The sequence below is a fragment of the Dyella silvatica genome (assembly GCF_026283955.1).
Classification (GTDB): Bacteria; Pseudomonadota; Gammaproteobacteria; order Xanthomonadales; family Rhodanobacteraceae; genus Dyella_C; species Dyella_C silvatica.
In genome coordinates this window covers 1-42,226 of sequence record NZ_JAPDPE010000033.1, presented here as the reverse complement: position 1 = coordinate 42,226, position 42,226 = coordinate 1, and the positions used below count along the sequence as shown (strand labels likewise).

The following is a 42,226-nucleotide window of genomic DNA, read 5'->3' as shown; positions in this document are numbered from 1 at the left end:
ATATCGATCCCATGCGAAACAGTTCTCAAAAATACGATCGAAGCGCCCGACCTACCGTCGTTCCTGCTTTTACCAAGTTCGTGCGCCGTTGATCGTATCCATCGTCGATGAACCCGGGTCAACATGTATCGACGCATCGCGTGGTACATCACACGCGCTTCAAGAAGCCCACCAAGGTCACCATGGGAACTGCATCAGGGCGACCTTCGGGGCAATGAAACACCAGCCGATCTCACAAACGTCACATCGGAGCTCGTCAGGTGGACGGGATCGGACTGCAAACCGCTGCGCTACTCAAAATCGGGGGCGTCGTCTCTCGCCAAACTTGACTTGACAAGCCAGCATGGTCAGATTTAAATCGATCTAAGTTACATGCCAGCCCGGCTAAAGTGAGGCAGATGATGGGGTCCGTTTGGGTGCATCTGCAGAACGAGCTGATCGATTTCTTCGGTGTAGGAGAGCTGCTGAAATTGCTTGGTGCAGGGGACTACCGGGCCCTGCTGAGCGGGAAAGGGCTGCTCGCGCTGCTGTCCACGGCGATACCGGTGCTATTTGTCTACGAGCTGCTTTATGCAGCGGTGACGCGCAGATTCAAATTACTGGATTACAAATTGCCGCTGCTGGTGATGGTGGTTAACCGAGTCATCGGGAAGTTCATCAGTGTCGGCATGGTGGTCCTATGCATAGGCTTGTTCCAGCCCTACGCGCTATTTCAGGCCAGCCTTAGCTGGTATGGCCTGCTATACGGCTATGTAGTTTGGGAATTTTCCCATTTCGTTTATCACTATTTCGCGCACAAGGTGCGCTTGCTGTGGTGCCTGCACTCCACGCACCATGCGCCCGTGGCGATGAATTTGTCGGTCAACTATGCGCATATTTTTCTGGAAGCGCCCTACGCCGATTTTGTACGCACCAGCATCTGCATGCTGGCGGGTGTCAGCCCACCGCTACTACTGATGATCATGATCATCGACGGTTTTTGGGGATCCTTTATCCATATCGGCGAGCATGTGCTTAAAGATGGGCGCTTCGGATTCCTGAACACCATCATGCTCACACCGGCGCATCATCGCGTCCATCATGCGCGAAACGTGCAATACATGGATACCAACTTCTGCAATCTGCTCAATATCTGGGATCGGGCCTTCGGCACTTACCAACCAATACGCGACGATATTGCGATTGAATACGGCATCACGCGGCCGATGAAACCCGACAGCTTGCTCGATGCTTATCTGGGCGAGCTCTATGTGTTGTGCAAGGACGTGGCGCACGCACCCGGATGGAAGAACAAGCTGTTGTACCTGTTGATGCCTCCGGGCTGGAGCCACGACGGTCAGCACAAGACCGCCAAAGCTTCCAAACAAGCGCTACTGGCAGACCAGATGACGACGGCTGCGCCGGCAGCCCGCAAATCCTCGACGCCAGGCGCCGTGGCGTGATCACACCCCATGCCGCCCCACGCCACCCATGATCATTGATTGGGCTATGGCCAACGCCTCTTCGGGCTTCGATCTGATTACGGAGAACACCGCATGCGCCTTCCACGCTGGAATCACGCCCCACGCGCCTGCGCCTCACGCCGAGCATGGCTGACTTGCTGCACCTGTTTGCTGGCCATTGGTGCCACCACGTTTGGCGTCGATCGTGCGGCAGGGGCGCACGATGGGCAGCAGGTGGACTATGCGTTACACCAGCCCACCACAGGCTCGGTGATCTGCAAGCCCGGCGAGGAAGCCGAGAAAGCCGTCAACGGCCTGTGGGCTAGCAAGACCCAGGACAAGTTCTGCAGCAAACAGCGCCCCGCCTGGCTGCAAATCGACCTTAGCAGTGAGCGCGAAGTGCATGGCTTCAGAATCCGTCATGCCGGAGCAGGCGGTGAACCGGTAACGATGAATACACGGGCGTTCCATATCAGCACTTCCGATGATGGCAACACCTGGACCACGGTGGTTTCCGTGCAGAACAACCACGACAGCGTCAGCACCCACCCCATCAAACCCATCCGTGCGCAGTACGTGCGTCTGGTGGTAACTCAGCCGACGCAAGCCGAGGACGATCCCGCAACGCGCATCTATGAAGTGGAAGTATGGTGACTCCCCAGCGCACCTTCACGGCAAGGTGATGATGGCCATGAGTCCACCGCCATCGCGATGGCTTAGCCGAAGCTGTCCGCCAATCGAGGCGACAAGCTGTGCAGCAATCGCCAGACCGAGACCTGCACCACCGGTGTCGCGGTTGCGCGATGACTCCAGTCGATAAAACGGTTGCAGCACCAATTCAAGCTCGTCTTCGGGGATGCCGGGGCCTCGGTCGGCCACGGTGATATTCAACGCGTCGTGCGCGGTGCGTTGCACGTCGATATCGGCTGAGCCAGCGTACTTGAGCGCGTTGTCGATCAAGTTCGACAGCACCCGCCGCAATGCCTGCGGGCGCACCATCGCTGTTCCGGTGACACGGCCGGACAATGTGACGGCACGGCCCATGTCCTGATAGTCGAACACTATGCTTTCCAGGAACGCGCCGAGATCGAGCCGTGCAGGTGTCTCGGCACCGCCATGCACACTGCGGGCATACGCCACGCCCTCGCGGACCAGATGTTCGAGCTCATGCAGATCATCGACGATCTTCTGTTGCTCGGGCGACGCATCCAGCGCCTCCACGCGCAAGCGCATCCGGGTGATCGGCGTCTGCAAATCGTGCGAGATGGCGGCGAGGATGTGCAGACGCTCCTTGAGGTGATGAGCGATACGGTCCTGCATGGCATTGAACGCTCTGGCGGCGTGGGCCACTTCCGTCGGCCCATCCTGTGACATGCGCGGACCCTCCGCCGCCGGAATCATGGCATCGGCTGCTTCGGCCAGCGCCGTCAATGGTCGTGTGGCTAAACGCACCGCCAACCAAGTGCACAGCAACAGCAGAATGACCTGGAGAATGAAGACGAAGGGCAGCCACGTAGCCAGTGGCTTCATATGCGGCGTGATCTCCAGCGTAAGCGGAGACCCGTCGTGCAGGATGAAGTGCACCTGGTAGCGTTCCGGCGCCATGGAAATGGTATGGCCGTACACCTGGAAATCGGCGCCGACTTCCTTGGCGATCATGCTGATGACGTAGCGCGAGCGCTCGGTGCTCAAGCTGCGGCCCGGCTCACCGGGACCGAGGATGTAATGATAGTTATCGCGCTCTAGTCGGTTAAGCCAGGTCGACCGCTCCGCTGCCGGCAGCCGGTCCAGCACGGCCACCGACGTACCGACATCGTGCTCCAGGGTGTTGAACATCACCGCCGTCGCGCTTTGGTAGCGTTCCACATAGAGCAAGGCGAACGAAAGCCCCTGCGCCAACATCAGGCCAGCGAAGATGATCAGGTACAGACGCGAGGCTATGCTGCGCGGCAGCCAGCGTCGCGCCAGGTACGACGGCGCGGCACTCATGGTTGCTGTCCGTTGATGATGACCGGCATGGAGAACACGTAACCCTCGCTGCGCACGGTCTTGATATAGGTCTGGCCGCGCGCATCGTCGAGCAAGCGTTGGCGCAGACGGCTTACCAGCAAGTCGATGGAACGGTCGAACAGCTCCGCGTCCCGGCCCTGGGTGAGGTTGAGCAACTGGTCGCGCGACAGCACGCGCTGCGGGTGATCGAGGAACACGCGTAGCAGGCGGAACTCCGCACCGCTCAGCGATACGACCGTGCCATCCTCGTCAAGCAAGTGACGTGCGGTCGTGTCCAGGCGCCAGCGTCCAAAGGAAATCGTATCGCTGCTTTCAGTGACGCGCAGGTTGGGCGGCAACATCCGCGTGCGGCGGATCACCGCCTTGATGCGCGCCAGCAGTTCGCGCGGCGAAAACGGTTTGGTGACGTAATCGTCGGCGCCCATCTCCAGGCCGATGATGCGATCGGTTTCGTCGTCGCGAGCGGTAAGCAGCACCACTGGCACATGGCGATGCTTGCCACTGCGCAGCATGCGACAAAGCACCAGCCCATCATCGCCCGGCATCATGATATCGAGCACGACCAGATCAAAGGCCGAGGTATCCAACTGCGCGAACATCTCGCGCCCGTCCCCAGCCGCGCTGGCGCGCAGCCCGTTCTTGCGCAGGTAGTCCACGATACCCGTGCGGATGCCGTGATCGTCGTCGACGACCAGAATATGGTCGGTGTGTTCCATGGCTATGTCCCGTAGTCCGTCGTATTCGTGCCCGCGTGAATCACGCCTTGCCCAGCAGCTGGCGAACACGCTCTTCCGTACGATCGTAGCCTCCCTCGCCGATATGGCGATAGACCACCCGACCCTCGCGGTCGATCAGATAGATGGCCGGCCAGAAGCGATTGCCGTAGGCATTCCAGATCCGGTAGTCGTTATCCACCGCCACCGGCCAGCCGATGCCCAGGCGCTGCATCGCCGCCTGCACGCTCGCCGGATCGCGCTCCTCGTCGTACTCAGGCGTATGCACGCCAATCACCACCAGGCCGCCACCGGCGTAGCGCTCGTACAAGGCCTTGGTATGCGGCAACACGTGCAGACAGTTGATGCATTCGCGTGTCCAGAACTCCACCAGCACCACCTTGCCGCGCAGCGCCCCCATGGAAAGCGGCGGCGAGTTGAACCAGCGCGTGGCGCCGGATAGATCTGGCGCGGACACGCCGGTACTCGGCGTTTCCGCGCTGGCCTCGTTCCAGCTGCCCGGCCAGACAGCGAAAAGGGCGGCACTGAAAGCGGCGGCGGCAGCCGCTATGCGTAAAGAGATCATCGGATTCGTCCTTCAAGAACATGGGCTATGCGGCATGTATGGCATCGGCATTCGCGCCGGGCATGTGGCTATTGAAGCAAGCCTGTTTGTACCGGGCGTGTCCTCAAAGCCGCTTTTTGTATCGCTTTGTATCTGCCCCGCCGGTACGCCCGGGGCGTGGCCTGCGCGCGTTTTGTATCGGAACGTATCGATCTGCCGCGGCGACACATTTCGATGCGCTTCGGCGCCGCGCAGGACACATCGCGGATACGTGGAAAGGGTCTCCTAGTCACACCGGCTGATCGACAGCCTCTCGACCCATCACCCATCGACCCATCACCCAAGGAGCACCCGCCCATGTCCGAGCACAACACCATTCTCTATACCGGCAAGACTCTCACCACCGGCGGTCGCGACGGCCACTCGCGCAGCAGTGACGGTCACCTCGACATCAAGCTGTCACCGCCGGGTTCCGCCGGTGTCGGTACAAATCCTGAGCAGTTGTTCGGCGCCGGCTGGTCGGCTTGCTTTATGGGGGCGATGCGCCTTGCCGCCCGCGCTCGAAAGACTGACCTCCCCGTCGATGCCGCCGTATCCGCCGAGGTGGATCTCGGCCAAGGCAAGGATGGCTACTTCTTGCAGGCACGCCTCGCCGTCTCCCTGCCCGGCCTCGACCACGAGCTGGCGCAAGCGCTGATCGATGCCGCCCACCAGACCTGCCCGTACTCCAAGGCAACGCGCGGAAATATCGACGTTGCGATTGCACTCGTCTGATTCGCCCCGCCCACCACTTACCCAACGTCAAAGGAATCCTGCATGAAACGCACACATGCCACCCTCGCCGCCACCTTGGCGCTCAGCCTCGCCACGCTTGCCGGGGCCGCTCATGCCGATGAGGCGAGAAAGCCGATGGAGAAGTGTTACGGCGTCGCGCAGGCCGGCAAAAACGATTGCGCCGCGGGCACGGGCACGACTTGCGCCGGCACGTCCAAGGTCGACTATCAGGGCAATGCCTGGGTGCTGGTCGACAAAGGGACCTGCACCACGATCAAGACTCCCAAAGGCCACGGCTCGCTTGAGGCCAAGTCATGATCGCCGCGTCACGCACTGCGCTGTCGATGCCGGTGGATGCGGCATATCCCTTGCCGGCGTCGCGCTGGACGACGCTGGTTCCGGATGCGCTACTGCTGTTGATCGTGCGCGTCGGCATCGCCGCTGTGTTCTTTCAGTCCGGGCGGACCAAGGTCGAGGGGTTCCTGTCGATCAAGCCATCGACCTACGACTTGTTTGCTGCGGAATACGCCTTGCCGCTGATTCCATCCGAGTGGGCAGCGCGGTTGGCTACCGGCGCAGAACATGTGTTTCCGATGCTGCTGGTGCTCGGCCTGTTCACGCGGATCTCCGCGCTGGCCTTGCTCAGCATGACCACGGTCATCGAGATCTTCGTTTATCCGGATGCATGGCCGACGCACCTCAGCTGGGCCGCCCTGCTGCTTCCGCTGGCGGCGCGCGGTGGAGGTCACTGGTCGCTCGACCACGCCTGGCGCCAATGGCGGCTAGCCCGCTGAAGCCATTTCTATCTCCCTGATTACCCCCTGACTACCGCAAGGACATGACCCATGCGTACTTTGTTGAGCCTCGCCATCGTCTTGATGGCATCAGCCGGACCGGCCCTCGCGGCCGCTGCGACACCCACACCCAGCGGCGTGAAAAACATCGTGATCGTACCCGGCGCCTTCGTCGACGGCTCCGGCTGGCGCGTCGTCCACGACATCCTGATCCACAAGGGCTACAGCGTAACCGTGGCGCAGCCGCGCATCGACACGCTGGCAAACGACATCGAGCAAACCCGCGACCTGATCCGCCGACAGGACGGACCGGTCGTGCTGGTCGGCCACAGCTACGGCGGCGCCGTGATCACCCAGGCCGGCAACCGCGACAAGGTCAAGGCACTGGTCTACGTCGCCGCGGTAGAGCCGGATGTCGGCGAAAGCCTGTCGCAACTGGTCGGCTCGATGCCCGCACCAAGCAACGACATCGTGCCGACTCGCGACGGCCATTTGTACTTCGACACCACCAAATTCGGCACCGATTTTGCCGGCGACCTGAGCAAGAACCGCACCGACTTCATGGCCGTCTCGCAGGTAGCGGCAAGCACCGCGGCCTTCAACGCCACGATGGCGGTCGCCGCCTGGCACAGCAAGCCCAGTTGGGCCGTGGTGACCACCGACGACCACGCACTCAGCCCCGATCTGCAGCGCTGGATGTACCAGCGTGCCGGCTCCAGGGTCACTGAAATCAAAGCCAGTCACGTCGTCTACATCTCGCAACCCGAAGCGGTGGCGAAGGTGATCGAAGACGCCGCCACCAGCGTGCACTAAGCACGCCAACCACCACTCCGCCCACCATCATCCAAGGAACATCGTCATGACCTCGCTCGCCATCAAATCGCGTACCGGTTTCGCCTCGGCCGCCGCCCTTATCGCCCTGACCATCGCCTCCATCGCCTCGCCGGCGCGCGCCGCCGACCAACCAGCCGGCAAGGAAGAGCCAGGCCGCTGCTATGGCGTCAACAGCTGCAAGGGCACCAGCCTCTGCGCCACCTCCAAGCACGACTGCAAAGGCCTGAATGACTGCAAGGGCCAGGGCGTGATCGTAAAAACCAAAAGCGCCTGTCTCGCCGCAGGCGGCACGCTGACCGAACCCAAGTAACGACATCGCAGGGCCCGCGCTGCGCGGGCCCTGCACTTTTCTCTTACGCCCGGAGCCACGCCATGCTCGCCCCTCCTCCTACATTTGCCGGTTACGGCCTCGGCTTGCGCAAGGAGCACTACCGCGATTTTCTCGACACTGAGGTGCCGGTCGACTTCGTAGAAGTGATCTCGGAAAACTTTATGATCGATGGCGGCCAGCCGCTGCACATCCTGCGCCAGGTGCGAGAGCGTCACCCCGTAGCGCTGCACGGCGTATCGATGTCGCTAGGCTCAGCGGATGGCCTGAACCCGGATTATCTGCGCCGCCTGCGTGCACTGGTGAACCACATCGAACCGCTGTTCGTGTCCGACCATCTGAGCTGGTCGCGCATCGGCCGCTTCAACTCGCACGACTTATTGCCGCTGCCCTATACCGAAGAAGCACTCGATCTCGTCTGCCACCATATCGACATCGCGCAGCACGCGCTTGGCCGCTCGATGCTGTTTGAGAATCCGTCGAGCTATGTCGCATTCGTAGAGAGCGCCATGCCCGAACACGTGTTTCTGGCGGAGATGACCCGCCGCACCGGCTGTGGCTTGTTACTGGACGTCAACAATGTCTACGTCAGCTCACGCAATCATGGCTTGGATGCGCGTGATTTTCTTCGCGGCATCCCTGCCGACCGCGTGCGCCAAATTCATCTGGCGGGGCACACCGAAACAAACGAGCTGCTGATCGACACGCACGACCAACCGGTATGCGAGGACGTGTGGGCGCTATACGCCGAGGCGATCGCGCTGCTGGGTCCGGTAGCCACCATGATCGAACGCGACGATGCCATCCCTCCCCTCGCCGACTTGCTCGACGAACTCGCCATGGCACGCGGCATCGGCCAACGTCAGCGCGATATGCCGGAGGCCGCGTGAAACTCGCCGAACTCCAGCAGAGCTTGCGCAACTGGCTGACCTGCAGCTCGGACGAAGCGTCGCGTGACCTCGACCCACCATCGATAGCCGGACTGACGGTCTACCAAAACAATTACCGCGCGCAACTGGTCGGCTGCCTGCAAACCAGTTATCCGCTCCTGAGTACCTGGATGGGCGCGGAGCTTTTCCGCGAAGCCGCGATCACCCACATCGATAACCATCCGCCTCATGCATGGACGCTTGATGTCTACGGTGCCGATTTCGAGGAAACCTTGCGCTCGATGTTCCCTGACAACCCGGACATCCATGAGCTGGCCTGGATCGAATGGTCTCTGTCGGAATCCTTCGTCGCCGCCGATGCCGAACCGATAGCGAGTAGCCACCTGTCAGATGTCGATTGGGACCATGCCCGCATTTATTTCACGCATGCTCGACCAGACTGGCGGACTGATCACCTGGAGGCGCGAATTCACATGCCAGCTTAAACACATCGACGCCATCGAGTACGCCGCGCTGCTCTCGCTGCACGATGGCCAAGGCTTTGCCGCCCTGTGCGATGCCCTGGTCGAACATCTCGGCGAGGAGGCCGGCGTGAATCGTGCTGGCGCACTGCTCGCCGAGTGGATAGGCGCCGGCATCATCACCGGCATCGCATCCCGCCATGAAGCCTGAGCGACGCGCACCCAACCGGGGGCCCGACCTCTGCACGGCATGGATTGAACCGGTTTTGTATCTCTATGTACTCGGCCGGCCGCCTGCTACACGCGCTTTCAATTCCGCAGAGAACCAACACGGCGGGGATACATCGAGCGGGCCTTCTATAGCGACACCTCATCAGTCAGGAGCAAGTCTATGCCGGACCACATCGATCAACAGCGGCGAAAATTTCTTGGCGCAACGGCCCTGGGTCTTGCGGCCGCTCCCTTCGGGCTGGCTGCCATGACCAGTGCATTACCGAACAGCACCATGCCCGCTTCCGTCAAAACCGCGGCCAGCGGCTCGCGCTCCGCTTTTGCACCGCTCAAGCAGATCGAGGCGGGCATGCTTCATATCGCCTATGCCGAGGACGGCCCGGCGAATGGCACGCCGGTTCTGCTTTTGCATGGCTGGCCCTACGACATCCACAGCTATGTCGAGGTATCGCCCATTCTCGCCGCCGCGGGATACCGGGTCATCGTTCCCTACTTGCGCGGCTATGGCGAAACCCGCTTTGTATCAGCAGGGGCCATGCGGAACGGCCAGCAGGCTGCGCTAGCCAGTGATGCCATCGCACTGCTGGACGCGCTGAAGATCGAGAAAGCAGTAGTCGCCGGCTACGACTGGGGTGCCCGCACCGCCAATATCATGGCCGCGCTATGGCCTGAGCGATGCCGATCGATGGTTTCGGTAAGTGGCTATCTGATCGGCAGCCAGGCGTTGAATCAGGCGCCGCTTCCGCCGCAGGCGGAGCTGCAATGGTGGTATCAGTATTATTTCGCCACCGAACGCGGCGAAGCAGGCTATGCGAAATACACGCACGACTTCGCCAAGCTGATCTGGCAACTCGCGTCGCCGCAATGGGCGTTCGACAACCGCACTTTTGAACGCTCTGCCGCGGCACTGAACAACCCCGATCAGGTGGCCGTGGCGATTCACAACTATCGCTGGCGGCTGGGCCTTGCAGCGGGCGAGCCCCGATACGATGCGCTGGAGAGAAAACTCGCCACCTTGCCGACCATCGGCATACCAACCATCACCATGGAAGGCGATGCGAATGGCGCACCGCATCCGGACCCCAGCGTCTATGCGAAGAAATTTTCCGGCAAATACGAGCACCGCCTGGTCACCGGCGGCATCGGTCACAACCTGCCGCAGGAAGCCCCTCAGGCTTTTGCTCAGGCGGTGATCGATGTCGACACCTTCTGATCACCTGCCTCGACCAAAGTAGGCGAAAGTGCATGAGCCATGGATCTGGATCAGAAATTTCGGTTCTGCTCAGTGCGGGCACCGTGCGAAGCGCAAAACAGCGTTGGTCGCAGTCGATCGGGAACGTCGGGAAGATGCTGTTCGCAGGGAGCGTGAACGCCAGCGTCGACTTGAAAAACCGAGCCACTGCTAGCCACGTGCGAGATGCCTGTGATACATGGGATGAGAATTGATCTGATGCGATCGTGGTAAGCCAACCGCCAGTGCCGCAGCGGCGGCAAACTTTCTCGCCGGAGCAATGGCCTTTCTTGCAGATCTGTATCAACCTCGACAAAAACGTGCCACAAGAGTGCCGAAGCGATGATGTATTTAATTACTCCTTATGTGTCGGTCAATGACTTTGTCTTTGGCAGAACACGTACGCAGATAGGTAAAACGTCGGGAAAGCCATTTACCGTTAAAACTGACCATATTCAGGAAACGGTGACTGAGGAAAGGGATGGGTGCGAGCTTGTCTATGAAGGAAAGAAGCTGTCCTTTGTCACATTGAGCAAGCACGTGACTCCGGTTGTGAACGGAATAGAGATCTACGCCGATGGGGCTATCGACGCATTGAAGGCCATGGATGCAGATCACTTGATCGGATCTCAATACATTGTTTTCAGATCCCTGGGGCTGTGCATCGGCGGTTTCTCCAGGAAGAAAATCCCGGAAGGCCGCATCATCAATGCGTTTTCCGCGGAGAAAAAAGAATTCTTTGAATACTTTGTCGAAGACTGAGCGCCCCCTTGCAAGACACTGCCGGCGCACGACACAAACGCCCCTCCCCACCGTGGAAAATACGTCTTATGCAAAACCGAGCCAGGGCCTCTCGCACTGCCGTACTTTCCCTTGCCATCGGCGTCATGAGCATGACTGCCGTACTGACCGTGGTTCCGGTTTCATCGGCAAAGGCCCAGGAGGCGTACCTTCCGACGCAAAAGGATTTCATCGGCAAATGGAAGCTCAGTAGTGCGACCAGCCGACCGCCGCATGACATGAGGCATGCGCCCACCCCCTCGCAAGAAGCGGACGCCACGATGTTTCAGGAGACGGTGACGACATCTTATTCTGCGCTCGACTATCTGGAGATTACGGCGGACGGTCGTTACATTTTTCACCGGCCCGGTGCCTTGGCTTCAGCTCCCTGCGCCTGGTGCGGCGCCTGGTCCTTTAGCAGGGGTTCGTTGTGGCTTAAGCAGAATGCAGCGCCGAGGCTCGATATCCACGCCAAGAGTGGCGAGATGCAGATGACCTTCACCGCGGAAACCGATGAGAAATCGAAATACTCCTGGCTGGTTTTCGGCTGGACGAAGATAGAGTAAGCCGCGCGATAGGCATCCTCAGTTCATGTCACGCAGGCAAGTCAACTCGGCAGACTCATCATGCGGGCAGGTTGACTTCGAGTGGTCTCAATGCAATATGTGCGGGCATGGCGCGTCATAAGCATCGATGACGTCGGCAAGGATGGCCGTGTTTTCCCCCAAAGTCGCTGACTTGCAGAACGATCCAGCAGCTGAGCCCATAAGGAATCCTCCGTTGAATACGATGAACTCTGCCGATGCTGTTCCGCTCTCCCTTACGGGTTCCGACAGTCATAAGCTGGTGATTGCCCCAGGCATGGGGAGCCTCGTTGTCGGCCCCTCCGGGGGCATGCGACGGCCAGACCTCATCGTGGAGCCTGATCAAGCGATTGATTGGCACGTCTTCGATAAAATGCGCACTGGCGCCGGCAGTAATTGGCCGCGCTACATTTCCTATGAAGGCAATGACACTTCCTTGTTCACCTGGATGCGCGAGCGTGAGACCGAGGAGGTCACGTTCGCTCCCAGCGGGGACTTGGAGGTTGACGCCAGCGACGCGAATCTGGGCGGTTTGACCCTCAAGCCGGGAAGCCATCGGATCAAAATGACGCTGCCGCGAACACTTCGGCGTCTTTCCATCATGGGCAATCCCAAGCGGGTGCATTTGGACGTGCCTGTTGACGGCAAATGGCCCGATATTTACCTTGCCGATGACGACAGCGGCACGCTAACCAGCGTCGATGGCCTGCCGTACCTTGCTTCAGTCCAGTCTCTTGGCATCCGCAATACGGTTCTCGGCGCCCCTTTCGATTGCCGCAGCCTGCTGGCCTTGCGCAACCTCACCCATATACGCCTTTACGGGGCCATGGCGCATCTCGATGCCTTGGCGGAACTGCCGTTGAACGGGCTGGAACTGCGCTTCGTTTCCGACCTCGATGGCCTGCCCGATCTTGGGACCTGGCCGGGGCTGAGTTACTTCATCGCCTGGAATGTTGAGGAGAGCGTCGGCAAGGCCTTGCGCAAGGCGGTCAAACAGTTGCCGGATAGCGAAGACACTTTCTTCAATGTTAGCCAGCTCCGCAGCAAACAATGGTTCATCGAAGAGCACGGCCTGCCGTTCGCCAGCTGGACCAGCAAAAATGAAAAGATAGCCAGCAAAGCCTACAAAGCTGCCAGCAAGATTTTGAAAAAAGCGACGACGAAAGCGGAAGCCAGAAACACGATGGTCGCCTTCGTTGAAACGATCAACGGCCTTGCCGGCATCGAAACCAGTGAACGCGACGACGCTGGGGATGCGGTCGCTTTGCTCGCCGAAGTCAACCCAACGTTGATGACGCCCGAGGAGGCCTTGATCTGGTTTGATGAGATAAGGGATTTTTAGTATGCGCCGGCTAGGTCGGGTTCCAACCCGCCCGCATCAGGGTCAGACAGGCAGCTGCCAGGGGGAAAGATAATGGAGTTTGCGAAATATATTGAAAAGTTACAGCTGCTTTATTCCAGTCATGATGCGCACCTCAACCTTGCCAAGGGCAATACGGAAACAGCGCTGGCCAAGGCAGAAGTTCGGCTTGGCTTTTCACTGGATCCTGGCTTGCGTGCAGCGTGGCGCATCGCCGACGGCAGTGAACATGAGGTGCGTGTTTTTCTGCGGCCGGGCTTTCTGACGGGATATGACTTCCTGTCTTTGCCCTCAGCCGAAAAGGCCCGCGCCCGCATGGAACGCGTGTCGCCGCAATATGTGGACTATATCGAAGCTCCGCCCCGCGACCGACGCATCCGTGACGGCTGGTATCAGCGCGGATGGCTTCCATTTGCCGCCTTTGGCGGCAACTCGCTGACCTTGATACAAGACTACGCCCCCGCTGACAGAGGGAAAGTGGGGCAGATCATTGCCTTCACCCACGATCCGGACGAAATCAGCTATGTGGCGCCGGACTTCTCGACGTTCCTCCGGCTTTCACTGAAGGCGATCAAGGATGACCCCGAAGAGTTCCTCGAAATTTTCTAAACGTAGAGCGTGGCCATGAATGCACGACCACCACCCACATCCGCCGAGCGTCTGGCTGCTCGCCAGGCGAGTTCGGCGTCGATCACCAAACAACTCAGCGTCCTCATCATGGGGATGATCTGCGCAGCAGCCATTGCCGGGATCTTGAGGTGGGCTACGGAACAGACCAATCCCATCTGGGTGCTTCCGGTCATGGCGTCGGGATTTGTTTGCTTCATCGGATTTCTGGCCACGCTGAGCTGGACCATGCGCTCGGCCATCGGCAGTACGCCACGGCCGGTCGTGACCGGCGGGCTCTATCTCACTGCATTACTGTTCGTGGGCGGTGTCGTGGCCTACGGCAGCGGAGTCCCTCGCGCGGCCTATCTCACGCCACTTACGATAGCGGTCGTACTGGCAGCACTGACCACGATCGCCGCGCTACGGCGTCGGGCCAGGATCACGAAGATCGCCACGCTGCGACGCGGCACTCACGCCAAGGGCACCGTGACCGACGACGGACTCGCCGAGTTCGCCGCCACTCCCAACCTCAAGATCACCACGATCACGGTGTCGTTCCGAGACGCCAGCAACGTCGAGCGCTGGATCACACCCCGGGCCACTCAGGCGCCCAGTCGGCCGATTGCAGTGGGCGACAGCGTGGACGTGTGGTTCGACGCCGCCGCGCCGGGCGACATCAATCGCATCGTGGTCGAGCACGACAACGGCGCCTCCCGCATCGCTCTGAGCAGACCATTAAAACCAAGATAGCCACATCAAAGTAACTTCTTGGCACGTCCATTTCGGGTCGGGATCAGCCCTACCCCGATAACGCTCGCTAACCGACTGCCTTCATCCGAGGAAGCGCTCGACGATCTCCACCAGCATCGACTCGACGGGGAGCGTGTAGGGGGTGGTGTTCGGCACGATGGCGAGCTGGTTTGTGGGCCGCAAGAAGCCATCGATCCCGGCATCACGCTGACCGCCTCCCAGCGCCTTCCAGAACTCAGCCATGTGTTCGGGCCGGATGGCGGATAGCGACCTGCAGCGCCACGCTGGAGCCCGGCGAGTAACCCATGACGTCGGCCTCACCTAGCGCCGAACGGGTCGGCGCGGTGGTGATCGCGGGCTTTATCGTCATCCCTGGCATACGCGGGCGGCGCTGTGGCCACTAGCTGTCTGCGAGCAACTCATCCAGCTGTGCGAACTGTTCGGGCAGGCCTTCTGCCGAACCGGCGAGGGCTTCGTTGAGGGCTGCTTCTGTGGGATAGCGTTCGTGAAAGGTGACCAGCGTCTTGCCGGCATGTTCTTCGAACGTCACCGTGGTCACGGCACCCTGATCACTTTCTTCGTTGGTCCATACGAGGCGCTTTTGCGGCGTGACTTCTTTGTACGTGCCGAAGAACGCCATCGGTTGATCGAAGGCCGGATGGCTGAACACGAGGCGATACGTGCCTCCGGTACGAATATCCATATCGCACGAGATCAGCGACATGCCTGCCGACTTCGGAACCCACCAACGCTTAAACAGTTCGGGGTTGCTCCACGCTTCGAAAACGATATGCACCGGGGCATTGAACATTCGCGTCACGACGAGTTCGCGATCGGACTTGCGCTCCACGGCAGTACGGTGGGTGGCGGCGGAACTACCTTCTTTTGCTTGGGGCATCTGCCTTCTCCTTGCGTTTCAAGTGTTCGACAAGCTCGTCTAGCGCGTCGAAGCGTGCACTCCAGAGCTGGCTGTGGCGCTCGATCCAGGCGGCCTCTTCTTCCAGCCGGTGTGATCCGAGCTTGCAGGTTCGTACGCGCCCGACCTTCTCCGTGGTCACCAGCCCCGCCTGCTCCAGGACGCTGACGTGCTTCTTCATGCCCGTCAGGGTCATCTGAAACCTTTGGGCAAGGTCGGTGATGGAGGCGTCTGAATCCCCGAGCTGCTCCAGCACCCCGCGTCGGGTGACATCGGAGAGCGCGGCGAATGTTGCGTCGAGGCGAGCTTGATAGTGAACCATGTGGTTCACTGTAAAACGAGCACGGATCGTTTGCAAGCGGATGCCCCCACCGATGCAAATCGCACCTAGCTCTTCTGCCGCTGCGGACCCAAACTGCGCATGCCTAGCCCCGGCAACGTTCCGATGGGCGGCTTGGTGGCAGCCAGATCAAGACCTCGGATGACACCTCAGGATCGGGCCTACCCTGCCCTGGATAACGCTGGCTTATCGCCTTTTCATCGTCCAACCCGATCTCGAACACCTGCCAATGCTTGTCATCAAATCGACCGGGTTTGATAGGTTATGCTTGCGGCTATTTCACCCACAGGGAGTAGAAGGTGACCATCAACGCCAACATGGAAACGTACCGCGGCAAGCCTGTTGTTGACTTCGCAATGGGTGACGTCGTCAAGGGCGGCGATGTCATCTATCGACTGACGCAGGACTATGACAGCGAAGAAAGCCAGCGCGATCTGTTCGACAGCCTGCTCGCTCAGATAGCCCCCTCCTCGATCGAGGCGCTGATTATCGGTCCCTGGAGCGAGGCGCACGACCAAAGCCCGGAGGGCTTCCTGCAAGCATTGATAGAGCGTCGTGCCGAGCTGAGCGGTTTAAGGGCATTGTTCGTCGGCGACATGACGTTCGAGGACTGCGAAATTTCCTGGATCATCCAGACCAGCTACAACGATTTACTGGCTGCTTATCCACGACTGGAGTCGCTGCGTATCCGCGGCAGCAGCCAACTGTCGCTACAGCCGTTCGAGCATGCCCGCTTGCAGGAGCTGGCGATCGAATGTGGCGGCCTGCCCTCGACGATCGTCGATTCCATTGCCGCCTCCAAGCTGCCTGCCTTGCGCAACCTCGAACTGTGGCTGGGTGACGACAACTACGGCTTCGATGGCGACCTGGCCACCTATCAGGGACTGATCGAGGCCATCCAGCCCGAACGCCTCGAGTACCTGGGCTTGCGTGACGCAAGCATCAGCGACGAACTGGCTGTCTGGCTGGCCACCCAGACATGGCTTGGCTCACTGCGTGTGCTCGATCTCTCATTAGGCACGATAGGCGACGTCGGTGCGCAAGCCTTGTGCGAAGGTGTTGATCTCAGTCGGTTGGAGCGTGTCGATCTCAGCCATCACTACATCTCGTCGGAGTGGCAGCAGCGGTTGAAGGATCGCGGCTATCAGGTCGTGCTGGATGACCCGAGCGAAGAGGACGAGGGGGAGCGCTACGTCGCTGTCGCCGAATAGACCTCATGCCGCTCAGCTCGTGGCTATTGGTGGGGCCTCGTGGCAGCCGCCGAGTCGCCCTACTGCAGGCGGCGCTGCGTGCTTGTGGTCGGCCCGCGGCCATGCAGCTAGATTATGAAACGCTATGGGACGATCCGTCGCGCCTGGCGGAAGCGTTGGCGTCCTGCCCTGGCGTGATGGTCAAACTGGAGTCGCCTGGCGAATCACCAGCCCTGCACGCACGGCTGATTCTGCGTGGCTGGCAGAGCACGACTAGCCACGGCCTGCCACCGAGCGGCTTGGCACATGGCGAGTTAGCCCACCAACATCACTGGTATGCCGGCTTGGCTGAGCTATTCGCTACGTTGCCGGACAACGCGCCCTATCTCAATGCGCCCAACGATTTGCTACGCATGACCGACAAGCTCGCTTGTCAGCAACACTTGGCTAATGCTGGTCTGCCGATCCCGGCATTGCTCGGCCCTATCGCCGGTTATGAGGATATGCGCGAGCGCATGCGCCAACATGACTGCTCCCAAGTCTTCATCAAGGCACGCTATGGTTCGTCCGGTGCCGGCGTACTGGCTTATCGTCGCCGCCGCGACGACCGGGAAATCGCCATCGGTCCGATCGAATGGCAAACCTCGGCCCACGGCATTCATTTGTTCAATGCCCTGCGCCAACAGCGCTACATCAAGAGCACCGAGATTGCCCCGATAGTCGATGCACTGGCCAAGCAAGGCGCTTATCTCGAGCACTGGATCCCCAAGCCGGCAGTCCCGGGCACACGCGATAACCACTATGACCTGCGCGTCGTCGCACTGGACGGACAACCGCGCCAGCGTATCGCGCGCATCAGTCGAGGACCGCTTACCAATCTGCATCTGGGCAACCGCCGCTTGCCGGCCGAGACCCTGCTCGATCCCGCGGCGCTGGCAACCCTGGAAAGCGTCACCGCCCGTGCCGCAACGGCGTTTACAGCTAGTCGCATGATCGGCTTCGACCTGATCCTGCGTAGCAGTCGCGCCTGGTTGCTGGAGGCCAATGGCTTTGGCGACTTGCTGCTCAATGTGCACTGGGCCGGCCGCACCACCTACGAGGATCAGGCCATGCTGGTGGCATCGCGACATGCCGCATGTACAACGGAGGCTGCGTGTGGCTGACCCCAACCTGCCCGATATGAACGCCATTGTGGGTAAACAGGATATCGTCTTGCTCACGCTCGATACGCTGCGGTTCGATGCTGCGCAGCAGTGCTTTGATCACGGCGAGTTACCCGTATTGAGCGCCTATCTTCCAGCATCCGGCTGGGAGCGCCGACACACGCCGGGCAGCTTCACCTATGCCGCGCACGCAGCCTTCTTCGCCGGTTTTCTGCCCACACCCGCCAGGCCAGGACCGCATCCGCGCCTGTTCGCGCTGGACTTCGAAGGCAGCGAAACCACCCGATCAACCACTTACGTCTGCCGTGACAGCAGCAGCATCGTGGAAGGACTGCGTCATGTCGGCTATCGCACGATATGCATCGGTGGCACCGGGTTCTTCAACAAGAAAAACCCGCTAGGCTCACAGCTGCCTGGTTTGTTCGAAGAAAGCCATTGGGAACCCTCGTTTGGGGTCACCGCCACCGACTCCACGGAGCGCCAGGTCGCGCTCGCCTGCGCGCGGCTGCGCGCCACCGAGCTACGCAACACGCACTGTTTCCTCTTCATCAACATCTCGGCCATGCATCAGCCAAACCGGCATTACCTGATGGATGGATCCGAGGACAGCTACCACAGCCATTGCGCGGCCTTGCGCTACGTCGATGGGGCGCTGGCACCCATGTTCGGCGCTTTGCGCGAACGCGGCGGCGCCTTCGTCATTGTCTGCTCTGACCACGGCACGGCCTATGGTGAGGATGGCTACTACGGCCACCGCCTGGCCCACGATACCGTGATGACTGTCCCCTACGCGCATTTCACGATAGCCCCATGATGCCTACCCGCCTCGCCGACCTGTTACGCCTGCCTCCCTATCAGGCTTACTCATACTCGTACCCGCATAAGACCAGCTATCGCCCACTTGCCCCGGCCCTGCCGATTGAGGCGTTATGGTTGGGCGAAAAACGCGATGCACTATTCCTGTACCTGCATATTCCGTTCTGCTCCTATCGCTGCGGTTTCTGCAACCTCTTTGCGCTGGCCCGGCCCGAACCGGCCAAAGTCGATAGCTACCTGACTCAGATGGAACGCCAATTGCGCGCTACCACGAAGGCCTTGGGTGAGCATCGTTTTGTCCGCTTTGCCCTGGGTGGCGGCACACCCAGCTACCTCGATCCGTCGCAGTTACACCGTGTGTTCGAGATGGTGGCGCGCCATGCAACCATCGATCTTCCCGCCATCCCGGCTGGGATTGAGGTTTCGCCGGAAACCGTCGACGACGACAAACTGCGACTATGTCGTGACGCCGGTATCGATCGGATCAGCATGGGCGTCCAGAGTTTCAGCCCTGCCGAGGTCAAGACACTGGTGCGGCCACAGCAGAATGCCGTGGTTGAGCAGGCGATCGCCACCGTTCGCCGACATGCCTTTCCAACGCTTAACCTGGATCTCATCTATGGCATTTCTGGACAGACGGTGGAGAGCTTTCTGGCCTCGATCGAAAGCGTCCTAACCTATGTGCCGGAAGAGCTGTATCTCTATCCCCTGTACGTCCGTCCACTGACAGGCCTGGGCCGGATCGAGGCAAAACGAGGGGGCAAACCAAGCTTCACCTTGCAGGCCGAGCCGATGGATAACCGCCTGGCCATGTACGAGGCGGGTCGAAATCGCTTGCTGGCTGCCGGCTATACCCAGGTGTCGATGCGCATGTTTCGCGCATGCGCCAGACAGCGGCGGCCCTGCGTATTGCTGCCAGAGTGACGGCATGGTCGGCATCGGCTGTGGCGCCCGTTCGTACACCGAACAGCTGCATTATTCGAGCGAGTATGGAGTGAAGCGTCATTCGGTGGCAGAGATTCTCGAGCACTACTTGACTCGCGAGGAGGATGCTTTTGCGTACGCTGACTATGGCGTCGCGCTTAATGAAGAGGAGCGGCGGCGACGCTATGTCATCCAATCGCTGCTGACCTTTCCAGGACTGGAACTCTCGGCGTATCGCCAGCGTTTCGGGGGCGACTGCTTCGAACAGCTGCCGCAGCTGCGCGAGCTTCTCGAGCTGGAACTCGCCACGGCAGCGGACGGCTGGCTGAGGTTAAATGACACCGGCCTGGCCCGGGCCGACACCATCGGTCCTTGGCTCACGTCACTCGACATCATGTCGCGTATGCGCGATTACCAACTGGCATGAGCCTCGTCGCGCACCTGTCCTTGCTGTATCGGGGGCGACTAAGCAGTTGCAATTACGACTGCAGCTATTGCCCCTTCGCCAAGACGCGCGATAGCCGGGAGAGCCTGCGCCATGATGCGAACGAGTTGTCCCGCTTCGTGGCCTGGGTAGAACAACAAACCATGGCGCTATCCATCCTGTTCACGCCATGGGGCGAAGGCTTGGTGCGGCGCCACTACCGCGAAGCCATGGTCCGCCTGAGCCATATGCCTCAACTGCGCCGCGTGGCCATACAAACCAATCTGTGCATCGGCATGCGCTGGCTGGACCATGCCAACCTCGATACGCTGGCTCTGTGGTGCACCTATCACCCCAGTCAAGTTTCTCGTGAAGCCTTTCTGGGTCGCTGCCGCGAGCTGAGTCACCGCGGTGTGCGCTATAGCGTCGGCATGGTCGCCATGCACGAACACCTCGACGAAATCGACGCGCTGCGTCACGCGCTGCCACCCGATGTACCGCTCTGGCTCAATGCCTACGACGAGCGGCCACCTGGCTACTACAGTGCCGAACAAGTGGCTCGCCTCCAACGCGTCGACGCACACTTCCTGTACAACATGAATCCGCTGCCCAGCCTGGGCGCGCCTTGCCTGACTGGAGAGGAGGTGCTCTCCGTCGATGGCGCCGGCAACGTCCAGCGCTGCCACTTTGTGACCGAGCCACTGGGCAATCTGTACGACGGCAGCTTCGTCGCGCATTTGCGGCCGCGCGTCTGCCCGAATCGCCGCTGCGAATGCTATATCGGATACGCGCATCGCCGAGATCTGCCATTTCAGGTCGATTACGTCGGTGGCGTACTGGAACGCGTTCCGGCCCCCTGACTCACAGACTCTTGAGCTGGGTCGATACGACTTGCTCGAAAGCCACCGGTACCCCCGCGCACTGCATGCAGTGCCGGGAGCCTCTAGCCGCCGGCCTGACCTACTTGGCGAATGTCTGCATCTGCTACCGGGGCCTGGTATCTGCCGAGCCCGTGGCTTGCTTGGGATGAAAACGTACACAACTGCTTGCAACGGCTGCAACGAAGCCGGGACCGAACGCAGAGATATCTGCGTTCGGCCCGGCCCATATCGGCTGCAAAACTAGTTCACGCAGCACTTCTCATTTCGCCGACTCCCGCGTATTCCTCGGTGACCCGGCCTTCCGAAGCAACTTCTTCACTTCGTCACTGGGGACGACGGTCGATCCTTCCGGACAGATAAACGGATACTCGCGATCCTCGATGATCGGCTCGATGCCGAAGAAATCGTTGAGTACCGATTCCGACGTGCAGTAGGCGCCCTCCACCCAGGCCTGGTCGTTCGAATAGGCCTCGCCGACGATGAAGATATCGGCGTCCGCGCCATCGATCAGTTGCGAGGGCTTGCGGATCTTGCGCTGCACGTCGCCGATATCGAAATGCGGCGCCCATTCGTGATAGCCGGCGTTGAATGGAGGCAGTGACCAATCCATGTAGGCGGCCTGCAGCGGTTCGGGTACGGCGCTGAAATCGGTGTTCGGGCCGAAATGGAGTTCCGCCAGCATCTTGCGTAGCATCTTCACCATGCGTGCCGGCACCTTGCGTGGACCGTCCAGCGGTTGCGTGTCCTGCGAAACCGGCACTTCACGCTGATGCTTGGGGCCCAGTTCCAGCTCCTGCCAGAACGTGGTGTTGTCCTCGTCGTCGTAGCTGGCGAGGATGCCGTAGATCGGCTTCTTTTTCGTTTCGGTCGCGTTGTTTCCGAAATACACCACCATGCGAATCGGCGAGTTGGTCACGCTCGGGCCGATGGTGTTATTGCGCGAGATGGCGGTCAGCTGCTTGGTCTGCACCACGGTCAGTGCCTGTTCGGTGATGTTCTCGATCGCGTCCACCATATCTGCCACGGATTCGTAAGGCACATCGATCAGCGTCCGCATGGCTTTCAACGCAGCGCCGGGGAATTTCTGCGCACGCAATTGCGCGATCGTATCGGGTGTGATCGTGTAGCCGATGATCTGCGCGGGATAAGGCGCGGGGCTTTCGATGTCGGGTGCCCACCATGGCTGATCGAAGAACATGCCCACCTTGTACGACGGCTGCATGATCGTCGCCTCCAGATAAAGGTTCACCTTGTCGTGGTTGAGCACGTCCACTTCGCCGCGCTCCGGCAGCCGGAATCGGGTGGCCTGCGCCACCAGGTCGATCGCGGCGCGGGGCATCGCCATCCATGCCGCATCGGCCTCGCGCGAGCCGGCGGCGATATTGGGGTTGTCGCGATGGGCATACGTAAAGACCGCCTTGCCCGATTTTGCCAGGATCGAATGCAGGCGTGTGTCGGGGTGATAGCGGAACTCGATGCCCTTGGCCTTCGCCAGCTTCGCGATCTCCTCAAACAACGCGTTGAACATCCCCGAATAGCCGATCGATAGCGTGCGGTACTGGCTACCTGGCGTGAACTCGTTATTGATGTTGAACGAAACCCCGGCATGCGTGTTGATGACGTTGGAGCTATAGCCGTTGCCGTCGGCGGCGTAATCGTAGCCCTCGGCACCCAACTGATCGTAGAGCAGGTTCCAATAGCCGATGTCCTTAAGGTAGTCGCCTTGCTGGAAGATGCTGGATTCCGGCAACTGCGCGGTAATCCTTCCATCCTGATAAAAGCGGCACCAGTCGCGGCGGGTGAAATCCCCCCAGGGCTTGGTCGTCGCCAGGTCTTGCACCGTCGTAAAGCCCTGGTCGGGCGTGGTGGCGGCGCCGAAGTTGTTTACCGCGTACGGCGCAGGCGTGTTCGAGCCGATGTTGTTGAGATAGAAGTTCCGCGAGCGCAGATAGAACAGTTGGTTATTGGTAACGTTGAACGGTACCGAATACTTGTTCAGGCCAAGCTTTGCGATCACGGTGCTGACCACACGGTGGCCGGGTGCCAGGCCGTTGTTCGGATCCGGAAATGCCTTGGTCGGTGTGCTGTCCCAGTAGGAATAGCGCATGCCGCCAAGCTCGACGAACGAATCGGTCTTATCGTCGTTGTAATGCCAAGTGCAGATGCGGGCGCCGGCCGCGCGGGTGCCGGGATGGCGCTTGGAGAAGTCGTAGCGGCCCCAGTCGTACAGCTCCAGCACATCGCCCTTCTTCAACTGTTTTGCGGCGAACTTGGTTTTCTTGCATTGGCCTTCCAGCAGCCGCCAGGTGGTATAGAGGCCGGCGGCGCCGGCGCCAAAGATCGAATAGGTTTTCTTTGTCATGCTCGGACCCCTCGAAAATGAGAATGGACGCCTTATTCGCTGCCGAGGCGATGCATCTGGCCAGGCAGATCCTTTTGCGGAATGACCACTTCGACTAGAACAGGTTTGTTCTTGATCCCTGCAATGCGGGGCAAGGCGGCTTTCAACTCATCGACCGTCTCCACCCGGATGCCTTCCGCACCGAACGCCTTCGCCAACGCGAGGTAATCCCACTTAGGCAGGATGTCGAAGGTATCGAAGGTGTGCGTCGGACCGGGCTCGAATGCCGTCATGTCCACGTACACCTGCTCGATGGCGTAGACCTGGTTGCTCATCACGAAGATGACCGCGTTGAGCTGATTGCGTGCCAGCGTGGACAACGACTGGCAGACCATCATGAAGCCACCGTCGCCAGCGACCGTCCACGCGCGTTTGCCGCTACCCAACTGCGCGCCTGATGCAGCACCGGTCTCGAAGCCGATGCATTGCCACGCCGCTGAAGCAATGAAGCTGCCCTGCGACAGGCCGTAGCAATTAGTGGCAACGTACATCGCCGAACTCACGCCATAGGTCATTACGATGTCTTTCAGCAGATTCTCGTCCTGCAGAAACTTCATCGTGTGCGCGAAGAACCGGTTATAGGTGATGACTTGTGGCTGGTCGTCGTAAACCGGGTCGGAATTGCTCGCCCACGGCTCCGGATATTTCGGCTGGGGTGGCGCTTTGGCATGGATCGGATAGCCACTTTTGCTCGCCTTGAACTTCGCCAGCAAGGCTTGCATGAAATCCTGCAGGGTGACATCGCCGTACTTGAAATAGCCAGCGCGGACGCCGGCGGTATCGGCCAACACCATGTCGGCGTACTTGGTTTCGATGAGCGCGAGGTAGTCATCGGTGATGATGGCGCCCAAGGTCAACACGCAATCGGCGGCCTCTACGATATCTCGCACCGATTGAATCGACGCGGCATCGGAGTAGGTACCGATAAACTTGTCACCCCGCTCGTCCAGCACGCTCTTGCCGAGCGACGTCGTGGTGTAGAGAAAGCCGCTGGCGTCGATGATCTGCTGCAGCAAATGGGACAAGCCAAAACGCAGGATCTCCACGCCGGCGAGAATCAGCGGCTGCTTTGCCGCCGTGATCTGCGCCCAGGCCTGATTCACCGCATCGTTAAGCGCAAGCTCCGGGCTGTGAGTGACGCGCGGCTTGAGCGGCGTGTTCGATGGACGTGGACAGGACTGGCCCCACACTTCCTTGTAACAGGCGATATATACGGGACGCCGATCGGTGATCGCATCCACCAGCAATTCGTCAATCTGCTCGGCGGCCCCGACATTGGTGCTGAGCGTGATCGCTTTAACAGTGACGTTCTCGTAGATCTTACGGTCCGAGTCGAGGTCGCCAGTGGAATGGTGGAACAGCACGTCGTACATGTCGGTGATATTGCGCATGTCGGCACCGGGCGTGGCGCTAATCACCACGATCGGGCTGCGCTCAACCCAGGCACCTGCAACAGCGTTGAGCGCACTGTAGGTGCTCACGCCGAATTGCAGCGAAACCGCCGCAAGGCCGCGACAGCGCGCGTACGCATCGGCGGCGTAAGCGGCGTCCAGTTCGTTGATCGCGCCGATCGTGTTGACGCCGTCGAAATGCTCCAACGCCTGGGTGAACTGTTTCACGTAATCGCCAGGAATCTGGAAAACGTCGGTGACGTTAAGCTGTTTAAGTCGGGTCAGCAGATAGTCGGCAACGGTAAAGTCGGTGGCCACGGGCGGAGCGGAGGCGATAAGCGCCCTCTTCGAGAGGATGTTTGTCATGACGACCCCCATGATTCGCGTAGCCCGCTATCGTCAAAACTGAGTATCTTGAACGCCATCGCATCACTCCTTTAATGAATGAAATTGCTCGGCAAAAGGTGCGCTCGTTGTATCTGTCGTGCGTCAGATGACCAACGCTTGAGGTTGGGCGGATATCCCACGTTTTGCATAAGCGTGGCAAGCCACCTCAGCGGACAAAAGCTAACCGTCTACGCGGAGATTACGCATAGAAAAAAGGCACGTGCTGGAACATGTCTAAGACAAGAGATGCTTTATTCTTAGCTTCATAATCCCCCTGAACTCCCGTGAAAACCCGGATTAATCCGCGCCATGGGCGGAGCGAATGTGATGCCGGACATGGGATGCCAACGCATTTTGTGTGGTTACACCGTTGACCAGGCCCACGTGGATAGTTTATCGATAAACGTATCCAATAAATACATTTCAACCCAAGGCATTATCTTTCGAAGGCATCCGCTCAGTGATTAACTGATTTTTCTTATGTGACGTCGACCATGTAAGCATTTTATCGGGCGCGCAGCTTGTGATAACAACAACCCCTCAACAGCCACACCCCATAACAACTCCCGCACAAATTTTTTACTCATCAAAAATCACCGAGAGCCAGCGAAAGTTATTTCGCCACACGCCTTCATCACACCTGTCTTGATTGAAAAATTGCTACTTATATGGATGTTTTTCCTACTGTTTATGATGTCATCGAAAAGGTGAGTCTTTGACTTCCCATACGACCTAAGCCCTTGACATAATCTTCACATGTTTAGATTCACAGTTATAATCGATATACGGGGATCCAGATTTAGATATACCAGATGACTACTCATCGCCATCCCTGGCGATAGCGTCATTGGTCACGCGCCGAATTCGTTAATGCCACGCCATGCTTTTGGCTCGTGGAGGCTTGGCTATGATTAAGAAACCTTTGGGATAGCCCTCAGGGATCCATTATGTGGCATAGACCACGAAAGCGCCTTGAGGCCACTTATAAAAGCAACATACTGCCTGGATTTCGGCACAGGATGTTTCAGAAAGGTAAGCATGGATCGCCTCATTTCTAAGCCAGTTGGCTGGACCATCGCGCGTGGTCGTTGTTGCTATGTTTCAACGTTTTCGCGTTCCGCAAGCGTCTTGGCGAGTTGCATTCCGCTACCTGATCAAGGAGATCTGCTTATGTCCGTAAAGCCCTGGCTGTCCGCCCTTGCCGTGGCAATCGTTGCCGCCGCGACGATATCTTCCTTCACCCTGCGCACGCTGTCCGCCGCACCTTCGGCGGCCGTGTCTCAGACCCCGCAGTACCTCAACAACTTCCCCAACTTCAATCCGTCCCTATCGACTCAGTTGCCAGGCGACGTTGACGTAGCGCTAAAGAAAAAGCTCATAAGCACGAAGGAATTTCCACGCGTGCAGCGCCTGTTCGACCTCTGGTCGTGGCAAGCCTTTCTTTCCTTGAACTGGCCGATGAATAACCAGGGACAGTTCGCCCCGAGCATCAGCGATACGACATTTGGGCCGCCCATGTGGACCACGTGGCACGAAAGCACCAACATTTTCCGCGAGGACGGAGGCGTGCCATCGGCGTGCCAGATGCAAAACGCTCAACTGTCGCTCACCCGCGATACCAACCTGGCTGTAGCACGCGACCTCAAACCCTTCGCGCTACCCAGCACGTTCGATAAACGGCGTATTCGGCTGCTAGGCAACATCTCAGCCGTAGGTGACCGTAGCCCGGTGACCAAGGCCGCTGCCAAGGGGGCGGCGCCCGCTTCACTGAGTGACATCATGCAGGCATTCACGGCCCCGCTGATCGACCAGAACGGCAATTACGTCTTCTACGAAATCCAGATCAATCCAGATGAAGTGAACTACATCTGCAAGCACAAGCTGTACAACATCCAGGGCCAGGTCGCCTTTACCGGCGGCAATCCGCACACCAAGGCTGACTTGCCCAGCGGCATAGACAGCCGCGACGGCAGCGGCTCCTGGGAACTGAAGTTCGCTTGGCGCGTGCTGACGCGTGCCGACGACCGTACCCGCTACCTCTGGTCCGATGCCATCGTGCCACCGGTAAACGGTAAGTGTCCGGATAAGACGACACCCACTCACGACGAATGCCAGGTACAGGTTGGGTTAGTAGGCATGCATATTGGGCATAAGTCGGCGAGCTCGCCGCAATGGATCTGGTCTACTTTTGAACAGGTGGATAACCTGTCGATGGACAACGTGGCTCATCCTGGACTGAAGCCGTCGTTCTTCGATCCGGATTGCCCGGCCTGCGTTCCTAACCAGGCGCCAAGCCAGGACAACAACGGCAACTGGGCAACGACACCACCGACGCAGGTCGCACGCGCAGCACCGATTCCCGCTGACAAGATCGCGCTGAACGGTGCGGCTGAGGCCTCCCTGGAAAACGCAGGGACCGCACTGCGCTACTACCAGCTTATCGATTCGCAATGGCCGACCGATCCAACCGCGCCACCGACAAAGCCCGAGGCAGGCCTGCCAGGCGCGATCGAGAACAAGCCCGGCGGCAATCCGACGCCAGTGTTCTTGACCAACGTCACGATGGAAACCTACTTCCAGGTTGGCGTTCAGCCCGCCTGCCATCAAGAAGAGGGCGTCTCCTGTCCACCCGCGAAATGGCTTACCGAGAACCAGGCTCACGGCCAAGTTTCAGACACCACCGCCGTGTTCGCTACCGAGAGCTGCATGGGCTGTCATTCCTCTGCCGGGCTATACACCACGCCAACGAAGACGAGCGGACAGCTAACGGGGGATTTCTCTTGGTTGTTCTCGCAAAAGGCGAAATCGGATAAATCGTCCGGTCATTGAACCGCTTGCGGATTCTCGGTGCACGCCGCTGCATCGAGAATCCGCTTCGTCTTCGAGCGAGCAGTACCCCTGAGATTCAAGAGGCTGGGCCGTGTTGGTGCTCTGCCTCTTGCGCTTTCATGGCTTGCGTGATCACCAGGAAGTCCGCTTGGCTGATACCGAAGTCGCGCCATCGTTCAACATTCTTCCTTAGCTCGGAGGCTAAACTCGCTGCGGTATGACCTTTGCGAAAAAATCGGTGCGCGGCGTCGTTCGGACCATTGCCTAGCGAGCCGCAAGAACCGCAGAGTTAAAGAAGCAATGCCTATGCGTGGCTATCGCGAGCTCTTGACGATGTGGATCTACGCGATGTCGACCATCGGCTTGACATTGGGCACGCTGACCACGAAGTCTCGGCGATGCCCTCCACCCTCGATAACGTGTCCTAATCACCTGACCTACGCCCTGCCCTCAATCCTCTGGCAGAGGAAAATCACCACGACATAAGGGCGAGCAACGCTAGCCGCGATAGTCCCCGCCGCTTTACCGACCGGCGTCTTCAGGGGTGGCCGATCCTGCATTTCATTAAATCGCGCCGGCATGAAACGCCGCGCTCGGATCGGTCGCATCCAGGCCAAGGGCACTCCAGGCATCGCGAATTCCCGCGGTCAGACACTGCGCATCAATGCTGGTCGGTTTCATGGCCAAGCCTCTATCACCACGGGACCGTGCGGCCCATGCGGTCGAGGTACTCCAGGCCAGGTCTTCCCCGCTTCGAGAGCAGCGTATTCACTATGTCCGGAATGGTTTCCTCAAGACCGAACGGTGCATGCGGGCCGCCCAGTGCCGTACGAATCCAGCCCGGAGCCATCAGCACTAAGGCGCGTGGCCCACCTGCATGGCGAGCAGCGTAGCTGCGCATGTACTGATTCAAGGCAGACTTGCTGCCGCGATAGACTTCAAACCCACCGCTAGTATTGCTGGCGATGCTGCCCTGTCCCGACGACATGACACCGATGAGGCCATCGGGAGGGACAAGATCCTGCAACGCCTCGACGCTACGCATAGGCCCCAGTGCATTGGTGACCATCACGCGAATGAATTCCTCGGTGGATACTTCAGCGATGGTGTCATTCGGATTCGCATTAGCGACGCCAGCGTTCACGAACAGGATGTCGAATACCCGGCCCGACAAGTGGGCGCGAAGTGCCGCGATCTGCTCCGGCTCGCAAATGTCGACGGTCTCGACCTGGAGGCGGCCCTGGCTCTCATCGGCCAAGTCATGCAGTTGGGTCCGGCCTTCGAGCGGACGCGTGGTGCCGACGACGCTCCACCCCTGGTTCAAGAGTTCAGCGGCCATCGCGTGCCCGAGGCCACGCGATGCTCCGATGATCAGAATGGCAGGCGCTTTATCGCTGCTTGAGCGGCTCATAAAGATGCTTCGAGATTGGACAGCCTTGATCTTGGTGGAGGAAGATTCATTGCACCAGACGCGTGGGATGCAATCATCGATTGCATCGAAATCAACCAATGCTCAATGCAGAGTGGGCGACTCGACATGCAAGACGTAGACTTGAATCTACTCACCGCGCTGGATGTCTTGCTCACCGAATGCAGTGTGACCAAGGCAGCGCAGCGACTCGGCCTGAGCCCATCTGCCATGAGCAGGACGCTTTCGAGACTGCGCATAGCGACCGGAGATCAACTGCTCGTGCTGGCGGGACGGACGCTGGTTCCGACGCCGTATGCCGAGAAGCTCAGCGAGCAAGTTCACGAACTTGCCAGTACCGCCAGAGCCGTGCTTCAACCCGCCAGCGGCACCCTGGACGTTGCCGCACTGGAGCGTACGTTCACGATTCGTGCGAATGACGGCTTCGTCGAACTGGTTGGCGCATCGCTCATGACGGCGATCTCTCAAACCGCACCGCACGTTCGTATCCGGTTCGTATCGAAGCCTGACAAGGATGCACGGCCACTTCGGGAAGGCATGATTGACCTGGAGGTCGGGGTACTCGGAGGAGCCACCGCACCGGAGTTGAAGGCGCGGCTGCTGTTTCGTGATCGGTTCGTAGGCATTTGTCGAGCCGGTCACCCTCTTTTGACAAGGGTGACTGCGAAACGCTATGCCGGCTATCAGCACGTGGTGGTGTCGCGCAAACGGCAGTTCTCCGGTCCGGTAGATGATGCGTTAGGCCAACTGGGCTTGCGCAGGACCATTGCCATGGTCGTACCCAGCTATGCAAACGCGTTGCAGATCGCCCGCCATTCGGATCTTCTCGGACTCGTTCCGCATTCATATCTTGGTAGTGCATTCTTGAGCGGCGCGGGCGTTCAGCACTTTGAACTCCCGGTACGGACGCCCGAGATCAAGGTGTCGGCCATTTGGCATCCCCGCCTCCATGCTGATCCCGCCCATCGGTGGCTGCGCGATACCATCTTTGCCATTTGCAAAAAGGCTTCGTGACGTAGAGGAACATGTCGGATGGCTGGCAGGCCAGCTCAACTTTCCGGAATGATTGCCGTGACGAACGGCGCGAGCACCGTCCAGCCAAGGTTCGCATCGAGGTTGCGGCCATCTTCCGACGACAGCAGCCGGGCCCGTCACCGTACGCGTCGACGTGCCCGGCCTGGCGTCGCCGGAAGTCCGCATCGACGCCGTGTCGCCTTGAGAATCCGCTTTGCGAGTGGCGCTTACGAGATGCGACATTTGCTGACGCGGTTTAGCCACGTTTGCGCCCGCTTAGAAACTTACCCGGAATCCCGCCGAGGCCAGCCATCCGCCAGCCATCGCGTCGGTGCGGGACACGCGCCCTGCTTCGGCAAACGCGCTCCAGGATTCCGCGATCGCTATTCGCATACCGGCGATCGCCTCGCCCGTCGTTGCGTGACGCGTCGGCAACACCACGGGCACCGAGCCGCCGTCGAGCGAGGCGGTGACATCGGGCCGATCGCCTACCATGTGCACGACCGATACGCGCGCATACACATCGCCGGCAAGAGCCGGTGATAGGAAGAGCGTCTTGCCGAACAATACGCCAGCGCGCGCCAGGAACATGCTGTTGCTGTGCACGTCAACGCGTACACGGTTGCTGGCGGAGTAGGCACTGCGGCCGATAGAACCGTATGCGGCTTGCACTTGCGGTTCGATGTAGCCACCGCGTTCGCCCTGGAAACGCTGGCCCGTGCGCACAGTCACGCTGGCGGCGCGCGCGTGGTAGCTGCCAGAGGCCATGCCCAGCGCATCTCGCGCGGTGTAGCTATCGCTCAAACGACCTACGCGAGCTACAGCGTCGACGAACATGCCATGGGCAGCGTTCCATATTCCATAAAGCCCTACCGCGTTGCCGCGCAGATCGGCGGCACCATTCTGCAGATCCGCACGAGATTGCGTGTGCGTGTAGATCAGGCCGACCGTCCTTCGTCCGTCATCGAAATCCGCACTCCACTCCGTGCCCGCCGAGGCGCTCGCGACATTTTGGCGGTAGCTGCGTCCGTTGCTGCCGTCACCTTTCAGGTGACCACCATCCACGTCGGCCCAGCATGTGGATTCGCCCGGCGTGTCGCCTGCGCGCAAGGCTTCGCTGCGGCGAGAGATCGCATGTTCGTCGACTTGCCAGAGGTTGGACATCGCCAGCGCCGCGTCGCCCGCGACCAGTACACCCGTGGAAGGTGCGATGGCCAACCTGCCAGCAGAGGGCACGATGGGCGTGGGCGTCACGCCGCCGAGGCTGCCCGTCTGGGTGTCCGTGCCGGTGTTGCCGTTCGAAGACGGCGCAGTCGCGCCGGGGCTACCACTGCCCGATGAGGCCGGCGGCGGGGCGCTTCCGCCGGTATTCGAGGCTGCGCCGAGAATATCGATGCCGGTGAGCCATATCTGCTTGCTATCCGCGCTGGTCTGCACACGCGGCACATAAGAGAAACGCACCAGCGCATTCTCATACGCCGTACTCCACTGCCCGGCCAGTCCTGCGGCGGCCTGAAACGCTGCCGTGCCCCTGGCCGCCGCGCTAACGTCTACGATGGCGATCGGCTGAGCGGCGGCAATAGCCGTGCCGTTCTTCAAGGTCAAAGCGTTGACCCAGGAGGTGTCATCCAGCACCGGGTCATAAGCGATGCGCACTTTCTGTATGCCCTGGGTCGCGAACGAGCCGATGCCGCTGCCGAGGATCACCTTGTCCGCCTGCGCATGACGAATATCGCTGAGCAACGTAAAGGAGGCGCCATCGGCGAGGTTCACCGAGGCGCCGCCCGTACTGCTGTCGATGTGCAAGGTGCGAAAACTGTGTGCGGGCACGCTGTCGGGCGCGAACGCACCCCAGCTTGCCGCCAGATCGATGACACCGCTTGCACCGATGGTCAGGCTGCCTTTGCCGAAGTCGGTATCCAGCGTGCCGCTGCCGGCCGGTATCCAGCGAGCGCCGTTGGCGAAGGACAGTACGGGGATGCCCGCGCTGTAGGTCGCCGTGCCTGCGTTGCCGGCACCGCCGAGTACCAGGCCTTTGAGAAACGACGAGCCGCCGTCAAAATTCAGCCGGGTGGTGCCGGTGTACAAGGTGTTGCTGGCGTTGGTGAGGTTGCGCGTCACCACGTCGCCATCCACATCTATCAGCGATCCACCGAGCGGATCGACATCCAGCAACGCGTTCTGCCCATCCACAGCGGCATTCCAGATCGCGTAACGATGCCCGCTGCCGTTGTTCGTCACGGCCACATCGAGCCCACCAGCCATCCTGATGCTGCCGCCGTTGTTTGCGATACCGTAGCCGTCGCAAGCTGAGCAGTTGACGTTTGCCCGCAGCACGATGGGTTTGACGACGCTGGTGAAAGACATCACGCCGCTATTGTTGATCGCATAGCTTTCGGTGACGCCGGTGACTCGGGCGTCCAAGGCGCCGGCCAGGGTCATGGAGCTACCCAGACCGTACATGTTGCTCAGCGCGGTGGGCAAACCGAACGGCGTGTAGCCGGTCCCGTTGGTCACCGACACCGTAAGGTCACCGCCGACGTAGAAGCGCGAAGTGCGGTGGGTATTGTCGATACCGAAGGCCGAGCGCGGCCCGGTGGCGGTGACCGTAGCATTGCCGGCGATGGCGAGATTGCCCTGGTTGCGGACACCCATCACCGTCGAGCCATTGGAGGTAGCCGTGATGGTGGCGTCGCCGTTGATGGCAAGCTTGGTGTTGAGGTTGTCGTTATAAATCCCGTGAACATTGTCGCTAGGCCAGATGCCGTAGCCGGTGACGTCAACGTCGCCGTTGAAAACGACATTGCCGCGTCCGCCGCCGGAGTTATAGATACCGGCGGTGTTGGCGCCACGGCCCTTCGAGACAATCGTCGTCTTGCCGTTGACCGTGAGATTGCCCTGGTAAATCCACAACCCCTGGCTATAGGCGGGGGTCGAGACGTCTACCGCAAGGTCGCCATTGAAGGTGGCGGTGCCCTGGAGCACACGCACGCCTTGCGCTCCGGAACCGCCTTCGTTGTGATCGGTCACCCAGTGCACGGCGGCGTCCGCCTGAGCGTGCACTGAGGTGGCCCCGTTCACCGTGAGTCGGCCACCCGCTTCCACATCCACGCCGTAAGCAGTGCCCCACGTGTCCGTGCTGTTTCTGTGCGCCGACACATCGAGTGTGCCTTTGCCGTCAGCCGCAACCTGCAGGACCGTCGGGTGGCTGTTGCTGTCCAGCAGCACGCCATTCGCGTTGTCCTGGGCGGTGTCGACAGCGATGCTGTCGCCGGACGCGAGGGTGTAGACCAGGTTGCCGGCAGCGTCGAGGCGAGTGTTGTAGTTCCCATCCGTATCTGTCGAGCCCGTAATGGGCTTGTCGTACTGCGTCGCCAAAGCCGCCTTGGATACCGTGGCGGCCGCAAGCACCGTAAAGATGGACATCGACAGCAGCAATCGCTTTCGACTGGCCACAGCCCGCGCCTGCTCGGTCACATAGTTCTCGTAAATGGATTGCCGCCACGCCTCGGGAAGCCCCTCAAATAGCGCGGGCGACTGCCGGTAAAAGAGCCAAAGCTCCCTGCCCGGCATACTGCTCCGCCGCCGACTCATACCTGCTCCATCCATCGTCCCACCCATCGAGATTAAGCGCCCCCTTGGCCGACCCGGAGGGCCGACCCTTGGCGTTGTTGATCGCAGACGGCACCGCTTGGATGCCGCGTTTATCGCTGCCGACGCATACCCTTGCGGGCGAGCGGCACGCCCCCTGTTGAGCGCGGTCGACACATCCTCGATGCATGCTTAGTAGTGCGCATCGCCGTTGCAAGATAGCGGCGGACGCGATTCGAATCATGGGGGTTACTTCGGCGGCGTGAGGGAGCGCACATGCCGCTGAAAAACCATAATCGCGATGATGAATATCTGAAATAAGCTGAGGCGAGAGGCGCGCAAGGCGCTGAACTTCGTCATGCTGGCCAAACGATTCCATCGACCTATGGCATCGTTTGATCCGGATCACAAAAATCGAAAATCCATCTGAAGCATTTCGGCATGTTCAGACGATTCGCCACGTGCAAGGCTTCCTGTTTCTGGGTGATCGTAGGGTAGGAAATGAAGCGTCTCTTGCTTGGCGTGATGGGTTGGCTTGCCTGCTCCATGGCGCATACCTCTGTAGTCGTCAAAGAACTCAGCTATCGCGGCGACGATGATGGCCCGGCTCTTTCGCGCACTCAGTATCGCAATCCGGTACTGGCCGGCTTTTATCCCGACCCGTCGGCGATCCGGGTCGGTGACGACTTCTACCTGGTCAACTCCTCGTTCGGCTATTTCCCGGGTCTTCCTGTTTTTCACAGCCGCGACCTGGTGACTTGGACGCAGGTCGGTAACGCGATCGACCGCCCCAGCCAGATCGACTACGGCCGCAACGAATTGACCCGCGGCCTGTTCGCGGCCTCGATCAGCCATCACGACGGTACGTTCTACATCACCAACACCTGCTTCTATTGTGATGGTGGCAACTACGTCATCACCGCAAAAGATCCCGCAGGACCATGGTCGAATCCTGTTTGGCTGGGGTTCGAAGGCATCGATCCATCGCTGTTCTTCGACCAGGACGGCAGCGCCTGGCTCGTGAATAACGGTTTGCCTGAAGGCAAGCTTCGCTACCAGGGGCATCGCGCGATCTGGATCCAGCAATTCGACGTCGCTTCAATGAAGCTGATCGGGCCGCGCAACGTGATCGTGGACGCCGGCGCCGATCCCGCAACCCATCCCGAACACATCGAAGGCCCGCACCTGTTCCGGAACCATGACTACTACTACCTAACAGCGGCCGAGGGCGGCACGGGCGAACAGCATGCCCAGATGATTTATCGCAGTCGCCAGATCACAGGCCCCTACGAGGCGTGGGCCGGCAATCCGATATTGACGCAGCGCGACCTGCCTACCGATTACACGCATCCAGTGACCTCAGCGGGGCATGCCCAGCTTATCGAGCTGAAGGACGGCTCCTGGTGGGCGGTGTTCCTGGCCACCCGGCCCTATCGTGGGAATCAATACAACCTCGGCCGCGAAACCTTCTTGTTGCCGGTCACCTGGCAAGACGACTGGCCCGTCGTTCTGCCGCATGGCGAGCGCGTCCCTCTCGTGGCGAAACGTCCAGCACTGCCTCGCGATCCCGCAACGATGCCCATGAATGGTCCCTTCCACTGGAGTGAGCACTTCCATGGGCCGACGCTGCCGATGCAATGGATGACGATCAACGCTCCGCACAGTCCTTGGTATGTCACAGGCGCCGATGGACTCCACATCGAGCCATCGACGACGCCGCTGGGCGACTACAAATCGGGTCAGCCGGCTTACCTGGCGCATCGCCTACAACACCGTAAAGCGCGCATTAGCGCAACGTTCGATATTCACAGAATGGAGCCGAACGAACAGGCAGGGCTCGCGCTATTTCAGAACGAAACACACTTCTATACCGCCGCACTGACGAATGACGGATCGGGCCGCTCACTCGTGTTGTCCATGCGCGCGGGCAAGGACGCCCCGGCGACCGGCGTAGTCTTCGCTCGCCTTGCCCTCCCCGGCAACACCACGTTGGTCTCGCTGCGTTTCGAGTTGGATGGTCCGCGCCTTGATGTCTTCTACGCCCTGAAGGCGGACGACTGGCACCCGCTCGGACGGGGGCTGGACGCCAGCTTGCTAAGCACCGCAAGCGCCGGTGGTTTTACCGGTGTGACGTTCGGCCCCTATGCCTATAAACCGGCAACTGGCTCAGGGGTGACCGCGGCCGCACAGCAAGCTAAGGACTGAGGATGCCCCCTGCCCTCGTATGTCGTCATGGCATCCTCCTTGGGCTGACCATCGCCCTGACCCATCTTCCCGTCCTGGCTTTCGCACCGACGCCCATAGCGAACGTGGCCACTGGTCGCTTGTCAGGGGTTCGCGATGTAAAAACTGGCTTGAACGAATTCAAAGGCATTCCGTATGCCGCGCCGCCCGTGGGGTCGTTGCGATGGAAGTCACCACAGCCGGTGGCGGCGTGGACGGATGTGCGACGAGCCGATCACTTCGGCCCACGATGCATGCAACGCCCTGTGTACAGCGACATGGTGTTTCGTTCCGACGGCATGAGTGAAGATTGTCTGTATCTCAACGTCTGGACGCCTGCGAACGACCCGCATGCCAAGTTGCCTGTGCTGGTGTACTTCTATGGCGGAGGATTCATCGCTGGCGACGGCTCAGAACCGCGATACGACGGCGCCAGTCTGGCGCGGCAAGGTATCGTGACGATCACGGTGAACTATCGATTGGACGTATTCGGCTTCCTGGCATCCCCGGCCCTGGTTGCCGAGTCGAGCGAGCACGCCGCCGGCAACTATGGATTGCTCGACCAGCGTGCTGCGTTGCAATGGGTTCAGCGCAACATCGCCGCGTTCGGCGGCGATCCGGATCAGGTCACGATCGGCGGCGAGTCGGCAGGCTCCATGTCGGTGTCGGCGCAAATGGCTTCTCCGTTGTCGAAGGGCTTGATGCATCGGGCGATAGGCGAAAGCGGCGCCATGCTCGGCAACTTCGATCCAAAGCCACTCGCGCAAGCGGCGGCTGAAGGCGAGGGGTTTGGTCGGCGGGTGGGAGCACGTTCGCTGGGTCAGTTGCGCGCCATGAGCGCGCAGGCGCTGCTCGACGCGGCGGGAAAGAACGACGTGCCCGGGTTCCGGCCTACCGCCGACGGCTACTTCCTGCCCCGCCCACCCAAGGCGATCTTCGAGGCGGGCGCGCAGGCACATATTCCTCTGCTGCTCGGCACGAATTCGCAAGAGGCTAGTTACACAAGCTTGTTCGAAGGTCAGCCGCCGACGCTCGACAACTATCGTGCAGCTATGCAAAAACGATTCGGCAAGCATGCTACGGAAGCCCTCAAGCTTTATCCGGGACGGACCGAAACCGATGTCGAGGTGTCCGGCACGGCACTCGCAAGCGACCAGTTCATCGCTCTTTCGACGTGGCAATGGATGTGCCTGCACCGGCAGACCGGGCAAGCGCCTGTGTATTACTACTACTTCACTCAGGCACGCCCATCCAAGCGCGATCGCAGCAGCGCCCCGGATACCGGCGCGGTGCACAGTGGCGAAATCGAGTATGCCTTGGGCAATCTATCCAGCAACGAGGTCTATGCCTGGACCGCGGCCGATCGCCATATCTCGAACATCATGCAGAGCTATTGGGTTCGCTTCATCAAGACGGGCGACCCCAATGGCCCAGGCCTTCCGCCTTGGCCGGTCGCCGAGAGCCAAGGCGGCGGTCTGCTGCGTCAGGCCATCGGCGCGGCCACACACACCATGGTTGATCGCGATACGGCGCGTTACGAGTTTCTGCGGCGCGTCCAGGCAGATGGCAGCCTATAGGGTCGATGGCCCATGACTATCGCCATCCGGTAGTTACCTCGACTATAGCGTCGACATATAGGCGATGCCCTGGCTTGCGCAACCGCGTTGCCAGGCTTTCGACACCTTACCTAGCCATGATCTTGGCAAGTTCCGGGACTTTCTTGTTGAAGGCCGCATCGCCGCCAGTGCCATTCAAGCTACCGGACGCATTGTTCCAATGCAGTAGGGTCGTGGTGCTCTTGCCCGCCTGGTAGTCGTACGACGTACCGTCGTCGTCATAGAGCGCAAAGTCGGCATCTTTACCCGGGTAAACGCGGATCTCGCTGACTGACTGCTTCGACGCCGTCGACTGAATGTCCGAACCCAGCGGCACGATGGAGCCCGCCCGAACAAAAACAGGGATCTGCTCGATGGGAGCGGCTACCTTGACCCAGCGTCCGCCAACCAGCTTTTCGTTGGTCCAGAAGTTGTACCAATCACTGCCGGCAGGAAGATAGACGTCTTTATCCACCTGCCCCTGCTTGGTGATGGGGGCCACCAGGAAGGCCGGTCCGAACATATATTCCGTCCCCAGGTCGGCGACCTGGGTGTCGTCCGGAAAATCCATCCACAAGGGTCGCATGAAGGGCGCGCCCGTGTCGTAGGCTTTCTTGGCCTGGCTGTAGATATACGGAATCAGGCGGTAACGAAGTTTGTCGTACTTCGCCATGATGGCCTCGGCTTGATGACCGAATGCCCAGATCTCCGTGTGCTTGCGATCGCCATGCAAACGCAAGGTCGGGAGGAAGGTGCCGTATTCGAACCAACGCGTGAGCAACTCTGGATAGTCGTTGTTCTGCCCCACAGTGTCGCGCGCATCGGAAGGATCAAGCAGTGGGGCATGGGTGGCGCTGGTGGTCTGCGGCAAGTATTGCCAACCACCGATGTCGTTGCCCCAGTACGCGATGCCGGAGGCGGTCATGTTCAGACCGGTGGGAATCTGACGCTGCAGTGCCTCCCAGGTGGGGTCGATATCCGACGACCAGAACAACGCGCCGGTGCGCTGCGAGCCTAGGTAGGCCGCACGGGAGAGAATCAATACGCGTTCGTCAGGCTTCCATGTGCGCAGTCCTTGCGCAACGCCTTCCACGTGCAACAGCGGAAAAACGTTGTGGTAGCGATCGCCGGAGCCGATCGAGAAGAAGTAGCCATCCGGCACGAGATCTGGCTCGGTCTCGTCCAGCCACGGATAGTCGAAGCCATGCGAAAGAATGTTGTCGCGGGCGTGCTCCCAGAACCACTGGCGTGCAGCGGGGTGGGTCGAGTCGATCAGCGCGCCGGTGCGATCCGAACGGAACGGCAGGCCATCGACCGTCTTGCCGTCCTTGTCCTTCAGGAAATAGCCCTTGGCATCGAGCTCACTAAAATAGCGCCCGGATCGCTCGAAACGTGGCCAGATCGAGATGATCGATTTCACCCCCGCATCATGAAGCTGCTTGTTCATGCCATCGGGGTCGGGAAATTCCGCCGGGTTGATGTCCAGCTGACCCATGTGCGTCCAATAGAACCAGTCGACAACCATCACGTCGAGCGGATAGTTTTTTTCGCGATAGGTATGCGCGACGCGCAACACTTCGGCCTGGCTGTCGTAGCGTGCCTTGGACTGGATCAGGCCAAAGGCGGCCTTGGGCGGGATCGGCGTCTTGCCCGTCACCCGTGCATAGGCCGAATAGATAGCTTCGGGCGTGTCGCCCGTCACCACAAAGAAACTGACACGCTCCCCTACTTTCGACTGGAAGCTTGTGCGACCGCGTATGCCGGCGACAAATCGTGTATCCGATGGGTTGTCCCAGATGATGCCGTAACCCTTGGACGACACCATGAAGGGCACGCAGACGGTTTCCCCACTCGGTGCGTCGTACCAGTGCCGGCAATCGATGACGCGACCGCGCAGATCGAGCGGACCAAGGCTGCCCTGATTCTGGCCCATGCCGTAGTAGTGTTCGTCCGCAGCAGCCGAGAACGTGGCGCCCACCTGATAGGTAGCTTCACCGGCCACCTCATACGGGGACATCTCCCAACTGGTCATGTTGACGACGGTCGCGCCTTTGGCGTTCTTCACCTGCAGGCGGATCGGTGCCAGATCCGGTGCAAAGTACCGCTCCATGGTGCCGGGCGTGTGCGGCGGTGGCGCCGCGTCGACATGCAAGGTCAGCTCGGGCGATGCAAAGGTGTCGCCGCTTGGATCGTGCGCCTCATGGAACGCCGAATGGTCGGCGTGTTCGGCAAGAATCCCGTAGCCGGGCGCCTTCAATACCTGGGCTTTGTCGGCGGCGATCGTTACATGGACAACATTTGGGCCATAAGCTTCGATGCTTACCCATGCGCCATGCCGATCGAGCGTAACCGCCGGTGTGGCGTTGACAATGGTGACCGCCGTGGCGAGTGACCAGACCAGACCAAGCAGCGCCAAGTTCGAGTTTCGCACCTCAGCCCTCCATCTCTTGTAGCTCATTGCCTCGCGTCTCCTGCGCATGGCGCCGCACGAAGACCACCAAGAGTGCCGCCGCCAGGGCATACAGACCGTACCCACCCGCTAGCCCCGGCGCGACGCCGGCCACGGCAAGTCCCGAGCCACGGATCTGCTGGGGAAACATGTCGCCAAGCATCAGCCACCTCACGGGGCCCATGACCTATTGAACAAGGCCACGCAGAGGTTGGCCGCCACCAGTGCGCGCCTGCCCTGTCCAGCTGGCAGGCGGAGCTTGCCATTGGCGATCAAAGTGGTGATGACGGTGATCTTCATGCGTACGTTTCGGCCCCGAGCCTGTGGAGTGGCGACACCGGCCGCGACAGGTGGCGCCCGGACGGGGCGTCGACAGTACGACCCCAGACAACGCCGGGATGCTGCAGTCTGGCCGTAGCCGCCGCAATTGCGAAATCTGCCAGCGCGGCACGTTTTTTCCCTGTCGCGTTGCGTCATGCTAGGTGCGGTGGGAGCTGGTAGCGTCGGGTTCCCTCGGCCCTTTCCATACGGCACGTGCAGCCGGACCATGTCTCCACACCGCATCGCCCTGCTGTTCAATGCGAACAAAATTTATGACCGGCAGATCATTGCCGGCATCGGTCAGTACCTGAAATCCACACGTGTGGAGTGGGACCTCTTCATGGAAGAGGACTTCCGCAGCCGCACCCTTGGCATCCACCAGTGGCGCGGCGACGGCATCATCGCCGACTTCGATGACCCGGTGGTGGCCGAGACCCTGGCAGGCATACCCATTCCGGTGGTGGCCGTGGGCGGCTCTTATGCCGATTCAAGCCAGTACCCGCCTGTCACGCCTTATGTGGCGACCGACAATGTCAAGCTGGTGCGCCTGGCTTATGACCACCTGATTGAACAAGGCTTGCAGCGCTTCGCCTTCTATGGATTACCACCAACGCCGGGCAACCGCTGGGCCCAGGAGCGCGAATCGGCCTTCCTGCGAATGATCGAAGCGGACCGGCTTGAGGGCCTGATTTACCGCGGCTCGCAGACCAGCGCAGGCGGCTGGGGCCGTGCGCAGGAAGACATGGCCGCGTGGGTCAAGTCATTGCCCAAGCCCATCGGCATCATCGCAGTGACCGACGCGCGTGCGCGTCAGCTGCTGCAGGCCTGCGTGGTGGCGGATGTGCCGGTGCCTGAGCAGATTGCCGTGGCGGGCATCGACAACGATCCCCTGGCGCAGCTGCTGAGCCGAATCCCGCTGACGTCGGTGACCCAGGGCGCAGAGGAAATGGGCCGTACAGCCGCACAGGTGCTGCATCAGATGCTGCATGGCGGTGCGGCCGCGGGGACGCGCATCCTGGTGCCACCGGCGGGCATCAACATCCAGGCCAGCAGCCTGCACCGGCCGATGAAGAGTCCGCATGTGATGCGCGGCTGCCACTACATCCGTCAATACGCGTGCCTCGGCATCAAGACCGAGCAGGTCGCCGACTACGTCGGCGTTTCGCGCACCCTGCTGGAAGAGCACTTCAAGCGGGAGCTGAGGCGCACCGTGCACCAGACCATTCTGGAACACAAATTGGAAATGGCCCGCAGCATGCTCAAGGAGACGTCACGTCCGCTGGCTGACGTGGCCGTGCTCAGCGGCTTCACCTCGCTGCAGTACATGTACGCCGTGTTCCGGCGTGAATTCAATTGCACGCCGCGGCAGTTTGTAGAGAACGCGCTGGTGAGCACCACCGGGTCGCCGGTCGATCCGGTGGCTGTTCCCGATGACTATCGATGCAGCCGCGACGACGAAGGCATCATGGTCGCCCTTCCATCATGAAGTCCGCACTCAACGGCGTCTGGTCGGAAGCGTCGCCCACGTAGACCGCGAAACGACCCGGATCAACCCGCCAATCATGCTTGTTGGCGTCGTACCATGC

General features: G+C 60.3%; 39 protein-coding genes and 1 pseudogene. 26 read left to right on the top strand and 14 right to left on the bottom strand.

Annotated elements, in window-relative coordinates:
• Positions 1–398 precede the first annotated feature (398 nt).
• Together OUZ52_RS08865 and OUZ52_RS08860 are read left to right on the top strand one after the other, a co-directional pair.
• Positions 399–1,442: a sterol desaturase family protein gene (locus OUZ52_RS08865; RefSeq protein ID WP_266158026.1), complete on the top strand. Its 1,044-nt coding sequence runs from the start codon at positions 399–401 to the stop codon at positions 1,440–1,442.
• Between the two features lie 93 nt (positions 1,443–1,535).
• Positions 1,536–2,096, top strand: a complete 561-nt coding sequence (locus OUZ52_RS08860) for a discoidin domain-containing protein (protein ID WP_266158025.1) — start codon at positions 1,536–1,538, stop codon at positions 2,094–2,096.
• A 15-nt stretch (positions 2,097–2,111) separates the two neighbouring features.
• Here the strand turns inward: OUZ52_RS08860 and OUZ52_RS08855 are convergent, their stop codons facing one another.
• Genes OUZ52_RS08855 through OUZ52_RS08845 form a run of 3 tightly spaced genes read right to left on the bottom strand, consistent with a single transcriptional unit; the run spans position 2,112 to position 4,751 of the window.
• A complete protein-coding gene (locus tag OUZ52_RS08855) occupies positions 2,112–3,431 on the bottom strand; it encodes a sensor histidine kinase (RefSeq protein ID WP_266158024.1) in 1,320 nt (439 codons plus the stop codon).
• The gene (locus OUZ52_RS08850) at positions 3,428–4,168 is read right to left on the bottom strand and encodes a response regulator (RefSeq protein WP_266158023.1); all 741 of its coding nucleotides are present in this window, start codon (positions 4,166–4,168) and stop codon (positions 3,428–3,430) included. Before OUZ52_RS08850 ends, OUZ52_RS08855 begins: the two co-directional genes overlap by 4 nt.
• Positions 4,169–4,208: 40 nt before the next feature.
• Positions 4,209–4,751, bottom strand: coding sequence for a redoxin family protein (locus OUZ52_RS08845; protein WP_266158022.1), 543 nt, complete (start codon positions 4,749–4,751; stop codon positions 4,209–4,211).
• Positions 4,752–5,087: 336 nt separating this feature from the next.
• On the opposite strand from OUZ52_RS08845, the gene OUZ52_RS08840 reads away from it, so the two are divergent.
• The 14 genes from OUZ52_RS08840 to OUZ52_RS08775 all read left to right on the top strand — a co-directional run bounded on the left by OUZ52_RS08840 (position 5,088) and on the right by OUZ52_RS08775 (position 14,356).
• Positions 5,088–5,504 (top strand): organic hydroperoxide resistance protein, encoded by a 417-nt coding sequence (locus OUZ52_RS08840; protein WP_266158021.1) that lies wholly within the window; start codon positions 5,088–5,090, stop codon positions 5,502–5,504.
• Between the two features lie 42 nt (positions 5,505–5,546).
• Positions 5,547–5,822 (top strand): BufA1 family periplasmic bufferin-type metallophore, encoded by a 276-nt coding sequence (locus OUZ52_RS08835; protein WP_266158020.1) that lies wholly within the window; start codon positions 5,547–5,549, stop codon positions 5,820–5,822.
• Positions 5,819–6,298, top strand: coding sequence for a DoxX family protein (locus tag OUZ52_RS08830; protein ID WP_266158019.1), 480 nt, complete (start codon positions 5,819–5,821; stop codon positions 6,296–6,298). Before OUZ52_RS08835 ends, OUZ52_RS08830 begins: the two co-directional genes overlap by 4 nt.
• A 51-nt stretch (positions 6,299–6,349) precedes the next feature.
• Positions 6,350–7,111 (top strand): alpha/beta hydrolase, encoded by a 762-nt coding sequence (locus OUZ52_RS08825; RefSeq protein WP_266158018.1) that lies wholly within the window; start codon positions 6,350–6,352, stop codon positions 7,109–7,111.
• A gap of 46 nt (positions 7,112–7,157) precedes the next feature.
• A complete protein-coding gene (gene bufA2, locus OUZ52_RS08820) occupies positions 7,158–7,442 on the top strand; it encodes a BufA2 family periplasmic bufferin-type metallophore (protein ID WP_266158017.1) in 285 nt (94 codons plus the stop codon).
• Between the two features lie 62 nt (positions 7,443–7,504).
• Positions 7,505–8,350, top strand: a complete 846-nt coding sequence (gene bufB / locus OUZ52_RS08815; RefSeq protein WP_266158016.1) for an MNIO family bufferin maturase — start codon at positions 7,505–7,507, stop codon at positions 8,348–8,350.
• Positions 8,347–8,835: an HvfC/BufC N-terminal domain-containing protein gene (locus tag OUZ52_RS08810; RefSeq protein WP_266158015.1), complete on the top strand. Its 489-nt coding sequence runs from the start codon at positions 8,347–8,349 to the stop codon at positions 8,833–8,835. The genes bufB and OUZ52_RS08810 overlap by 4 nt, the downstream gene beginning before the upstream one ends.
• A complete protein-coding gene (locus tag OUZ52_RS08805; RefSeq protein WP_266158014.1) occupies positions 8,777–9,022 on the top strand; it encodes a hypothetical protein in 246 nt (81 codons plus the stop codon). Before OUZ52_RS08810 ends, OUZ52_RS08805 begins: the two co-directional genes overlap by 59 nt.
• Before the next feature lie 180 nt (positions 9,023–9,202).
• Positions 9,203–10,255 carry an alpha/beta fold hydrolase gene (locus OUZ52_RS08800; protein WP_266158013.1) on the top strand — a complete coding sequence of 351 codons (1,053 nt, stop codon included), beginning with the start codon at positions 9,203–9,205 and terminating at the stop codon, positions 10,253–10,255.
• 360 nt (positions 10,256–10,615) lie between these two features.
• Positions 10,616–11,035, top strand: a complete 420-nt coding sequence (locus OUZ52_RS08795) for a hypothetical protein (protein ID WP_266158012.1) — start codon at positions 10,616–10,618, stop codon at positions 11,033–11,035.
• A gap of 131 nt (positions 11,036–11,166) precedes the next feature.
• The gene (locus OUZ52_RS08790) at positions 11,167–11,619 is read left to right on the top strand and encodes a hypothetical protein (RefSeq protein WP_266158011.1); all 453 of its coding nucleotides are present in this window, start codon (positions 11,167–11,169) and stop codon (positions 11,617–11,619) included.
• Positions 11,620–11,833: 214 nt separating this feature from the next.
• Positions 11,834–12,979, top strand: coding sequence for a hypothetical protein (locus OUZ52_RS08785; protein ID WP_266158010.1), 1,146 nt, complete (start codon positions 11,834–11,836; stop codon positions 12,977–12,979).
• Between the two features lie 72 nt (positions 12,980–13,051).
• Positions 13,052–13,606: an SMI1/KNR4 family protein gene (locus OUZ52_RS08780; protein WP_266158009.1), complete on the top strand. Its 555-nt coding sequence runs from the start codon at positions 13,052–13,054 to the stop codon at positions 13,604–13,606.
• A gap of 15 nt (positions 13,607–13,621) precedes the next feature.
• On the top strand, positions 13,622–14,356 hold the full coding sequence (locus OUZ52_RS08775) for a hypothetical protein (protein ID WP_266158008.1): 735 nt from the start codon (positions 13,622–13,624) through the stop codon (positions 14,354–14,356).
• A gap of 81 nt (positions 14,357–14,437) precedes the next feature.
• Here OUZ52_RS08775 and OUZ52_RS08770 read toward each other — a convergent pair whose 3' ends face one another.
• The 4 genes from OUZ52_RS08770 to OUZ52_RS08755 are packed head-to-tail and all read right to left on the bottom strand — an operon-like array spanning position 14,438 to position 15,594.
• Positions 14,438–14,599, bottom strand: a complete 162-nt coding sequence (locus tag OUZ52_RS08770) for a hypothetical protein (protein ID WP_266158007.1) — start codon at positions 14,597–14,599, stop codon at positions 14,438–14,440.
• A complete protein-coding gene (locus OUZ52_RS08765; protein ID WP_266158006.1) occupies positions 14,592–14,726 on the bottom strand; it encodes a hypothetical protein in 135 nt (44 codons plus the stop codon). Before OUZ52_RS08765 ends, OUZ52_RS08770 begins: the two co-directional genes overlap by 8 nt.
• Before the next feature lie 30 nt (positions 14,727–14,756).
• A complete protein-coding gene (locus tag OUZ52_RS08760; protein WP_266158005.1) occupies positions 14,757–15,254 on the bottom strand; it encodes an SRPBCC family protein in 498 nt (165 codons plus the stop codon).
• On the bottom strand, positions 15,232–15,594 hold the full coding sequence (locus tag OUZ52_RS08755) for an ArsR/SmtB family transcription factor (protein ID WP_266158004.1): 363 nt from the start codon (positions 15,592–15,594) through the stop codon (positions 15,232–15,234). Before OUZ52_RS08755 ends, OUZ52_RS08760 begins: the two co-directional genes overlap by 23 nt.
• A gap of 335 nt (positions 15,595–15,929) precedes the next feature.
• Between OUZ52_RS08755 and OUZ52_RS08750 the strand changes: the two genes are divergently transcribed.
• The 5 genes and pseudogenes from OUZ52_RS08750 to OUZ52_RS08730 all read left to right on the top strand — a co-directional run bounded on the left by OUZ52_RS08750 (position 15,930) and on the right by OUZ52_RS08730 (position 20,989).
• Positions 15,930–16,823: an STM4015 family protein gene (locus OUZ52_RS08750; RefSeq protein WP_266158028.1), complete on the top strand. Its 894-nt coding sequence runs from the start codon at positions 15,930–15,932 to the stop codon at positions 16,821–16,823.
• Positions 16,824–16,849: 26 nt separating this feature from the next.
• Positions 16,850–17,965, top strand: a complete 1,116-nt coding sequence (locus OUZ52_RS08745) for an STM4014 family protein (protein WP_323135329.1) — start codon at positions 16,850–16,852, stop codon at positions 17,963–17,965.
• Positions 17,958–18,779, top strand: a complete 822-nt coding sequence (locus tag OUZ52_RS08740) for an STM4013/SEN3800 family hydrolase (RefSeq protein ID WP_266158002.1) — start codon at positions 17,958–17,960, stop codon at positions 18,777–18,779. Before OUZ52_RS08745 ends, OUZ52_RS08740 begins: the two co-directional genes overlap by 8 nt.
• Positions 18,776–20,132 (top strand): annotated as a pseudogene (locus OUZ52_RS08735) (STM4012 family radical SAM protein). Before OUZ52_RS08740 ends, OUZ52_RS08735 begins: the two are co-directional and overlap by 4 nt.
• Complete coding sequence (locus OUZ52_RS08730; protein WP_266158001.1) at positions 20,129–20,989, top strand: STM4011 family radical SAM protein; 861 nt, start codon at positions 20,129–20,131, stop codon at positions 20,987–20,989. The pseudogene OUZ52_RS08735 and the gene OUZ52_RS08730 overlap by 4 nt, the downstream one beginning before the upstream one ends.
• A gap of 280 nt (positions 20,990–21,269) precedes the next feature.
• Here the strand turns inward: OUZ52_RS08730 and OUZ52_RS08725 are convergent, their stop codons facing one another.
• A complete protein-coding gene (locus OUZ52_RS08725; RefSeq protein ID WP_266158000.1) occupies positions 21,270–23,372 on the bottom strand; it encodes a flavin monoamine oxidase family protein in 2,103 nt (700 codons plus the stop codon).
• Positions 23,373–23,404: 32 nt separating this feature from the next.
• On the bottom strand, positions 23,405–25,168 hold the full coding sequence (locus OUZ52_RS08720; RefSeq protein ID WP_266157999.1) for an alpha-keto acid decarboxylase family protein: 1,764 nt from the start codon (positions 25,166–25,168) through the stop codon (positions 23,405–23,407).
• Positions 25,169–26,359: 1,191 nt separating this feature from the next.
• Here OUZ52_RS08720 and OUZ52_RS08715 point away from each other — a divergent pair.
• On the top strand, positions 26,360–28,018 hold the full coding sequence (locus OUZ52_RS08715) for a hypothetical protein (RefSeq protein ID WP_266157998.1): 1,659 nt from the start codon (positions 26,360–26,362) through the stop codon (positions 28,016–28,018).
• 694 nt (positions 28,019–28,712) lie between these two features.
• On the opposite strand, the gene OUZ52_RS08710 is transcribed toward OUZ52_RS08715, so the two are convergent.
• Positions 28,713–29,528 carry an SDR family NAD(P)-dependent oxidoreductase gene (locus OUZ52_RS08710; RefSeq protein ID WP_323135328.1) on the bottom strand — a complete coding sequence of 272 codons (816 nt, stop codon included), beginning with the start codon at positions 29,526–29,528 and terminating at the stop codon, positions 28,713–28,715.
• Between the two features lie 42 nt (positions 29,529–29,570).
• On the opposite strand from OUZ52_RS08710, the gene OUZ52_RS08705 reads away from it, so the two are divergent.
• Positions 29,571–30,461, top strand: coding sequence for a LysR family transcriptional regulator (locus OUZ52_RS08705; protein ID WP_266157997.1), 891 nt, complete (start codon positions 29,571–29,573; stop codon positions 30,459–30,461).
• A gap of 276 nt (positions 30,462–30,737) precedes the next feature.
• Here the strand turns inward: OUZ52_RS08705 and OUZ52_RS08700 are convergent, their stop codons facing one another.
• Positions 30,738–33,887 (bottom strand): autotransporter outer membrane beta-barrel domain-containing protein, encoded by a 3,150-nt coding sequence (locus OUZ52_RS08700; protein ID WP_266157996.1) that lies wholly within the window; start codon positions 33,885–33,887, stop codon positions 30,738–30,740.
• A 666-nt stretch (positions 33,888–34,553) separates the two neighbouring features.
• Here OUZ52_RS08700 and OUZ52_RS08695 point away from each other — a divergent pair.
• Both OUZ52_RS08695 and OUZ52_RS08690 read left to right on the top strand, forming a co-directional pair.
• Positions 34,554–36,257, top strand: a complete 1,704-nt coding sequence (locus OUZ52_RS08695; protein ID WP_266157995.1) for a glycoside hydrolase family 43 protein — start codon at positions 34,554–34,556, stop codon at positions 36,255–36,257.
• Between the two features lie 2 nt (positions 36,258–36,259).
• The gene (locus OUZ52_RS08690) at positions 36,260–37,852 is read left to right on the top strand and encodes a carboxylesterase/lipase family protein (protein WP_266157994.1); all 1,593 of its coding nucleotides are present in this window, start codon (positions 36,260–36,262) and stop codon (positions 37,850–37,852) included.
• Between the two features lie 106 nt (positions 37,853–37,958).
• Here OUZ52_RS08690 and OUZ52_RS08685 read toward each other — a convergent pair whose 3' ends face one another.
• The 3 genes from OUZ52_RS08685 to OUZ52_RS23010 are packed head-to-tail and all read right to left on the bottom strand — an operon-like array spanning position 37,959 to position 40,619.
• Positions 37,959–40,301 (bottom strand): glycoside hydrolase family 31 protein, encoded by a 2,343-nt coding sequence (locus OUZ52_RS08685; RefSeq protein ID WP_266157993.1) that lies wholly within the window; start codon positions 40,299–40,301, stop codon positions 37,959–37,961.
• 1 nt (position 40,302) lies between these two features.
• Positions 40,303–40,494, bottom strand: coding sequence for a hypothetical protein (locus OUZ52_RS08680; RefSeq protein ID WP_425493823.1), 192 nt, complete (start codon positions 40,492–40,494; stop codon positions 40,303–40,305).
• Positions 40,491–40,619, bottom strand: a complete 129-nt coding sequence (locus tag OUZ52_RS23010) for a hypothetical protein (protein WP_425493822.1) — start codon at positions 40,617–40,619, stop codon at positions 40,491–40,493. The genes OUZ52_RS08680 and OUZ52_RS23010 overlap by 4 nt, the downstream gene beginning before the upstream one ends.
• Before the next feature lie 175 nt (positions 40,620–40,794).
• Between OUZ52_RS23010 and OUZ52_RS08675 the strand changes: the two genes are divergently transcribed.
• Positions 40,795–42,126 carry a XylR family transcriptional regulator gene (locus tag OUZ52_RS08675; protein WP_266157992.1) on the top strand — a complete coding sequence of 444 codons (1,332 nt, stop codon included), beginning with the start codon at positions 40,795–40,797 and terminating at the stop codon, positions 42,124–42,126.
• Positions 42,127–42,226 lie beyond the last annotated feature (100 nt).

What these genes read in the sequence shown, in the direction of transcription:
- OUZ52_RS08755 (WP_266158004.1), bottom strand. Translation starts at nt 15,594, where the DNA reads ATGGTTCACTATCAAGCTCGCCTCGACGCAACATTCGCCGCGCTCTCC.
- OUZ52_RS08760 (WP_266158005.1), bottom strand. Translation starts at nt 15,254, where the DNA reads ATGCCCCAAGCAAAAGAAGGTAGTTCCGCCGCCACCCACCGTACTGCC.
- OUZ52_RS08675 (WP_266157992.1), top strand. Translation starts at nt 40,795, where the DNA reads ATGCTAGGTGCGGTGGGAGCTGGTAGCGTCGGGTTCCCTCGGCCCTTT.
- OUZ52_RS08830 (WP_266158019.1), top strand. Translation starts at nt 5,819, where the DNA reads ATGATCGCCGCGTCACGCACTGCGCTGTCGATGCCGGTGGATGCGGCA.
- OUZ52_RS08695 (WP_266157995.1), top strand. Translation starts at nt 34,554, where the DNA reads ATGAAGCGTCTCTTGCTTGGCGTGATGGGTTGGCTTGCCTGCTCCATG.
- OUZ52_RS23010 (WP_425493822.1), bottom strand. Translation starts at nt 40,619, where the DNA reads ATGAAGATCACCGTCATCACCACTTTGATCGCCAATGGCAAGCTCCGC.
- OUZ52_RS08715 (WP_266157998.1), top strand. Translation starts at nt 26,360, where the DNA reads ATGTCCGTAAAGCCCTGGCTGTCCGCCCTTGCCGTGGCAATCGTTGCC.
- OUZ52_RS08725 (WP_266158000.1), bottom strand. Translation starts at nt 23,372, where the DNA reads ATGACAAAGAAAACCTATTCGATCTTTGGCGCCGGCGCCGCCGGCCTC.
- OUZ52_RS08780 (WP_266158009.1), top strand. Translation starts at nt 13,052, where the DNA reads ATGGAGTTTGCGAAATATATTGAAAAGTTACAGCTGCTTTATTCCAGT.
- OUZ52_RS08840 (WP_266158021.1), top strand. Translation starts at nt 5,088, where the DNA reads ATGTCCGAGCACAACACCATTCTCTATACCGGCAAGACTCTCACCACC.
- OUZ52_RS08795 (WP_266158012.1), top strand. Translation starts at nt 10,616, where the DNA reads ATGATGTATTTAATTACTCCTTATGTGTCGGTCAATGACTTTGTCTTT.
- OUZ52_RS08855 (WP_266158024.1), bottom strand. Translation starts at nt 3,431, where the DNA reads ATGAGTGCCGCGCCGTCGTACCTGGCGCGACGCTGGCTGCCGCGCAGC.
- OUZ52_RS08690 (WP_266157994.1), top strand. Translation starts at nt 36,260, where the DNA reads ATGCCCCCTGCCCTCGTATGTCGTCATGGCATCCTCCTTGGGCTGACC.
- OUZ52_RS08835 (WP_266158020.1), top strand. Translation starts at nt 5,547, where the DNA reads ATGAAACGCACACATGCCACCCTCGCCGCCACCTTGGCGCTCAGCCTC.
- OUZ52_RS08845 (WP_266158022.1), bottom strand. Translation starts at nt 4,751, where the DNA reads ATGATCTCTTTACGCATAGCGGCTGCCGCCGCCGCTTTCAGTGCCGCC.
- OUZ52_RS08850 (WP_266158023.1), bottom strand. Translation starts at nt 4,168, where the DNA reads ATGGAACACACCGACCATATTCTGGTCGTCGACGACGATCACGGCATC.
- OUZ52_RS08825 (WP_266158018.1), top strand. Translation starts at nt 6,350, where the DNA reads ATGCGTACTTTGTTGAGCCTCGCCATCGTCTTGATGGCATCAGCCGGA.
- OUZ52_RS08805 (WP_266158014.1), top strand. Translation starts at nt 8,777, where the DNA reads ATGCTCGACCAGACTGGCGGACTGATCACCTGGAGGCGCGAATTCACA.
- OUZ52_RS08730 (WP_266158001.1), top strand. Translation starts at nt 20,129, where the DNA reads ATGAGCCTCGTCGCGCACCTGTCCTTGCTGTATCGGGGGCGACTAAGC.
- OUZ52_RS08790 (WP_266158011.1), top strand. Translation starts at nt 11,167, where the DNA reads ATGACTGCCGTACTGACCGTGGTTCCGGTTTCATCGGCAAAGGCCCAG.
- OUZ52_RS08765 (WP_266158006.1), bottom strand. Translation starts at nt 14,726, where the DNA reads ATGACGATAAAGCCCGCGATCACCACCGCGCCGACCCGTTCGGCGCTA.
- OUZ52_RS08860 (WP_266158025.1), top strand. Translation starts at nt 1,536, where the DNA reads ATGCGCCTTCCACGCTGGAATCACGCCCCACGCGCCTGCGCCTCACGC.
- bufB (WP_266158016.1), top strand. Translation starts at nt 7,505, where the DNA reads ATGCTCGCCCCTCCTCCTACATTTGCCGGTTACGGCCTCGGCTTGCGC.
- OUZ52_RS08865 (WP_266158026.1), top strand. Translation starts at nt 399, where the DNA reads ATGATGGGGTCCGTTTGGGTGCATCTGCAGAACGAGCTGATCGATTTC.
- OUZ52_RS08775 (WP_266158008.1), top strand. Translation starts at nt 13,622, where the DNA reads ATGAATGCACGACCACCACCCACATCCGCCGAGCGTCTGGCTGCTCGC.
- OUZ52_RS08800 (WP_266158013.1), top strand. Translation starts at nt 9,203, where the DNA reads ATGCCGGACCACATCGATCAACAGCGGCGAAAATTTCTTGGCGCAACG.
- OUZ52_RS08770 (WP_266158007.1), bottom strand. Translation starts at nt 14,599, where the DNA reads ATGGCTGAGTTCTGGAAGGCGCTGGGAGGCGGTCAGCGTGATGCCGGG.
- OUZ52_RS08750 (WP_266158028.1), top strand. Translation starts at nt 15,930, where the DNA reads ATGGAAACGTACCGCGGCAAGCCTGTTGTTGACTTCGCAATGGGTGAC.
- OUZ52_RS08700 (WP_266157996.1), bottom strand. Translation starts at nt 33,887, where the DNA reads ATGTCCATCTTTACGGTGCTTGCGGCCGCCACGGTATCCAAGGCGGCT.
- bufA2 (WP_266158017.1), top strand. Translation starts at nt 7,158, where the DNA reads ATGACCTCGCTCGCCATCAAATCGCGTACCGGTTTCGCCTCGGCCGCC.
- OUZ52_RS08720 (WP_266157999.1), bottom strand. Translation starts at nt 25,168, where the DNA reads ATGACAAACATCCTCTCGAAGAGGGCGCTTATCGCCTCCGCTCCGCCC.